Genomic DNA, 57,671 nt, shown 5'->3' with positions numbered 1-57,671 from the left:
ATTATTGTTACAAGAAAAAGTAAGATTTTCTTTGGCTAATTTCAAACCATTGCTAAATCCGCCTGTTTTCGCAATCACTTTTGGGTTGTTATTTGCAATCAGTGGTTTAGAGGTACCGAGTATAGTTAAACAGGTAACTGGAACATTAGCCGGGATTGCTGCCCCACTTGCTATGTTATATGTTGGGTTATTAATACCATCCATTTTCCATAAGGAAAAAGTAGGAAGTTCGTTACAAGTGAAAAATGTTGCGTTGCCTATTTTCTTGAAGCTTCTGTTGATGCCGATTGTTACGTTACTAATAATGAGGGGAATTCCAATGGATACCCTTATGAAGGAGTTAATCATCATACAATCTGCTATGCCAACATTAACACTAGCAACGGTTTTATTTGTTCGATATTCTGATGGCGATAGGTCTGGTTTGATTACGGTCGTACTATCTACTGCTTTATCGCTATTATCAATTCCTGTTATTGCTTTTTTTATTCAATTGCTATTATAAACGTTTATATATAAATAGGTTAGTAAGGAAGGGAATTATCAGTCTTCTCTACTAACCTATTTCTTTATTTAGCTTACTTTTTTAGCAGATTTAAATTTTTTAACAGGGTGAAGCTTAAAGCGTACAAGAGGCAACTTTAGTTGATTATTTACAATTAAAATACCAATGATTACTAGTAAGAGAGACACAAAAACAATTGGATAAAGGGTTTCGCCTAAATAGAAAGAAGACTGAAGGACACCAAAAATAGGAATTAGAAAGTAGTACATAGAAATTTTGCCAACACTATTATACTTCATTAATGTGTTCCAAAGAACAAAGGCTACGGCTGATACGAATGCTAAGTAAAGCAATAATCCTAGGGAGTGAGGAGTTAAGGTTAATGGACCAAATCCTGAACCAGGTCCACTAATGAGAATGAGAACGAATGAGCCAAGTAACATTTGGTAAGAAGTTAAATAAACTGGATTTAGTTTTGTTGCTTTATTTTTAGCTATAATACCACCAAATGCATTTGACATAGCAGCTATTAATAGAGCCACTGTACCAAAGCCAAAAGAAAAAGATAGATTCCCATTTCCTGTAGCTAGTATAACACCAATAAACCCGAGTGTTAGTCCTATAGATTTTTGCCAATTTAATCGGTCATTCGTATACAGATAATGGGCCATGATAATAGAAAAGAATGTTGTAGATCCTGTAATAATGGAGCTTTCAATACCCGTACTAAGACTAACTCCAATATGCAACATTAAATATTGGAGAGTTGTTTGAAAAAAACTAAGTTGAATAATAGCGGGGAAAGAACCTTTAACAAAATGAATATTTCTTTGTTTAATAAAGAGAAAAAGAAAGAGAAGGAGTGAAGCTAAAAAGAAGCGGTAGCCTGCAAATAAAATTTGAAGAAATGTGTCTGTCTCTTGGATTTCTAATGCATCATAAGTGATTTTTATTAGTGGAAAGGAACTTCCCCATAGAAAACATACAATACTAGCTGTTAAAATAATTCCAAATTGATTTGTGAAAAAACGTTGTGCATTCATCATTAATCGTTCCTTTCAGGCGTTGAGGTGTTTGCTACGAGTTAGTATATAATGAGAATTAAGATAAGGGAAATGAATGTTTTTAATGATTTGCATGAAAAAGATTCATGAAACCTTTAATAAATTAAGTGGGTAAGTAGGTGGCACAATGAGTATAAATAGATTTGAGATTTTAAACAAAGCTGTTGAATTAGGGAGTCTAACCAGGGCGGGAGAAGCATTGAATTTAACCCAATCAGCTATCAGTCATGCTATATCTAATCTGGAGAAAGAATATGGATTTCCTCTTTTAATTAGAAATCGCTCTGGAATAACAGTAACTCTTGAAGGTGAGAGGACTTTACAATATATGCGTGAAATTTTGCAGGTGAATGAGAAGTTACAACAAGAAGTTGCTGCTATTAATGGGTTAGAAGTTGGGACTGTTAGGGTAGGAACATTTACAAGTGTTTCAACCAATTGGCTGCCAGGAATTATGAAACTGTTTCAACAAGAGTATCCGAACATTACCTTAAAGCTATTTGAAGGAAATTATTTTGATATTGAAAATTGGTTAGTAAATGGAAAGATTGATTGCGGATTTGTCACACTACCTTCCAATGAAGGTTTTAATATTTTACCGTTAAAGACGGACCGAATGCTTTGTATTTTGTCTGAAAAACATCCATATGCGAATCAAGAGAGAATCTCTTTTAAACAATTAGAATCGGAACCTTTTATTATGCAAAAGGTTGGGGGAAATAGTGATGTACGCAGAATTTTCAGCGAACATAATGTAAAACCAACTATTAAATATGAACTAGCCGATGACCATGCCATTGTTTCAATGGTGCAGAATGAATTAGGAATAAGTGTTCTTCCAGAATTAGTCTTAACTCAATTACCAAAAGGAGTTAATCTTTTAGGCTTAGAGAGAGAAAGTTTTCGTTTAATCGGTATTGCATCTGGATCTCAGCTGGCTCCAGCAACAGCAAGATTTATTTCTACAGTGAAATTATGGGTAGATTCATTGTAGCCTTTGTTTGTAAATTGTAAATAAATGTGTTGTTTTTTATAATAGATTATGTGTGAAAGGACATGAATGATTGTTTAGCCTTTTTTTGCGCTGGAGTATACATATATTGATTGGATGAATATTCTTATAGTAAGAAAATAAAAAGGAGTGAGTCTAATTAATACCTATCGTGAGTGGCTGTTAACACATCAAGAGCAACTGCTAGAGACGTACCACCACCTCCACTCGATTGCAGAGATTAGCTGGGAAGAAAAGATAACTACACAATATCTTTGTAATAGAGTGGAGGAACTGGGCATTCCGTTTTCTACATTTTCTGATCATACGGGATTAGTTGCAACGTGGAGTGGAGAACAAGAAGGCCCTATTATTGGGATCAGAGCGGATATAGATGCTTTGTGGCAAAATGTAGATGGCCAATGGAAAGCGAATCATTCATGTGGTCATGATGCTCATTCAACTATGGTGTTGTATGCAATCAAATTGTTAAAAGAAGAAGGGTTTCGCCCAAAAGGGACGATAAAAATCATCTTTCAACCGGCTGAGGAAACTGGTAAAGGCGCAAAAGCTTTAATTGAAAAAGGGGTATTAGACGATATCAATTATTTAATCGGTATTCACGTTAGGCCCGTTCAAGAATTATATGTAAGACAAGCATCGGCTGCTATATATCATGGGGCAACGATGGTTCTTAAAGGAAAAGTAAAAGGTTTGCAAGCTCATGCAGCTAGACCACATCTTGGTATTAATGTACTGGATTCTATTGCAGCGATTATTCAAGCAGTGAACTCTATTAAGCTCGATCCGACTATCTCTAGTTCTGCTAAAGTGACAATGGTACAAACAGAAGGGAAGAATATGAACATCATTCCAGATGAAGCAGTATTTGGTTTGGATTTACGTGCGGAATCGAATGAAGCTATGGATGAACTAGCAAATAAGGTGAAAAGAGCTATTATTGCTGCTGCTAATATTAACGGGGCAGAAGTCGAGCTTGACACAATGGCTAAGACAGTCGCAGCTGTACCAAATCGTTTGATGGAGACTATTGTTGCAGAAGCAATAGTGGAGGTGTTAGGAAAGGATGGGCTAGCACAACCTCTTGTTACTCCAGGTGGAGAAGATTTCCACTTGTATGCTGTTTCCAAGTCAAGTTTGCAGGCGACGATGGTAGGACTTGGTGCTGATCTAACTCCAGGCTTGCATCATCCAAATATGACGTTTGATCTGTCAGCCTTACAAGACGGTGTAGAAATTTTGGCTAGATCACTTAAGAAATTATTTGAACAAGCTTCTAAATAAAACGAAAAGAGCGTCCGGGGAAGACGCTCTCTTTGTAGAAAGGAGAGGAAATGAATCAGCGTGATGCTTGTCTAGGTGATGTCACTAAACCAACACCTTTTCAATAGCTGATAGATAAAGCTTGCCTCATGCTGAGGTTAGTACATCATATGTAAAAAGAAATCAGGAGGAATAAATAAGAGCGGAACTATTGTAAGAACAAACGAATGTACTGATTCATAAGTGGAGAAAGGAAAAGAAATGGATAATCGAAAGAGACTGCGTGACTTAGGAATTAAGATTGGAAAATTTAAAACAGGTAAGTTAAATAGCATTACTGATATACGGGATGTCACAGTGGGACATAAAACCATTATGACTAATTTACCTAATGGACGTTCAGTAAGAACAGGTGTAACGGCTATCCTGCCTCATAAGGGGAACTTATTTAAGGAAAAGGTAATAGGAAGCTCTTATATAATTAATGGTTTTGGAAAATCAACGGGAACCATTCAGCTCGAAGAATTAGGTGTTCTTGAAAGTCCGATTATGCTTACGAATACTCTTTCAGTTTCATCAGTGACAGAAGGAACCATTCGGCATCTTTTAAATGAAAATGATGACATAGGTCATGAGGCGGGTACTGTAAATGTTGTTGTTGGTGAATGCAATGATGGATTTCTTAATGATATTCGTGGTTTACATGTAAGACCAGAACATGCAACAGAAGCTATTTTATCTGCAAACAAAGATGTAGAAGAAGGGTGCATTGGTGCTGGAACAGGGATGTCATGTCTTGGTTTTAAAGGAGGCATCGGGACAAGTTCGAGAGTAACGACTGTCGAAGGAAGTGATTATACGCTTGGTGCCCTCGTCTTAACAAACTTTGGAAAAAAGGAGGATATCCTCTTACCAGGGTCTAATAAACGTATACATAATGATAAGGAAAGAAAGAACCTTCCTGATGGGTCAATTATGATTGTTTTAGCTACTGACGCTCCTTTTAATGAACGCCAATTAAGGAGAATATCAAAGCGGGCAGCTTTTGGTCTTTCGAGGACGGGTTCGTCGGCCGCACATGGAAGTGGAGATATTGTTCTCTCTTTCTCAACTGCCCATAAAATTCCTCATTACTCAACAGGGCCAACACAATCTTTTTCGTTTTTGGTTGAAGATGGTCCAATCATCTCAGATTTCTTTGAAATGACTGTTGAAGCGGTTGAGGAAGCGATCTGGAATTCAATGTGCAAAGCAACAACGATGGTAGGTCATAATGGGAATGTGAGTGAACAGTTTCCTTATCATTTATTATTGAACTGAAAGGGTGGGGAGAATGCGTTTTGTTACATACGATGTAGAAGGAAGAAAATATTTTGGTTTGAAACGAGAGAATGTTGTGATTGATTTACAGTCACTTTCTAAAGAATTTGAAGGTGGTGAAATTCGATCGTTTATGAAGGAGATGAAATCCTTTATCGAAGCGGGCGAAGAGGCGATAAAATACCTTAATGCACTTGTCGGTTATTTTGATCAAACAGATGATATAAGGCCTCGTGTGAGCAAACAAATCCAAGATATAAAGTTACTTGCGCCTATTGAAAACCCAGGGAAAGTGGTTTGCGTTGGAAACAATTATATGGACCATTGTATTGAGCAAAATGTGGAACCACCAAAACAACCACTCATTTTCTCAAAATGGCCATCTTGTATTATTGCTAATCATGAGGAAATTGAGTTGCCCGAAGAATCAAAGCAAGTAGATTTTGAAGCGGAATTAGCTGTTGTTATCGGGAAGAAGGGGAAACAAATATCTGAGGACGAAGCTCTCGATTATATTTTTGGATATACCATCATGAATGATGTAAGTGCAAGAGATGTTCAATTTGGTGATGGCCAGTGGGTGCGGGGCAAATCATTTGATACGTTTGCTCCATTAGGACCAGTACTTGTTAGCAAAGATGAAATTGAAAATCCTCAACAATTACATATTAAATTAGATGTGAATGGTGAGGTATTGCAAAATTCAAATACAAAACATATGATCTTTTCGATTCCCTATATTATCTCTTATTTGTCAAAGGGATTTACTTTTGAGCCTGGGGACGTCATAGCAACCGGAACACCGCATGGAGTTGGCGTGTTTCGAAACCCGCCAATTTTCTTGAAAAAAGGAGATACTTGCACGATTGAGATTGAAAAAATTGGTATACTTCAAAATAAAGTGAAGAATAATCATTGCATTTGATATGCACACAGATTTTGCTTCCTGAATTGCTGACTATAGGACCTGATATGAAAGAAGGAAAGAAACGATTATGTTTCTTTCCTTCTTCTAAATTGACTGCCTCTTTGGCTTATTTTCAGGTGTTGCAATTTGGCAGCAATACGACTCTCAGCCTTTGCTGTTTCATGATAATCAATTTCAATATGTTGAATCGTATCGCCTTCTATTTCAATGTTCAACCAAGTTCCTTCTATGCTTCCATTAGGCAAAAAAGATGAGTGAACTACAAATTCTTTTTGTAATGACTCTACTAAAATAACACCATATTTGTCATCAATAATTCGGTCAAGAACTCCTTTTACCATGGATTATCCTCCTATACAAGCTAGGTTTTCTTCTTTAATATCGGCCACTCTTGCTGAACCTAATCCACTAATTTGATCTAAATCTGAAAGAGTTTCAAAAGGGCGTAATTGTACTACTTGCATGGCTCGTTCAGGACCAATGTGGATAATTTCTTCAAGAGCAGTCACTGATGCGTCATTAATATCAATGCAATCTATAATGCTAACTGGATCTTTCGATTCAACCGAATTCGCAAGGCTGGTTTCAGTCGCATTTGTTTGAATGGTATAGGTTTGTCCATCAGTAGAAATGATGATCGTACCATGATCAAATGTAGTAAACAAATCTATCTCCGCCCTTTGAACCCGATTTATAACTTCCTCGTGCGGATGTCCATATTGATTCTGAATACCTGCAGAAATGATGGCTACTTCTGGATCAACTGCTTCTAAAAAAGGTGAAGTGGTTGAAGTGCGAGATCCATGATGTCCAAGCTGCAGAACGGTTGCCTTAAGAGAATCTCCTCTATTTATCATGGCTTGCTCGGTTTGTTCCTCCGCATCTCCAGTAAAAAGAAAGGAAATGTCACCAAATGTTACACGAAGTGAAATGGAACCCTCATGAAGATCTCCTGTTAACTCTTCAGGATTAAAGACTTCTAACAATAGTGGTCCGATGTCATACACTTCACCTGCTCGGGGCTCATGATAAGATACTCCACTTTCTATGATAGCATCTAGTACTCGCTCGAAAGTTTGAGAAGTCGTTTCATCCCCAGACATCCAAACTTCGGTAACGTCAAACTTCGATAAGATTTGGTCCATCTGTCCAATATGATCTGCATGTGGATGGGTCCCTATAAGGATATCAAGGTGTGTAACATCCTTTTTATCCAAATAAGTAACAACATCATGATTATTCCAATCCCCGGCATCAATTAAAATGTTATAGTTCCTGTCATCATCGGAAAGTTCGATTAATGTTGCATCAGCTTGCCCGACATCGATGTAATGAACATGTAAATGATCGTGTCGATTATGAGCGTCTGTTGAATGGGTATTCGCATTTGTGGTAGTCGGTGCTTCCGTGCTTGAATGAACAAAATTAGGTTCTGAAGAAGACGTTGTGCCACAAGCTGAGATCATAATCAGTGCGATAAAGCTTAGAAATAGTTTACTAACTCTTGCCATAAAATCCCCCTAGGATGACTGAAATCTATTGTTCTTCTAATTATACGGTACGAGATTTTCTCTATCAATCCTTATTCGTGTATAATAAATAGGAGAAATAAAAGTGAGGAGAAAAAGGATGATAGATTTACGAAGTGATACAATAACGAAACCGACAGAGGCTATGAGAAAAGCAATGTATGAAGCAGAGGTTGGGGATGATGTCTATAACGAAGATCCGACGATTAGTCAGTTAGAAGAGCTTGCAGCAGATCTATTAGGAAAAGAGAAGGCCTTGTTTGTGACAAGTGGAACGCAAGGAAATCAAATTGCCGTGTTGAGCCATTGTGTACCTGGCAATGAAGTTTTATTAGAAAAGGATTCTCATATTTTTTATTACGAAGGTGGAGCGATTTCTGCGTTTGCTGGGGTTCAAACACGAACTATTTCTAGCATAAATGGAGCGATGGACTCTGCTGACGTCCAATCTGCTATTCGAGGAAATGATATACACGAACCCGAAACAGGATTAATTTGTTTAGAAAATACTCATAATCGTGCTGGTGGCGCCATCGTTCCTATATCGAATATGGAAGCTATTTTTAATGTTGCAACTAAGGCTCACGTTCCTATCCATTTAGACGGGGCACGACTTTTTAACGCAGCCGTAGCGGAAGGCAAGACAGTGAAGGAATTTACCCAGTTTACAAGCACTGTACAAATTTGCTTATCAAAAGGACTTGGAGCTCCTGTTGGTTCCATTATCGCGGGAAGCCATGAGTTTATTACTAAAGCAAGAAAATGGAGAAAGCGTTTAGGGGGAGGTCTTCGTCAAGCTGGCGTGCTAGCTGCTCCAGGAATAATCGCTCTTACAGAAATGGTCGATCGTTTAGCAGTGGATCACCAGCATGCTCAACACTTCGCAGAAGGAGTGAAAAACATAACAGGAATATCCGTTATTAACGCTGTAGATACTAATATTGTGTTAGTTGATACAACAGCAAAAGGGATTACCTCTAAGGAATACATTGAACGTCTCAAAGAAGAAGGCATTTTAGCTGTTTCATTTGGTCCAACAACAGTGAGATTTACTACTCATTATGATGTAACCAAAGAGCAAATCGAACAGGCACTAGTGGCGCTTCAAAAAATATAGTCTGGAAAAAACCTGCAATGAGTACGTACTCAGCAGGCTTTTTCACATTCAGCTCTAAATTTGTCTGTGTTTTCTTAAGCGTACTAGTATGTGGAAAAGCTCTCAAAAATATAAATGTAAGAGTACATTGAAAAAGGGAGGGTCACATATGTATAGAGGTGAAGTGAATCAGCATTACAATCAAATAAGAAATGTTAATTCTAGTGCAGTTCTTAAAGTAGTGGGAGAAGGTCGTATTTCTGTTACCCCTGATCGTGTGGAAATCCTTTTAGGAGTCATTAGCGAAGAAGCAACAGTAGCGAGTGCTCAACAGACAAATGCTACTTTTATTTCAGGTATTATTCAAGCAATTCTAAATTTAGGAATAAGCAGAGATAGAATCCAAACGTCAACCTTTCGTATTGATCCGCAGTATGATTATCTAGAAGGAGAACAAGTGTTTCGGGGTTATCGTGTCGCTCATTTACTTAAATTAACGTTAGACCAAGTGGAGCAAGCGGGAACCGTAATTGATGTAGCTGTAGAACAAGGGGCCAACACTGTTGCTTCTATTATTTTTACGATAAGGGACCCATCTACAATATATCAAGCTGCATTGGTGCAAGCAATTGAAGAGGCAAATCAAAAAGCTAGTGTGATGAGTAATGCGATAGGAGTGGCGCTGCATCCTATCCCGATTAAAATGACAGAAATTAATAAAACAGCACCAATCCCTTACTACCCAGCAGTCTTATCGGCTCAAGTGGGAGCAACGCCCATTCAAGAGGGAGAATTAACGATATCAGCTGCTGTAGAGCTAGAATACACTTACTTAGTTTGAGTGAAAAGAAAGAAAATTTAGATTTGCGAAAGAATGAGAACTTCTGGTATGATAAGCAAATTAATGCTTATCAATGGGGGAAGGGAAAGTGAATCAAGCAAGAACATGGATTTTTCTTATTTTAGCTACTTTGTTTTGGGCAGGTAATTATGTGTTTGGAAAGTATGTAGTTGCTGAGCTGACACCTGTTTGGATTACTTTTTCTAGGTGGGTGCTATCATTATTTATTTTATTACCGATCGCAATAATCGTAGAGAAACCAGATTGGAAAAAAGTGAAAGAGTCTTGGCTTACTCTTCTACTGTTAGGTCTTTTGGGAATTATTGGATATAATATTATCCTATATACTGCACTAGGGTATACGTCTCCAACGAACGCAGCATTAATTAGTGCTGTAAATCCTGGATTGATAGTCTTGTTATCAGTCTTTTTATTAAAAGAATCATTGACTAAAATACAGATAACAGGGTTATTTGTTTCGTTATTTGGTGCCTTAATTATCATCACTAGAGGAAATTTGCTGGGGATTTTTCAAATGGATTATAACCGTGGTGATTTGTTAATGATTGGAGCCGTTATTGTTTGGACGTTTTATTCTATTATCGGAAAGCGAATTTCTGTTCCACCTATAACAGCCACAGCGGTCTCTACTTTTTTAGCAATGGTGGTACTTGCTCCCTTTGCCTTTTGGCAAGGAATTGACCTAGCACAAGTGAGCTCAATCTCCATATACGGAATCCTCTACATGTGTATCTTTTCGTCCGTCTGTTCTTTTGTTTTTTGGAATATGTCAGTACGAAAAGTGGGCGCAAGTCAAGCTGGAATCTTTTTGAATCTCATTCCTGTCTTTACAGCGCTCATTAGTATGGCTTTGGGTGAAGCTATTTTAACTGAGCAAATAATAGGTGGTTTACTAGTATTTATAGGCGTTTACTTAACATCTGGTATGCTATCAAATCGGGTTGGCCATTGGAAACGAAAAAAAGAATACTCAAAGGGAGCATAATTTTATACAATTGTTTGCAAGAGAGAAAAGCATTCTACAATTCATGGTAGCAATGCTTTTTTTGTTTGTTTCTAGCAAATTACCACGAAAAAAAGATTGGAATATTGACATAAAAAAACGACTTTCTTCTTGTTTTGTCATGTGCTTGATTACGTGGTTCCGTTCATAGTAGTCTTTTCATAGACTGATAAGTTAAAGGGAGATGACTAACGATGAATCGAATTCTTATTTCCATTTTAGGGGTAATCGTCATAGGAGTTAGCTTATATTACATAGTGTTTCAAAGTGGAAATGAAGGTGCAACGGCTGAACTAGAAGCAGAGGAATTGCAGGTAGCAGAACAAAACGAAGATGAATCAAGAGATAGAGAGTTAGAGGCGGCAGCACACGAAAAGGGACAGGAACAGGTTTTACAACAAGTGGCCTACCAACAAAACCAAGAACAAATAGTAAAAGAAATCATCGCTAGACAACATCATTATTTAAATAATTTAGCTGGTTGGGGAAATGCAGAGAATATGGATCCGACTGCACTTGTTAGCGACAAGGAATGGAAACAACTCCATGAAGATATTGTTTGGTTAAAAGAAGACGGTTTTGCTAATTCTGCCGTTGTGACTGATATAGAAAATGCGCAGCAATTATTTGAAGTTGCAAGTACAGGTGATACATCTTCCTTGCTATACTTACATCGTACTTTTCATGATTTGGATGCGGAGATGAATGATCAGGAAGTGGATAAAATTTGGAATGTTACTCATGCTTTCGGAAAGCCATCTGAACAAGAACAATTGCTTTCCTATTTAACGGAGGAGCAAACAGAGTAAGATTGTTATCTTACGCATTTTTCTGCTAAAAAAATATAGCTTTCCATTAAGAATTTGACATCATGGTATAATGGTTACTATTGAATAGCAGTGATGTGGAGGAAGAGCATGAGCCTACAATTTTATACTGGAAAGAATTTTTGGAAGTCACCGTCGGAATACAAACCAAGTGAAAAGGTAACGAAAACAAAAGTAAAAGAAATTGAAAAGCACTTAGGTGTAGTATTGCCGATCAAATATGTGTCATTAATGGAAGAGCAAAATGGGGGAGAGCTTTCTTATCGCTATGTATTGTTTGAAGATGGTGATGCAGCTATCGTACCGTATTTCCATGAGCTTGAAGTAGAGACGGGGGTTGGGTTATCACCTGTTTTTGTTGATGAGTTCGGATTACCTGATGGAGTTGTTGTGATCACAGGTGATTTTCATTCATGGCTTGCCCTTGATTATCGTGAAGACAAAATGGATCCTAAAGTGATCTATATTACAGAAGACGATTCAGGCAATGGTACGTGGCAAGAGCATTACTTAGCGAAGTCGTTTGATGAATTTACAGGACGTTTATTTAAAAAGGAGTAACATCCTATAAAAGAAATCATCTTTCTTAAGGAAAGGTGATTTTTTTATAGGATGTTGTTGATGTCGCTTATTCTATTTATACTAGGAGAGTGTTTGGCGTATGAGCCTTATTGATTCCAAGGAGGTATAGCATGGGAGGCATAGACATCATTCCATATGACAAGAGTATGGAAGAAGAAATCCAAAAATATCGTTTAAAAGACGGACAAGAGATGTTCGTGTTGCACCCTAAGACGGCGATTGATCTCTGTTGGGGAGATGAAGAAAGACAACCTTTTGTTCTAATGATCAGCGCCAAGATTGTAGGTTTTTTTATATTACATAGTGGAGAAGGAGTCCGTCCATTTAGTAAACAAGCTAATGCCGTATTGTTACGGGCTTTCTCTATCGACGCTCTAGAACAAGGAAAAGGATATGCCAAAACAATTATGCGGACATTGCCTTCCTTTGTATCCTCTCGTTACCCAGACGCAAAGGAATTAGTCCTAGCAGTAAATAAAAAAAACAATGCAGCACGTTCGCTTTATGAAGATGCCTATTTTCATTTTACAGGTAGATCTATGGATGGCAGAAGTGGGATGCAAGATATAATGGTATATCAATTGAGAAAAAATACGAAAGTGAGGCGATGAGTTTGAAAAAGAAAAAAATCACAGTTATTGGTAGTGTGAATATGGATTTGATTACAACTACCTCCACCCGTCCTAAAGTAGGAGAAACCGTTTTAGGAGAGGGTTTTACAACAATACCTGGAGGGAAAGGAGCAAACCAAGCGGTTGCTGCAGCTAGGTTGGGTGCAGATGTCACGTTCATAGGATGTGTTGGACAAGATGTGTTTGGTCAAGAGTTACGAGAGAATTTTGCAAACGAAGGCATCACTTTTTGTGAAGCCAATTTGGCGACAGAAAGGCATACAGGTATTGCATCAATTACGATTAGTAGTCAAGATAATAGTATTATTGTTGTACCAGGTGCCAATAAAGAGGTAACTCCATCAAACATTGAAAAATTTGCTTCCGTCATTACAGAAAGTGATTTTATATTACTTCAGCTAGAAATCCCACTAGAGACAGTAGAACATGTTATTAAGATGGCTAGTCAGAAAGGTACTCCACTCATTGTAAATCCTGCACCATATCAAGCGTTATCGAAGGAATCATTAGAGAAGGCTACATATTTGACTCCGAATGAACATGAAAAAAAGCAGCTGAATGTAACTGAATTAATGAAAGATAAGCTTGTTGTCACGAAAGGAAGTCAGGGTGTCTCTTTTTGGGAACAGCAAAGATACATTACGATTTCAAGTTATCAAGTTGATGTTGTTGATACAACTGGTGCAGGTGATGCCTTTAATGGAGCGTTAGCTGTTGCTTTATCTGAAGGATCTTCATTAAAAGATGCTTGTCAATTTGCATCAGCGGTCGGGGCGATAACAGTGACGAAGCTCGGAGCACAAAGCGGGATGCCTAATAGAAGCGAAGTAAAAGCATTTCTTAAACAATATGAAGCAAAGAAATGAGAATGAACATAAAAAAAGGCATGGAAAAAGTGAACTGAAAACCACTTTTTTCGTGCCTTTTATTACAAATAATCAATTCTAGTCATGATCACAATGAAAGTAATTGTTTAATGTCTTCCGCGCTTAATGATTGCAAACTTTCTTCTCCTGGTTGAATAATAGAGTCTACCAGTGCTTTCTTCTTTTCGTGCATGGTAACAATTTTTTCCTCAATTGTTCCATTGGCTATTAATTTAATAACCTGGACATTCTTTGTTTGGCCATAGCGGTAGACTCGATCGGCAGCTTGCTCTTCAATCGCTGGATTCCACCATGTATCGTAAAGAATAACGGTATCTCCTCCGATTAAATTGAGGCCAGTACCACCTGCCTTTAGTGAAATGAGAAAGAGTGATTTTTCCCCATTGTTAAACCGCTCTGCCATCTCAACACGAGCCTTTGGCGGAGTTTGTCCGTCAATATAATGGTATGACCAACCTTTTTCATCGAATGACTTTTTGATAATACTAAGCATGGAAGTGAACTGGGAAAAAATCACTATCTTTTGCTCGGATTGTAAACCTTCGTCTACATACTCAAGCAATCTCTCCATCTTTCCAGACTCATATGAAGATAATGGGTCAATTAGGTTTGGATGACAGCAAATTTGGCGTAATCTAGTTAAGCCGGCAAGGATCTCAATTCGTTTTTGTTGAAATTCATTGCTTTTAATAGCTGCATCAACGTCATTAGTCAATTGTTTCACTTGAGCAACATACATCTTCTTCTGATCTGGACTGAGATCTGTATATTGAACAGATTCTAGTTTGTCAGGTAACTCAGATAACACATCTCGTTTTAATCTCCTCATGATAAATGGACGTACTCGTTGCGAAATCGTCTCAGTTGAAAGCTCTTTAAATTGTTTCTTCGTCCCAAGTACCCCAGGTAAAATTGTATGGAATAGGGAGAATAATTCATCCTGATGATTTTCTATAGGAGTTCCGCTTAAGGCAAAACAACAACTTGATTGTAATGTACGTACCGCTTTCGTTGTCTTCGTTGCATCATTTTTAATCGCTTGTGCTTCGTCTAAAATTACGGTAGAAAACAAATGAGATTCATACAAGTCATAGTCCCTTTGAATGAGTGGATAAGAAGTAATAAATACATCAACTTTCTCACTTTCCTCGATTAACGCTTTTCTAAATTGCTTTGTCCCTGCTATTACAGCCACTCGTAAAGTAGGGGCAAACTTTGTGATTTCCTTTTCCCAATTATAAATTAAACTGGCTGGTGCAATGATTAATGCTTGAAACTGGGCTTGTTCTTCTTGCATCGCTTGGAAAAAAGCAATTGTTTGAACCGTCTTACCAAGTCCCATGTCATCAGCTAATATTCCACCAAGTCCAATTTGAGAAAGAGTTCGTAACCAACGAAACCCAGTTACTTGGTAGTCACGTAATTGTGCATGTAGGCTAGATGGAACAGTCCAATCACTATATTCAGGAGTTTGGATATCTAATAATAGTTGATGGAGTTTCTTAGATACCCGTGTTTGACCATCCTGGCGATCGAGTTCAAAAGCTTTATGCAACGGGATTGACATTTCTTTTTGCAGTGACCGTTTTGGTGAAGCAATGGTATGAATGGCATTTTTTACTGAATCAAATCGACTATGATTTAATTGAAGATAAGCCCCAGACGATAATTTATAATATTTTTCATTTGTTTGCAGCGCTTGAAGGACATTCATGATGTCTTCGTCAGCAATGCCTTCCATAGAAAAGGAAACATCAAGCCAGTTCGTCTCATTGTTTACATCAAGCTGAACCGAAGGAGTAGATGTTGGTGTAGCAATGACACTTCTTACAGCTGAAGTAGTAAATACATCCATTTCTTTTTGTAAAATAGGAAGTTGTTCAAATAAAAATGGTACAATTGCGTCCCAGCCATTCAACGTGAGCAGACCGTTTTCTACATGAAAGTTGGTTTGCTTCAATCTTGTTACAATTCGTTCTTCTTTTTCAATATCGCGAGTGATAATCTTTTCATTTGTTTCGTTTGTTACTTCATATGGATTACGTGCATGTTCTCCGTATTCAAAAGAGATCTTCCCTGTTAATGTTCCATTTTGTAAATCAAGATAAAATTTAGCCATTAATGGTTTGGTTTCAATGGCACCTTGTAATGCTTCCGATAAGCGAACTTTCGCAATGGTTTGTAAGGAAGGTAGGACATAGGAGCAAAAAGCTTCCAGTTGTTCTTTCGGAATCACGTCTAATTCATTTGCTCCATTTACTTGTTCTGCTATGATGTGTAAATGTCTAGCTTGGTTTTGTTCTAATTGATAAATGGTATTCTCATGCAAAAGGATGCGAAAACCTTCGTTAGCAAAATCAAATTCATGTGCATTTTCACTTACGAGTTTAATTTGTGAGTCGTTTTCTTCTGTTTCAAGACTACATAGTAATAATTTCGTATCACCTAAAGGCTTAATTTTGCTTTCTTGTGCTTGAAGTACTCCATCCACAGTTAGAACAACGGATTGGTCTTTAAGAAGTTCCAAATACGATTGTAAACTGATTTCAGGAATTTCATACGATCGTTTTTGGCTTGAACGGTAATAATAATAGTCATCTTGATTCGCAGCTATAATTTCGATGTGTGTATATAATTGCTTGAAACATTCTATGTCACGTTCGCTTAGCAAATGAAGTTGCGGGTCATACGAAAAGTTCGGTGTAAATGTATAACTCTCGTCTTTTATAAAGGCGCGTAAGAATTCTTCTATGTTTTTAACAACATATAACCGCTTAGTCCCAATTTTAAGTCGAAGCTCGACTTTATCTATGAGATCACTGTAAGAGGTTCTAGAAAATAGCAACTCATACTCAACTTGTAATAATTCTCGCTCTACTGTTGTTGCTAGAGAGCCTGTCGAAAAGATTTCTTGGAATTTTTCCAGCATTTTGCTGCGTTTTTTCATTGGGGAGGGGAGGGGGGAAACGGTCCCTCTTTCTTCGCTCCATTCTTTAATGGCAAACAACATCGCAACAATATGCTTACAAGCACCAGAATAAGTGGCTGCTGCTTCACAATCACAGGAGTACGAGAGAGATTCGGTTCCTCTAATGGTTACTTCACATTCATACAACAAAGAACCATCTATAAAGGCAAAATACGTATGTGAGGAAGGTTCGTAGTCGAGATCTGCTACTCGCTCCAAGCGAAAATAATTAATTCCTCTATTAAACGTAGATTGATTTGTTGCAATTGATAAAATATAGGTAGCGGTTAGCCACGGATAAATCATGAAAAGGTGCCTCCTCTTTAACAATGACCATATCATATCATGTTAAACAAGGAGGAGACTAGCTTCTTGTATCATAATAGACTTAAATAGATATGAGGGAACATATGAAGTATTTTTTTGAATATGGATTTGAGTATGCATATAATGGAACCTAGTTCATCTTCAGTTAATAATTAAGTGGTATCCTAACTATGCAATACTCATGCTAGTATGCAATAGTAGGAATTGAAATGAACGGAGTGAACATTGTGAATAAAATCTTAGTAGTAGATGATGATACTCATATCCGAAAGTTAATTAGATTGTATCTAGAAAATAGTCAATTTATTGTATTGGAAGCCTCAGATGGAAAAGAAGCGTTAGACCTTTTATCGCATGAACAAGTAGACTTAGTCATTGTCGATGTGATGATGCCTCATATTGATGGGATAGAATTAACGGAAGACATACGTTCTTTTTTAAATATACCGATTTTGATGGTAACAGCCAAAGGAGAATCTCAAGATAAAGTAAGAGGATTTCATGCTGGCACCGATGATTATTTAGTGAAACCTTTTGACCCTGTAGAATTAATACTTAGAGTGAAAGCGCTCTTGAAGCGTTATCATATTGTTTCAGACAAGATGGTGACCGTTGGTTCAACGACCATTGATTTAGAAAAGCTGCTTATCTCTTCTAATGACGTTACGGTCAATTTAAAGAAGAAAGAGTGTGAATTGCTATTTGTTTTAGCTAACTCTGTTGGGAAAATTTTTACCCGTACGCAATTAATAGAACAAATTTGGGGCTATGACTATGAGGGAGACGAACGAACAGTTGACGTTCATATTAAAAGGTTACGAGAGCAGATGCAACCTTTTTCGGACTTAACCATTACGACAGTTAGGGGTCTAGGATACAGGTTGGAGGAGGTGTAATTGCTGAAACGAAGTCTTTATGTACGAATTGTTGGGACCTTTATAACTGTAGTGGTCCTCAGTGTGCTTATATCTTATTTTACAATGTCATTCTTTTTTCATAATGAAGTTATATTTGATGAGGAAGTTAAAAATGTAACATCTGGTGTTGCTGAAATAATCGAGCTTACGGAACTAGAAGATGTTCCAGCGCTAGTAGAAACATTCCAAACTTACTACTTCAATATAATGATATTCCATGAGTCGGGGGAACCACTACTAGATCAATATCCCTCGATCCCTCTTTCCGATAGTAGTATTATAGATGTGTTTTATTCAGCGGAAGAAGATCCCGTTATCCTCCCTCATGGGAAGCGTGAAGCATCAAGGGTTGCAGGCATCCCTATTGAAATTGAACAAGAACCTTATGCTTTGTTCCTTCATTTAGATTATGAAGAAGAAATGCTCAGTATAAAAAAACTCGTTGTTTCGTCTTTGCTTTTCGTTCTATTGATTGGCAGTTTGTTGATTTTGCTCGCTTCTCGGCGATTAGTTACCCCTATTAAAAAGTTAACAAATGCAGCCAAAGAAATGGCAAAAGGAAATTTCTCTGTTCGATTAAAAAGCAAAGATAAAGATGAAGTGGGAGAATTAATAACGAGTTTTAATCATATGGCTAGTGAAGTTGAAAAGATAGATAAAATGAGGGAAGATTTTGTTAGTAGTGTTTCTCATGAAATTCAATCTCCCTTAACGTCTATCAGAGGATTTACGAAAGCAATTCAAGATGAGGTCGTACCAAAGCAAAATGAGAAAGAATATTTAGATATCATCTATCAAGAGACTGAACGATTGTCTAGGCTGAGTGAGAATTTGCTGCGTCTTGCTTCTCTTGATTCAGAGCATCATCCATACCATCCTGAAGTATACAAACTGGATGAGCAAATTAGAAGAACCGTTCTTGCTACTGAACCGCAATGGAAAAGCAAAAATCTACAAATTTTGTTGGAGCTAGATACTGTAGAAATTTACGCTGATCAGGATTTATTGGAACAAGTTTGGTTGAATTTGTTTATTAATGCAATTAAATATTCACCTCCAGAGGGAGAGATACACATTCATATACAGGAGGATACGTCAGGGGTTAAAGTAAGTATTAAAGACTATGGAAAAGGGATTCCAGAAGAAGCCATACCTTATTTATTTGACCGCTTTTTCAAAGTTGATAAAGCGAGAACCAATTCAATAGCTGGAAATGGTCTTGGTTTGTCCATTGTTAAAAAGATAGTAATGATTCATCATTTTTCAATAGAGGTTAGCAGCAAAGAAGGAGAAGGATCCGTTTTTACAGTGTTGATTCCTAAGCAACAGAATGATACTGGTCAAACTTCTTGATTTATTGAAAATTTAGTGATACGATTCTTTTATTACAGGTACATTTTTCTAGTAGAATATTTTATAAGAAAGAATATTTCTATTGGTTACTAGATTAATGGTTCTAGTAATAAAGTGAATATGGTTTCTTCGGGGCTGGGTGGAAATCCCGACCGGCGGTGATGAAGCAATGCTTCTTAGTCCGTGACCCGACTCTTTATTCATAAGAGGCGGTGGACCTGGTGAAAATCCAGGACCGACAGTGAAAGTCTGGATGGGAGAAGGAACGGAACGGTTTAACGTTTTTTAAGTATGTATGTAAAAAACATACTTATCAATCAAGGGGAGTAGTCTATCCTTTTTTAAACCGTATGAGCGTCGATCAATGGTTTGGTTGTACGTTTCTTTCGTGAACTTTTTTAATGCGTCAGCCCTAGCACATTTTGTGTCTAGGGCTTTTATGTATATCTGAAGCAATGTGAGGGATCAACATGAATGATGTGTACTATATGAAGCTCGCTCTTGAACTGGCAAAGAGCACCAAAGGTCAAACATCCCCCAATCCAATGGTTGGTTCAGTAGTGGTTAAAGACGGAGTCATCGTAGGTATGGGGGCTCACTTACTAGCGGGTGAAGGCCATGCTGAGGTTCAAGCATTAACAATGGCCGCGGACAAAGCAAATGGTGCAACAATTTATGTTACGTTAGAACCTTGTAGTCATTATGGGAAAACTCCTCCATGTGCGGATTTAATTATTGAAAGAGGTCTAAAAAGGGTCGTTGTGGCAACAGGAGATTCAAATCCAGAGGTGGCCGGTCGCGGTTTGGCTAAACTGAAAAATGCTGGGATTGAAGTGGAGTTTGGCATTTGTCAAGATGAGGCGAATGAATTAAACGAAGTGTTCTTTCATTATATGAAAGAACAACTCCCCTTCGTCACGCTTAAATCAGCTACCACTCTTGATGGCAAAACGGCTACAGTAACTGGTAAAAGTAAATGGATCACAGGTTCAAAGGCACGTGAAGATGTTCATCGTTATCGGCACGAGCATGATGCCATTTTAGTTGGGGTTGGAACGGTTCTTGCTGATAACCCTTCGCTTACCACTCGTTTGGCGACAGGTGGAAAAAATCCAATTCGAGTCGTCTTAGACCGTACGTTACGAACACCACTAGATGCAACCCTTGTACAAGATCAAGAGGCCCCGACTTGGATTTTGACAACTGAGCATGCATCGAAAGATAAACAGGAGAAGTTAGAACAATCTGGTGTTCACGTTATACGTATGCCTGATGATTCTATTGAAACGGTATTATCCATTCTTGGTACAAAAGGAGTACTGTCTTTATTTGTGGAAGGCGGTGCCGAAATAAATGGCAGTTTTGTCAAAGCACGTGCAGTAAATCAAATAATTACGTATTTGGCTCCAAAAATATTCGGAGGTAAGGCAGCGCCAACAGCTGTTGCTGGGGCAGGAATTGAAGATGTGGAAGAAGCTATTGAATTAGAAGTCAAAGAAGTGACAACGATAGGAACAGATATTAAAATTGTTTCACGTTTGAAAGGGAGTGAGTGAGTGTTTACAGGTATTATTGAAGAAGTAGGCCACATTCAGGAGATGCGTTCTAGTGGAGAATCAATGGTCATGAAAATTGGTGCGACTCGTATTCTTAAGGATGTTCATCTTGGTGACAGCATCTCGGTTAATGGTGTATGCCTTACTGTTACTTCTTACTCTCCTTCTTATTTCACTGTTGATGTTATGCCTGAAACAATTCGAGCTACGAGCTTACGTGGATTAGGGCGAGGATCACGAGTTAATTTAGAACGAGCTATGAGTGCAAATGGTCGCTTTGGAGGACACTTTGTATCTGGTCATGTTGATGGGACAGGAACCATTCTAGCCAAAAATCCTGAACAGAATGCCGTCTATTATCGAATAGGTGTAAATAAAGAGTTACGTCATTATATGATCGAAAAAGGGTCAGTTGCCGTTGATGGTACGAGTTTAACGATTTTCGCTGTTGATGATGAAAGCTTCACGATTTCGATTATTCCTCATACGATTGAGGAGACGATTATCGGAACAAAAGGTGTAGGTGACATTGTCAATATTGAATGTGACATGGTAGGGAAATACATTGAGCAGTTTATTTCTAGACGATTTGAATCTCCTAAAAAGCAAAGTTCATCATTATCAGAGAGTTTTCTTTCTGAACACGGATATAAATAATAAAAAGGATGGTGAAGTGGGATGGCTGAGAAGAAAGAAGAGACGAATTTATTTGATCCAATTGAAGAAGCCATTTACGAGCTTATGCAAGGGCGTTGTGTCATCGTATGTGATGACGAAGACCGTGAAAATGAAGGGGATTTTGTAGCAGTTGCAGAAAAAACAACACCAGAGGTCATTAATTTTATGGTTACACATGGTCGTGGGTTAGTGTGTGCACCGATTACAGAAGATCGAGCTAAGCAACTAGATCTAGTTTCAATGGTCGATCATAATACTGACCCTCATGGTACAGCCTTTACTGTAAGTGTTGATTTTTATACGAACACCACTGGAATTTCTGCGAAAGAGAGAGCGGATACAGTTAGAGCTCTTATTGATGACACTACGAAAAAACACCACTTTAAGCGACCAGGACATACATTTCCATTAGTTGCTAAAAATGGTGGAGTGCTACGCCGTGCAGGGCATACAGAAGCGGCGGTTGACTTAGCAAGACTATCAGGGGCTAAACCAGCAGGGGTTATTTGTGAAATTATGAATGAAGATGGAACGATGGCGAGAGTTCCAGAGTTACGTAAAATTGCAGACGAACATGATTTGAAAATGATTACCATTAAAGATTTAATCAAGTACCGTCACCGAAAAGATAAACTAGTTAAGCGCGAAGTGGAAATTAAACTCCCGACAGAATTCGGAGATTTTCGCGCCGTTGGATTTTCTGATATTATTGATGGGAAAGAAAGTGTTGCTCTAGTAAAAGGTGAGATTATAGAAGGAGAGCCTACTCTTGTCCGAGTTCACTCTGAGTGTTTAACTGGAGATGTTTTTGGATCTCATCGCTGTGATTGCGGACCACAACTGCATGCAGCACTAGCGCAAATTGAAAAAGAAGGCAGAGGGATTCTTCTTTACATGCGTCAAGAAGGTCGTGGAATTGGATTAATGAATAAGCTAAGAGCTTACCAACTTCAAGAAGAAGGTTATGATACAGTAGAAGCAAATGAGAAGCTTGGCTTTCCTGCAGATTTACGAGATTATGGAATTGGTGCCCAAATCTTACGTGAGTTAGGTGTAAGACAAATGCGATTATTAACGAATAATCCGCGTAAGATTACGGGTTTAAAGGGATACGAACTTGAAGTTATTGAACGTGTCGCCCTGCAATTACCACATAATAAAGACAATGAGAACTATTTGAAAACAAAATCAGAAAAACTAGGACATATGTTACACTTTTAAGAGATTAACAAGGCCATATGTTTGCCTTGTTTCTACATAAGCTTGGGATAACTCTGAATTTGTATATAGAAAATTGACCGATTATTTTGAGGAGGAAAAGGAAATGGGACAGATTTTTGAAGGACATTTAGTTGGAACAGGATTAAAAGTAGGTATTGTTGTAGGCCGCTTTAATGAATTTATTACGAGTAAATTATTAGGTGGAGCACAAGATGCCTTAAAACGTCATGGTGTAAACGAAGCAGATGTAGATGTTGCATGGGTACCTGGAGCATTTGAAATTCCGTTTGCGGCGAAAAAAATGCTAGATACTGGTAAATATGATGCGGTTATCACACTTGGAACGGTCATTCGCGGGGCAACTCCTCACTTTGATTATGTTTGTAGTGAAGTAGCAAAAGGGGTAGGTTCTCTAGCGCTTTCAACTGGGAAGCCTGTTATATTTGGGGTATTAACAACGGATACAATTGAGCAAGCTGTAGAGCGTGCAGGTACAAAAGCAGGTAATAAAGGTTGGGACGCTGCAACAGCTGCCATTGAAATGGCTAACCTTGGAAGAAGTTTCGAATAAAAGTGGATATAAGAGAGGCAAACTACAAGTGATTTATCTATAGATAGATTTCAAAAAGTTTGTCTCTTTTCTTTTTGAATTTTTTCATTTCACTGTTTATTTTTGGTAAGATAATTGATAAAATAATGTATGATATACATAACCTTCTAAATGGATAGGTTTTAAGGAATTTAATTTTACATACAAAGGAGTAAGAATCATGGATAAAGTTTTAATCTTTGGACACAAAAGCCCAGATACGGATACGATTACTTCTGCAATCGTATACGCAGATCTTAAGAACAAAATTGGTGTAAACGCTGAGCCAGTACGTTTAGGGGAAATTAATGGTGAGACGCAATTTGCACTAGATCATTTCGGTGTAGAAGTACCACGTTTAGTCGAAACGGTAGCAAACGAAGTGGAAAATGTTATTTTAGTTGACCACAATGAGCGTCAACAAAGTGCAGCGGACATTGATTCTGTTCGTGTGCTTGAGGTAATCGATCACCACCGTATTGCTAATTTTGAAACAAGTGATCCACTTTATTATCGTGCTGAGCCTGTTGGATGTACAGCTACGATCTTAAACAAATTATATAAGGAGCATGGAGTGGCTATTGAGAAAAACATTGCAGGCTTAATGGTATCTGCCATTATTTCAGACTCGTTATTATTTAAATCACCAACTTGCACGGAGCAGGATATTGCTGCAGCACGTGAACTAGCTGAAATTGCTGGAGTTGACCTTGATAGTTATGGACTAGAAATGTTAAAAGCTGGTGCAGATGTTAGTAGTAAATCTGTATCTGAATTGATTTCTTTAGATGCAAAAGAGTTCACAATGGGCGCAAACAAGTTAGAAATTGCTCAAGTAAATGTTGTTGACACTGATGATGTTTTCAACCGTAAAGCAGAAGTCGAAGAAGCATTGAATGCTGTTATTAATGAAAAAGGTTTGGATCTATTCCTACTAGTTGTAACAGACATTTTAGAAAATGATTCAAAGATCTTAGCATTAGGTAAGTTAACAGATGCTGTAGAAAAAGCATACAATGTCACATTAGAAGATAATACAGCGATCTTAAAAGGTGTTGTTTCACGTAAGAAACAAATTGTACCTGGGTTGGATAATGTGTTAGCGAAGTAATAGTAATAAAGCTGATAGAGGGTAACGAGAAAGCGTACTTAGTTAAGTACACACAAGTATGTGTACGGCTAGAGTCTTTCTCGTTACCCTTTTAGATGTAAAATGAAATAGACAAATGGCTCATTGTAGAAAACACTATGAATATTTTCATACTCGTTTGGCCCCTCCGTATCGATCTTTCCAATATTTGTACTCATATCTTGTGTCGTAACTCCTTTATACGTTGCTCCAATGAATTTCCCTATTCCTAAATAGATACCTACTAACGACCTTTTAAAACGTTACGTTCTTTATAAAGAACTTTTCGACATCTTTCTTCATAGGCGGTGATAAATAGACATCTATTTTGATGGAATATTTAAAATTAATTGTAAATTGGTTAAGTTGATAAGAGTAGAGTTATTAACAAAATCAAACTTGATGCATATAGTAAAAAAAACAATATAAAAAATTGAGAAAAATAAAACGAAACGTGAAGAATTGTGGTAAAATTAAATCTGGTGAAAGCGCATACGAAAACAACTCATCACCTGAGTAGAATGTGAGAGGTCTTACTATGCTTGTACCTTATAAAACGACAAATCAAAAAATAGCGATGGGTCTTCTTTCATTTATGCCAAAAGAGAAAGATATCAAGAAGCTGACAAAAACAATTGAACGATATGAGTGCGATCCGGATTGGAAGTTGTATTTGTGGAAAGAAGATGATTATGTTGGAGTCATTGGTATTATTATCGAGGATGGAATAGCGAAACTACAGCATATTTGTGTCAATCCATCACACCGCAATGAAGGAATCGGTAAAAAAATGCTCAATGAATTAATAAAACTACTTCCTTGTGAATTGAAGCCGACAAAAGAAACAAGGCATTTTCTGTCTGCTTGCGTGGAAGAGAGAAGTATATGAAAAGAACACGAAAAAAGGTCATTAATTACCTTTTTTCGTGTTCTTTTTTACTCGTCATTCGTTTGATTACGTTTAAGTTGTTGTTGTCTTTCACGTATTATATCTGATCGGTCTCGTAATTTATGTTTGTAAATAATGTCTTCTTTTGGGGTGGATGTTGTTGTCCATGTCAGCCCTAATTGTTGACAACGTTCTATACAGGCTGGGAGTAAATCTTCCTTGGAAAAGGTCAAATTAATATCATGAAAGGTATTACGAGTGTTACTAGCAAGTTGGTGTTGAGATTGCAATTGTCTGATAAGGTCTGATTTATGTAAGCCTAGTTCTGAAAGAGCGGTCTTTTGTTTCTCTAGTATAGATATGGCTTTTTCGTACATTCGAATAGCTCCATTTCTATTCCCTCGTCGATGATGATAAAGGCCAACAGCTACTTGGATAAGGCCTACCCAAATAGATGTCCGATTTTTTGGATCATGCTCTTTCCAATATTCTTCTAGAACCTCATGGCACTCAAAATAATCCCTTTCAACATGAAAATAGATGAGATAATCTAAGTAGGCTGTAGGGTACATGATGGACTCCTTTTTGATTAGTATTTTTTTAGTGTACCATATTTCTGATCTAATCATTTTACTATATATAGTAAGCAACAAAAATAAGGGACAAGTGATGTTTTCAGGTTACTCAAAAGTATGATATAATCTCATCTAGCAATAAATCTATTAAGCTAGTGGTGGTTTGATGAATCCTTATAGTGTGAAACTTGATACATTTGAGGGGCCCCTTGATCTTCTTTTGCATCTTATTAATCAAGCAGAAGTAGATATTTATGATATACCTGTTGCTGTTATTACGGATCAGTATTTAGCCTATATTCACGCTATGCAGGATCTTGAACTTGACATCGCAAGTGAGTATTTAGTGATGGCCGCAACCTTGCTAGCAATTAAAAGCAAGATGCTTCTCCCAAAGCAAGAGGAGGAGCTTTTTGATGATGATTGGCAGATGGAAGAAGAAGAGGACCCTAGAGAGGAATTAATGTATCGGTTAATTGAATATAAAAAGTATAAAGAAGCTGCTACCGAATTAAAGGAAAAAGAACAAGAGCGAAGTCTCGTCCATACACGTCCTCCTGAAGACTTAGACCCCTATATTTCGGAGGAAGAAAGACGAGACATTGCTATTTCGGGTGTCTCTTTGTTCGATATGTTGAGTGCGTACCAAAAATTAATGAAACGAAAAGAATTAAAGGCACCAAGAACTACGACAGTTAAAAGCCAAGAGTATTCGATTGAGGATCGGATGCAGGAAATCGTTAAGGAGTTAACGCAGAAATTTAATGGTTTTTGTCGTTTCGATGAGCTTTTTCCGGTTCCTGAGCGTGGACATGTTGTTGTTAGTTTTTTGGCTATTTTGGAATTAATGAAGACGAAAACCATCCGCTGTGAACAAGCGCAAAATTTTTCTGACATCATGATTTTCAGCACAGAGGAGGGAGTTCACAATTGACGATTCAAGAACTTCAAGCAGCGATGGAAGGATTGCTATTTGTAGTAGGTGATGAGGGATTAACGGGAGAGGATATCGCGTCTGTTTTAGATATTGATGTAGAAACGATTCACGATGCTATTTCCTCACTGCAAGTACTGTACAAGGAACAACAGCGCGGGTTACAAATTGTTGAAATGGCAGGTGCCTTTCGATTAACGACGAGGCCGGAACATGCTCCCTATTTTAAAAAGTTAGCTGCCTCTCCACTTCACTCAGGTCTATCTCAAGCTGCTCTAGAAACGTTAGCCATTGTTGCGTATCGCCAACCGATTACGAGAATGGAAATCGATGAGATTAGAGGAGTAAAATCAGATAGAGCGATCCACAACCTCTCATCTAAATTGTTAATTAAGGAAGTTGATCGAGCGCCGGGACCAGGTCGTCCTATTTTATATGGAACGACGAAGTTTTTCTTAGATCATTTCGGATTAAACTCATTAACGGAACTGCCCCCTTTACCTGAAAATGTTGATGAGCAATCACTTGAAGATGAGGCTGATCTCTTTTTTAGAAAATTTGAAGAGACGTTGGAAACAGAGTAGAGTTACTCTGTTTTTTTTATATTTATATTTTTGGCAATCAAGCAAATAATGCAAGTCGTTATATAATTTTATGCGAACAAACACACAGTTACGCCTACCGTACATAGTATAGAACGTTACTGCAATGTATCGAGGAGGAATGAGTGTGAATACACAAGAAAAATCAATTTATGATTGGGCCAAAGAGGTAAAGAACATTTGGAATCAATATGGTTCAGAGATTGAAGCAAGAGTCAGTTATAACAAAATCAAACCTTTTACGAACTCATTAATTACTCTACTTAATGAATGTGAACACCCAAGCGACCTACGGACCAATAATCAGGGATATTTGGATGAATTGGCGTCTGAGGTTTATGAAAGCTGGGTCGAATTAGTCCCTGTTCGTTCCGAAGCAGCAGAAAAAGTGGCTTTGGATCCGGTCCCGATTGGGGGGCATAAGTTACCGCCTCTACCGTATGCATATAATGCGTTAGAGCCTTATATTGCTGAAGAGATTATGCGTCTCCATCATGATAAGCATCATCAAAGTTATGTTGATGGTTTGAATAAAGCAGAAAAAGAAATGCAAAAAGCTAGGAGAAAAAATGACTATGATTTAATTAAACATTGGGAAAGAGAAGCAGCGTTTCATGGGGCTGGACATTATCTTCATACGATTTTTTGGCATATTATGAGTCCACGTGGCGGAGGCCAACCAAGTGGAGAATTAGCTCAACAAATTAATCGAGATTTTGGAAGCTTTAACAAAATGAAAGAGCATTTCTCTAAGGCGGCTGAAGAGGTCGAAGCAGTTGGTTGGGCCCTTTTAGTTTGGTCCCCAAGAACGCACCGTTTAGAAATATTACAAGCAGAAAAACATCAAAACTTAAGTCAGCAAGATATTGTGCCGTTATTAGTTTTAGATGTGTGGGAGCATGCGTATTATTTACAATATAAGAACGAACGTAAGCCATATATAAAGAATTGGTGGAATGTTGTTCATTGGCAGGAAGTGGAAAAGCGTTATCTTGAGGCTCGTCAATTGAGATGGGAAACGTATAAGTAATTTATACAAAATAGCTCTAATAATAATTAGAAAAGGTGTCCGAAAAAGTCTAAATGCACTCTTGGACACCTTTGTGATACCTATTATTTAAAAAGCTCGAGAAAATACTCTTTTAAAGCTTCCATTCTTCGGTCATCTAACTTTTGATCCGTACCGGCAACAATCATGGAAGTAATCGTATCGTTTTTATGCAAGCCTCCATGTTCTCCACCTTCATTATGAACGGGGGCTCCTTCCGACTTTAACGTATATCCTGGCTTCGCTGTAACAATCATTGTTTCAGAATGGCTGTAAAGAGCACTATACAATTGATGAAAAATATCTGGATAATCACCATAGGAAATAAGAGAGTCTTCATCGTTACGTTTGATGTCAGCTATTTTTTCATTTCCATCGATTGACCAAGTTTGGCCATAAGGGTCCCTCCAATTTCCTCCTTCACGAATACGAAGATAATCTTCTTCACCCACTTGGAAAAGAATAAGGTCTTCTCCATCTAGCCATGCTACATGATCTATTCTTGCATCATGAGAAAGTTTTTCAGCAATGTCAATAAATTGAAGATCGGGTGCTGTTGCATATAAATAAGCAGAGCGATGGTTATTTGCGATAACAATATCCCCGCTACTAGGTTCATCCATAAGAGGAGCTACATTGTAAGGTTCTAGTAATGGTTCAAGTTCGATTGCTGCTTCTTCTTTTTTATTAGATAAACGATCTTGGCCATGGTCGCCCATAATGACGAAAATGTTCTCTTCAAGTGCTTCGTCCCAACTATCATATGCACCTAAAATATCTTGTAAATATCCATCCGTTTTTGCAAAATATTCAGGACTTACAGGTCCGTGATAATGAGCATCTTTATCATAATTAGGAAAGAAAACCATTAGAAAATCAGGTTGCTCATTTTTTTGAATCAGTTTTCTCGTCACTTTGGAAGAGTATGAATCATTTAACCCAAACTTTTGATACATACTTTCGTCTAAACTAGCTCCTTGAAGTGCTTTTGGTTTAACGGCTTGGCCAAATGCAAGGAGATCTGGACCTTTTGTTTCCATTTTATCTGGTAAGTGTAAAAGAGACTTCATATAAGATGGAACTGTTAGGCGATGCGTCTTGTCTCCACGATAAACGAGGAGATTAACGGATCCACTTGTTCTACCTTTTTCTTTAAGGTCCTCATATATTGTACTAACTTCTGAAGATAAATGGTTCGTATTTAAATGCACAAGTGTATTCATTAATGTATCGTTAATTCCCAATTTCCAATATTTTGATAAAGTCGATCCATAATCAACAATAACATCTCCATCAGGATCATACCATACTAAGCCTGGTACTTTATGTTGTCTTGGAGAAGCACCTGTTACTAAAGTACTTTCAATTGCTACAGACATCGAAGGGAACGGAGCGACAAGGTCATGATAAACTTGACCACGTTCTGCTAAGAAGGACAAAGCTGGAAGGGCGCCACGATCCATTCCCGCCTCAACGACAGCTTTTGTCATTGAATCAATCACAACAACAATAACATTCTTATTTTGTTCAACCGTTCCTCTATCTGATGATTGAGCTAAGGTAGCTCCTTCAGGACGCTCTTGTTGACATCCTACTAACATACAAGCAAGTAAGGCGTATATGAGCAATGTTCTCATCATGTTCACCATCCATATCTAGTACGTTTGAATTTCAAATCCTTCTCCATTTTGCCACTCAGCAAAAAAGACTGCCTTTGGGCCAGAAATCCCTCTTTCAAACAATTCATTTAGAAGCCATGATTGTTCTTTGTTAAGCTTAGAAAGCCCCTCTTCTATAATTTCTCCATCGAGAATAAGTAAAACTGGCAAATGCACGTGTTTTGCCGGGATTTGCAAATCTCGATTTATTGGGAAATCGACCTGCTGCTTTCGCATCACATTTACTGCACCGTTCGTTTCAAGAATGCCGTACTCAACTTCGCGTACCGAAAAGACTCCTTTATCACGTAAAAGATGTAGCAATTGATCTAAATCCAATTTGTTTTTTTTCAATTCCTCATATTGAATTTTTCCTTGTGAAATAATTAATGATGGTGTTCCTTCTAACCAAGGTCTTGACTCACGCAATTTTTGCGTAATCATTTCAATCGTATAAATTAATGATCCCCAAACAAAGACAGCATAAAGTACATAGTGAAGACCAATATCTTTATCATATATCGCATTCCCAACAAGTTCACCAAGGACGAGAGCAGAAATAAAATCGAACGGCGTTAGTTGTGTAATTTGGTTTTTGCCAAGCACTTTGGTCATAACCAGTAGAGCAAAAAAACCGACAAAGAGTTCTAACGTCAAGGAAAGAAAGTTCGTATTCACACTACTACCCCTTTGTTCGTGATCACATTATCTTTTAGTGTGAACGAACAAAGGGGAGTTTATGAGGAGGAATTTAATTGAGTAAGCCAGTGGTCAAGTTGTTTAAGGAGAAGTTTCGATGAATGATGAAGGGAGCCAACTTCCGAATCTATATCATCAGGTCTTCCGCGGAATACCGATTTTATGGTGCCATTTTTGGTCAACCAATGTGTGTGTAAATACGTTTCGTATGTACTCCACAATTTTTGAATGATGACAGCTTTCTCAGCTGTAAATAACGTAGCTATCTCTTCATTAGAGAGATTATGGTGTTGAGGTGTTTCTTCTATTATCTTTGCGTGAATAGCCGTTTGTTGTTTAGCTACAGCATCACGTATTTGATGAGCGAGGATGAGAACATGAGCTTTTTTTTCATCCATCTGCTTAGCAAATATATATTCAGAGAAAGCTGTTGAATGATTCGTTGCCTTTTCTAAACGCTCATTTATGATTTTCATTTCTTTTCTTAATTTTAATTGTGAATATTGAAGTATGCCTAATTGGACAACGAGAAAAACCATAAGGACATAAAAAATATATGTAATGATAAAAACCATCCTTTCAAAGATATTGAAAAAGGTGAAAATCGTCCTCTTTCATTACTATGTTTAAAGTGTAGCACATAAAAAAAAATGCTTTATATTTTTGTTAATTATTGTTGTTAATAATTAAAGGAAATAGGATTACCCTAATACACGAAAAGACTTAGCCCTTTTCTAATGTCAAGCCATTTATGGTTTTGACAATAATTGCTTCTCATAGATAAGCGCTAATTACTTATTCTAACATTACAATATTTTAGGAGGATGGTCATGACGGTAGCAACGAAATTTAAGCAAACGATAGCTGGATTAAAGAGTGCTCAAGCAAGTTTAGAAACGTTTGCTCTAGATACCGATAATCAACAAGCGAAACAATTGTTTCAGCAAGCAGCTCAGCAAACTCAAACCATTGTAGATGGGTTAGAACCGCGTTTACAACAAATTGAACAGGAAGAGCCACAATACAAACAGTAATAAGCTTCTAATTAGGGTGACTCAAGCTTATGAGTCACCCTAGTTCTACATATTAGCAAAGGGGGAGAACAATGAAAAGAAGCCTGTTAGGAATGGTCATTCTATGCTTGGTTTCAGGTTGTCAAAATCTCACAGGGGCCACTCCAGATGTAAGACCAATGCAGTTATCCGAGAATGCAATCATTGATCAAGGTCAAGCTGATGAGGCAAAAGAGATTGTTCTGTCAATGGAAGAAGTAGTTGAAATAAAAGGTGTTTCTGACAACGAAAATACTATCTACTTGGCACCGAGAGTGAAGCATTTTGATCGGTTTAGACTAAAAGAAATAAGAAAGTATGGATATGATTCTGTAAAGAAACGGTATCCAGATGCAACTGTATTTTTGTCTACAGATCAGAAAATTTTCATGGAGTTAGAAAAGCTAGAAACAGAATTGAAAAATAAAACGATTAGTGAACAACGGTTACAAGAACAGCTAAATAAACTTAAAGATATGATGAAAGGATAAAAGGGGTGATGTAGATGTCCTCAAGCAAAAAGAAAAATGTAACTCCTGCACAAGAGAAATACCAGAAGTTGCAAAAGAAACATGAATTAAAACGACCTGTCGGAAAAAATTGTATTCGTGCTTTTCTTGTAGGGGGATTCATTTGTTTAATTGGACAAGGGCTTCATGTTTTTTACTATACTTTTTTTGATTTTACCCAAAGAACAGCAGGAGACCCTACCGTTGCTACTTTAATTTTCATTTCTGTGTTATTAACGGGTTTTGGTATGTATGATCGTATTGCGCAGTTTGCAGGAGGAGGTACGGCGGTTCCTGTAACAGGATTTGCTAATTCTGTGGCTTCAGCTGCAATCGAACATCGGACGGAAGGATATGTTCTTGGTGTTGGTGGGAACATTTTCAAATTAGCTGGTTCTGTTATTGTATTTGGCACAGTTGCTGCTTTCTTTATTGCAATTATTAAAACAATTCTCATCCAATGGGGAGGGTTATAAGATGTTACAAGGTCATCAAACATGGGAGTTTGAAAACAAACCTGTCATATTGTCCACCGGAACCGTAGGTGGTCCTTTTGAAGCAAATGGCGCATTAGCAGATGACTTTGATTTGTTGCACGAAGATTTATGGCTAGGACAAGATTCTTATGAGAAAGCACAAAAGGTATTGGTGGAAGAGTCTATATCACGTGCAATTGAAAAAGCAGAACTACGGAAAGAAGATATTCAATTTATGTTTGCAGGCGACTTGATTAATCAAATTACACCCTCCAGTTTTGCTAGTAGAACGTTAGCTATTCCATATTTCGGATTGTTTGGTGCTTGTTCTACGTCTATGGAAGGATTAGCGCTTGCCTCCTTTATTATAAATGCTAAGGGGGCGGAACGAATTGTCGCAGCTGCCTCTAGTCATAATGCGGCTACAGAAAAACAATTCAGATATCCAACCGAATATGGTGGTCAAAAGCCGCCTACTGCTCAATGGACGGTTACAGCATCAGGAGCAGCTTTAATTTCAAATGTTGGAGATGGTCCTGTCGTAACTTCTGCTACCATTGGAAAAGTAATTGATATGGGTTTATCAGATCCTTTTAATATGGGAGGTGCTATGGCCCCAGCTGCAGCAGATACCATTGTATCTCATTTTCGAGATCGGAACCTTCCTGCCGATCATTACGATTTAGTGGCTACCGGAGATTTAGGACAGGTCGGATTACCAATAGCAAAAGAGCTAATCGAGCAAAAAGGATTAGTACTTCCTGAAGATACGTTTCAAGATTGTGGCTTAATGATTTACAAGGAAGACCAACCGGTATTTGCTGGTGCTAGTGGTGCCGGCTGTTCTGCTTCTGTTACCTATGGTCATTTATTAAATCGCATAAAGCGTGGAGAATTAAAACGAATATTAATTATCGCAACAGGAGCCTTGTTGTCACCAATGTCCTTTCAACAAAAAGAAAGTATTCCTTGCATTGCGCATGCGGTTTCGATCGAAGCAGGAGGTGGCGGTCAATGATCTTTATTTCAGCCTTTATTGTAGGTGGGTTGATTTGCGTTATCGGGCAGCTATTGATGGATGTGGGGAAATTAACTCCTGCACATACGATGAGTACACTAGTCGTTGCTGGTGCAGTATTAGATGGAATAGGACTTTATGAACCTTTAATTGATTTTGCAGGTGCAGGAGCAACGGTTCCGATTACAAGTTTTGGAAACTCTCTCGTACATGGAGCAATGGCCGAAGCTGAAAGAAGTGGGTTAGTAGGTGTGTTAACTGGAATTTTTGAAGTGACAAGTGCAGGTATCTCAGCTGCAATTATATTTGGATTTATTGCTTCACTTGTTTTCAAACCAAAAGGATAAGGAGAATCAATTATGACAGTTGGTAGTAAAATTCAAGGATTGCTTGTTTCCCTCCAGTCTATTGATGCAACATTAACTTCACTTGCATTGAAAACAAAAGAACCAAAAGCGCGTGAAGCTTTCCATCAAAGTGCACTGAAAACGAGAACGGTTATTCAAGAAATTCAAAAACGAAAAGGTCAAGTGGAATTTGAAGAACCGACATATCAACAACAATAAAGGAGGGTTCTAAATGCCTGGATGGCTTGAGGTGGCAATACGGAGTTTTGTTGGTTTTCTATTATTAATTGCCATTGCAAGAATGTATGTAAGAAAACCAATTGGTGAAACATCACACTTAGAGTTTGGTCTGGTTGCCTCAATCGCTGTTATACTAGCAATCGGTTCCATCCAGTTAGCTATTCCTATCGGTCATCTATTAGTGGCCATTTTAGTTTGGGCTGGTGCTGCCATAGGTATTGCATATTTAAGTGTAATGAATGCCTCTTTCCGGTCTGTGATTTATGGAAAAGGCATTCCTATTATGAAGGATGGAAAAATACTTGAAGATAATATGAAAAAACAGCACTTAACGACAGACGAATTATTACGAAAACTTAGAGCCAAACAAGTGTTTCAGGTTGCTGATGTTGAATTTGCCGTATTAGAGGGTAATGGTGAATTGAATGTACTTGTAAAAAAAGAGCAACAACCTATAACAGCAAAAATGCTGAATCATCAAGTTGCACCTATTAAAGAACCTGAAACTGTTATTATGGATGGGAAAATTTTAACAGAGCCTTTAGCAACTAGAGGACTAAATCAAGAATGGTTAAAAACAGAGCTTGAAAAGAAGAATGCCATTTTAGAAAATGTATTTATGGCACAAATTGATGAGTACGGTCAACTAACCATTGATTTATTTAATGATAAAATGCAAGTTCCCAAATCAACGGAGTTGCCTATGCTCGAAGCTAATATAAAAAGTGTAATTGCCAGTTTGGAAACATTTAGTTTAGATACAGAAAATCCTCAAGCAAAACAAAGGTACAAATGGTGTGTAGAACAGATGAAAAAAGTACACGATGATGTGTCACCTTTTACCAAAGGTAACTAGTGTTGAATTTTTTGATACGTTTCATCTCTTCTTGTAAAAGCTAAATGAAGTTGCCCCTCGTCATTCATTGTGCAAAGGAATATAGTTTCGATACGAATAATCCCTTCGTTTTGCAAACGTTCACGAAGGGATTTTGCTGTTACGTTTAGCTCTTTTAATATTTCCTCTTGAATCATACCTTGGATAATAACAGGATAGGACATACCACTGGCTTTTTGGTCCAATCCGAAATCTTCGATCGTAGGAGAAGATTTTTCAGGCCTCTTTTTTACCGTTAATTCTCCGTTTGCTTCAACGACAGCAATTTTCACTTCAGCGATATCAAAAATATCTTTTTGACGAAGCATCTGAAGGATGTTGTCAACAGAGTATTGGATTGACTCTAGATTATCCACTAACATTTTACCTTCCTTGACAACAACAATAGGTTCAAACGTTATCATTTTGCCAAACTTGCGTTTCTTAAAAGTGGCTTTTGCAACAGCTTTTTGGAAGAAAGCAATGGATACAATAGCAAAAGCTGTATGAATATGATCTACAGATGGATCAGCAAGGTCTGCACCGGTCACGTTAGCTAGCGTGACAAAGATTAAAAAATCAAATATTGGGACTTGGCCAATCGATCTCTTTCCCATATATAACGTCATAATTAGTAACAGAGGGAAAAGGGTAACAATCCGTCCTAATACCGTTATTAACTCTAAAATCATCATGCAACGTCCTCTCTTAGTCAAATCTTCGAGTTATTCTTTCCTATTTTTTCAAAGATAAACGGATTCTTCTGTCAATTGAGTACGTTCCTGTCATATCATTGGTTGTCCTGCATAGACTTGGCTAATAAGAGAATGAAAAAGACAGGCACTAAAGTGTCGCATCAAGAGATCACATTATAAAGACAGGACGGGGATCTGAAAATGGGAAAAAAACTTGGACTTATTTTGATCACTGCATTACTAATGATTCCGATGTTGCCAATGAACACACTTGCAGAGCAACGAAATTTCTCTGTTTCTGCGCAAGCCGCTGTCCTCATTGAGCAGGAATCAGGTCGAGTTTTATACGGGAAAAACGAACATACGCCATTAAGAATAGCAAGTATTACAAAAATCATGACTGCTATTCTAGCGATTGAATCAGGAAAGATGGATGAAACCGTAACGGTCACCACTAGAGCAGAAGGGACTGAAGGTTCATCAATTTATTTGCGTGCAGGAGAAAAAATCAAATTAAAAGATCTTGTCTATGGGCTAATGCTCCGCAGTGGCAATGATTCTGCCGTAGCTATTGCAGAACATGTAGGAGGAAGTCTTGAGGGATTTGTCTATATGATGAACGAAAAAGCTGAGCAAATCGGTATGGTTAATACGATGTTTCAAAACCCACATGGATTAGATGATCATGAAGATCATTTTTCAAGTGCTTATGATATGGCCATACTCACGCAACATGCAATGGATAACGAAATGTATCGTGAAATTGCTTCGACGAAAAGCTACCGTTCAGAGGGCGAACAAATTCGAGTTTGGCAAAATAAAAACCGATTACTAACAGAATTATACCGATATTCAACTGGTGGAAAAACAGGTTATACCAAACGTGCAAAACGGACTCTCGTATCTACAGCCACTAAAGAAGACGAGAATTTAATTGCTGTAACATTAAACGCCCCAAGCGATTGGCATGATCATATGAATTTATTTAATTGGGCATTTGATACGTATGACGTAGAATTATTATTGGAACAAGGCATGATCAAAGACATTGAAGATGAATTTTATAAAGATCAAGTGTATGCCCCTTATTCATTTCATTATCCATTAACGCAGTCTGAACAAGGTGGGTTGTCAAAAGAAATTACATTATATAAACCACCTACTGATGAGAGGAAAGTGGAGTATATACCTCCACAGCCAGTAGGGAAGATTGAATGGTTTATTAATAATGAAGTTATTGGGCAAGTTCCGCTGCTTTATGACCCGCCAGAAATAGAAGAGAAACAAGGATTTTGGTCTCGCTTTCTTGACCTTTTCTCTTTCACTATTGGGGTGAGTAACGTTGATTAATAAAATTTGGGTGGCCATGCTTGTTATTGGAATTGCTTTTGGTGCAGCAAATGGACGTATGGAAGAAGTGAACGAAGCTATCTTTGCAGGGGCTAAGGATGCTGTTACTATTTGTCTAGGCTTGATTAGCATCCTTGTCTTCTGGCTTGGGTTAATGAGAATTGCTCAAGAAGGAGGACTTTTAAAGGCTTTGGCAAAATTAATGCGCCCAATCGCTACAAGAATATTCCCGGAAGTGCCACCTAATCATCCTGCAATGGGGTATATATTATCTAACATGACGGCAAACCTCTTTGGACTAGGAAATGCAGCAACACCAATGGGAATTAAGGCGATGCAGCAACTGAAAGACTTAAATGGTGGACGAGATTCTGCGAGTCGTTCAATGATTACGTTGCTTGCTATAAATACAGCTAGTATTACCCTAATTCCAACTACTGTTATTTCAATACGGATGAGTTATGGTTCTGTCTCACCTACTGAGATTGTTGGGACGACCTTAGTGGCTACAACATGTTCTACTATTGGTGCATTATTAATAGATAGGTATTTTTACTTTAGACGGGTGAGGAAGGGGCGTGTCTAGATGGAATGGATTACGGTCATTTCCATTTGGTTTATTCCTGCCTTAATCGCGTTTGTTCTTATGTATGGAACGTACAAGCAGGTACCGACTTATGAAACGTTTGTAGAAGGAGCAAAAGAGGGGTTTGACATGGCAATTTCTATCATCCCCTATCTAGTAGGGATGTTGGTTGCCATTTCTGTTTTTCGCGCTTCTGGTGCTATGGACTTTATTATTGAATTAATGAAACCAGCCTTGCAAGCAATTGGTGTCCCTTCAGAGATTGTCCCACTTGCGATGATTCGTCCGATTTCAGGAACGGGTGCTTTAGGTATGACATCGGACCTAATTGCAACTTACGGGCCAGACTCTTTCATAGGTAGGCTTGCCTCGACGATGCAAGGCAGTACAGATACAACTTTTTATGTATTAACAGTTTATTTTGGAGCAGTTGGGATTAAGAAAATGGGCGATGCTCTTAAAGTTGGTTTATTAGCGGACATTGTGGGAGTGATTGCTTCTATACTTGTTGTAACATATGTATTTGGAATGTAAACCTATTACGGAATGAAAATAAAAAGATGCTTTGCTTCTTAAATTAAAGAAGTGAAGCATCTTTTTTTATAAAAAAATTGGATCGATTTCTCAAGATTATCAAAATATAAGAGAATGAACTGAATTGAATAAAGCAAACCATCTTTTTTACGGAAAGTGAAGAAGAACAAACATAAAAAGCTCCATCGATCTATTTATAATGAGGGAGGGAAGGAATAAATTTAATGAATAATTTCAAACGATTTAAAACTCTTACTATCTGGATTTTTTCTGCGTGTCTTATTGGAGCTATAGTAGGAACAACTACAGCTGTTTTATTAAAGACGAATGATTTTTTAGGAAACACTCGAGAAAATCATTCTTGGTTCATTTACTTTTTGCCTCTTGCGGGAATTTTGCTAGGATCGCTATATATGCAGCTCGGCAAAAATACGGGCAATGATTTATACAAAGGGAACAACCTTGTTATAGAGGGAGTCCATGCTAAATCAAAAATGGTAAAGAGGCTAGGGCCTTTGGTCTATCTAGGGACATTTTTGACTGTTTTATTTGGGGGGTCTACAGGAAGAGAAGGGGCTGCCATTCAAATGGGAGGAAGTGTGGCTGAAGCTGTTAATCAATGGTTTAAGGTCAATATAGTCGACACGAAAATTTTGCTAATGAGCGGGATTAGTGCTGGATTTGGTGCGGCATTTGGAACACCAATTACAGGAGCTGTGTTTGGAATGGAAATGACCGCAGTAGGCAAAATGAAATATGAGGCATTTATCCCTTGTCTAGTATCAAGTTTTATTGGTCATTACATAGCCGAAAAAACATGGGGTGTAGAGCATGAGACGTTTGTTATTCAATCCGTACCAGAATTGTCAATTCTTACATTCGGAAAAGTCATTATTTTGGCCTGTATATTTGGTCTAGTGAGCCTTTTTTATTGTCAATTAAGGCATGGAATACAAAAAATATCTGAAAAATACACAAAGAAAAATCACCGTCTCAGAGCTTTTATTGGTGGCGTAATTATAGTATTTCTTACGATCCTTCTAGGGACAACGGATTATAATGGGCGTGGGTTAGATATGTTAGGGCAATCTTTTGTTGAGGAGGTACCGCCGTTTGCTTTTCTAGCTAAACTTATTTTCACAGCCGTGACTCTTGGTACCGGTTTTGTTGGTGGAGAAGCAATTCCTTTATTTTTTATGGGGGCGACACTTGGGAACTCGTTGTATGGGCTCATTGATCTACCTTTGTCTTTTTTAGCTGGAATTGGAATGGTTGCTGCCTTTACAGGTGGGGCAAATACCCCAATCGCTGGGTTTTTATTAGCGGTTGAAATGTTTGATGGCGCAGGGATAGAATACTTCTTTGTTGCTTGTCTTTTAAGTTATATTATTTCAGGAACTCACGGACTTTGGCCTTCACAAACCGTTTATGAGCCAAAAAGCAGGTTGTATGGTATGCAGCGTGGCCAATCAATTAAAAAAGTAGAACAAACGAAATAAGATACAATTGATAAATACCCAACCAAAAAAGCGATCACTTTTGGCATCGTTTTTTTTGGTTGTATTCCGAAAAAGCATCCGTGGTTAAGAGGTTTTCTTGATTTGTCTACTAATCTATGGTAAATAAAGGTATAGGCACGAACGAAAATCATCATTGCTAGGGAGGGAAAGTACTATGAGCACTTGGAAGCTATTAATTGATGGAGAATGGATTACACTTAATGAACAAATCGATGTGATAAATCCATCAACAGGTGAATTAGTTGGGCAAGTTCCAAAGGGAGGAACAAAAGAGGCAACTCGTGCAGTTGAAGCAGCTTATAAAGCGTTCCCAACATGGTCTCGTTTAACAGCGAATGAACGAAGCCAATTTCTTATGAAATGGCATGAATTGATTCAACAGGAAGCAGAACAAATTGCAAAATTGATGACAGCTGAACAAGGCAAGCCATTAAAAGAAGCACTTGGTGAAGTAGCCTATGCCAATAGTTTTCTTTCTTGGTATGCTGAAGAAGGAAAGCGCATTTATGGGGAGACGATTCCAGCATCTGTTCCAAATAAACGACTCTTTGTTCATAGACAACCAGTTGGGGTCATTGCTGCCATTACCCCGTGGAATTTCCCTGCTGCTATGATAACAAGAAAAATAGGACCGGCATTAGCTTCTGGATGTACAGCGGTCATTAAACCCGCTGAACAAACGCCATTAACTGCTCTTTATTTAGCTAAGCTTGCTGAAAAAGCAGGAATTCCAGCTGGTGTCATTAATGTGGTAACCGGCGATCCGAAAGAAATTGGCGAGGCATGGATGAGCGATGAACGCGTAAGGAAAGTAACCTTCACTGGTTCTACTGAAGTTGGGAAGTTGCTTATGAGGCAGGCAGCGGATACCGTTAAAAAACTTTCATTAGAGTTAGGAGGTCATGCTCCTTTTATTGTGATGAAAGATGCAAACTTAGAATTAGCTGCAGACGGTGCGATTGCTTCAAAATTCCGGAATGCTGGTCAAACATGCGTTTGCGCAAATCGAATCTATGTACATCAAGATGTAATGGAGCCCTTTTTACAAGTTTTCACGGAAAAAGTGAATAGGTTAGTAGTGGGGGATGGGTTAGAAGCGGGTACTGACATCGGACCGTTAATTAATGAAGAAGCCATTGCTAAAGTGAGAAAACAAGTCCATGATGCAAAAGAGAAAGGCGCAGATGTTTTGGTTGGTGGAGAGGTCATATCTGGATTGTTCTATCAACCTACAATTGTTGCTAATGCAACAGATGAAATGACTTGTATGAACGAAGAGACGTTTGGGCCAGTTGCACCTGTATCTTCTTTTGATTCAATAGATGAGGTGATCAAACGAGCGAATGATTCTCGTTTTGGTTTGGCTGCTTATGTATATACTGAAAATCTTTCGAATGCAATTCGGGTGAGTGAAGAATTGCAGTACGGTATTGTTGGGATTAATGATGCAATTCCAGCTGTCGCACAGGCTCCTTTTGGTGGATTTAAGGAAAGTGGCTTAGGACGTGAAGGTGGACATCATGGAATCGAAGAATTTCTCGAAACGAAGTATATTTCGTTAGGAATATAATTATAATGAAATAATACAAAAAAACGCTATGGGGGGGAATGGCTTTCCTGTAGCGTTTTTTTCGGCTATATAGGAGAGTAGCATCGCTTTTGCTTGAGAATTCATTATCGGAAGAGTATGATGGTACATGAGGTGAACGAGATGGAACGGTTACAGAAAGTAATTGCCCAAGCCGGGATAACATCCCGACGGAAAGCAGAACAATTAATTGTAGATGGAAAAGTAAGAGTAAATGGAAAGGTAGTACGTGAACTTGGAGTGAAAGTCACTCCAAACAAAGATGAAATTGAAGTAGAAGGTGTACCAATTGACCGTGAAGAACCGGTTTATTACCTTCTTTATAAGCCAAGTGGCGTGATCTCAAGTGTAAAAGATGAAAAAGGTCGTAAAACAGTTACTGATTTTTTAGAAATTGAGCAAAGAGTGTTTCCAGTCGGACGACTTGATTACGATACATCTGGATTGATTTTGCTAACAAACGATGGGGAATTTGCTAATATGCTTATGCATCCTAAATTTAAGATGGAGAAGGTGTATGTAGCAAAAGTAAAAGGTATTCCTTCTCGAGAAAAATTAAAAGAATTACAAAATGGGGTAAAACTAGAAGACGGCAAGACGGCTCCAGCAAAAGTAAAGCTGATGTCAATTGATAAGAAGAAGCAAACCGCGATCGTACGTCTAACGATTCATGAAGGTCGTAACCGACAAGTACGTCGAATGTTTGATGCAATTGAACATCCAGTTATGAAATTGAAACGTGAACAATATAGTTTCCTTCATTTAAGAGGTATGAACCCAGGAGAGGTTCGGCCATTAAAGCCAATTGAAGTGAAACATTTGCGTGAATTAGCTGTCACGAAACCGTCATAAAGCCCCCATAGTTACTTATTGTTTCTAACGTTATAATAGAGAAAATAGCGTATGTGCTTTACTGTGGAAGGGGGATTATTTGTTGAAACAAAAAAGGCTCATTATGAGAACGAGTATTTTAGCTATTATTACGCTAGCTCTTGCCTATACGTTCTACTCCAACTTTATGGCTGATCGAAGCGTAGCAAAAGCTGGAGACCTATCTGTTAATTTTGTGTTACAAGACTTAGAGGGCGAACGTATTGAATTAGAGGAATATAAAGGAAAAGGTGTTTTCTTGAATTTTTGGGGAACATACTGTCCACCATGTGTAAAAGAAATGCCGATTATGGAAGAGTTATACGAGGAATATAAGGAAAAAGGCGTTGAAATTATTGCAGTAAATGCAAATGAGCCTAAGTTAACGGTCGAGCGTTTCGCTAACCGTCATGGTTTGACATTCCCGATCGCGATTGATAATGGTCTAAATGTAATTGAGGCTTATGGAATTAGACCATTACCGACAACGATATTAATTGATGAACATGGAGTTATTGTACGAGTGTTCACAGGTGGCATGACGGAACAGATGGTAAGAGACTTCATGGAAGAGATAAAGCCTGGAACATAGATTGAGGTGTGGGGAAATGAGTAAACTTACGTGTGAGTGTGGACACGAAAACCCACGTGGGACCATTGTTTGTGAATCATGTGGGAAACCGGTTGGAAGCAACGAAAGTCAAGAAAAGCTGCTAGACATGAAATACGAAGGGGTGGCTAGGCGATCTCAAACGTATACGACCACTTTTGTAGATAAGGTATGGATGTTTTTTTCATCTGTAAAAGTAGGGATATGGATCATCGTTGTGACGCTGTTGGCATCTTCGATTGGGACCATCTATCCACAAGAAATGTACATACCACCTAATGTTAGGCCAACTGAATATTATGCTGATGAATATGGGTTAGCTGGTCAGTTGTATTATCAATTAGGTTTTCATAATTTGTATAGTTCTTGGTGGTACATGCTATTAATTGCCAGTCTAGGTATATCGATTTTTATTGCTAGTGTTGATCGATTTTTTCCTTTGTATCGAGCGTTAAAAACACAACGTGTGACGAAGCATGCTAATTTCTTAAAAAGGCAACGTGTCTTCGGAACGTCCGAAGTGGAAGACATCGATCAAACGTTTGACATTGTCAAAGAGAAACTTAAGGAGAAAAAGTATAACGTCTCAGAAGAGAACGGAAATCTGCTTGCAGAGAAAAATCGATTTGCTCGTTGGGGACCTTATGTCAATCATATTGGATTGATCGTATTTTTAATTGGCTGTATGCTACGCTATTTCCCTGGTATGTATGTCGATGAACATATGTGGATTCGAGAAGGAGAAACAGCCGTTGTTCCAAGTACAGGCGGACAATACCATATTGGAAATGAAGAATTTCTAGTAGAGCTTTATGACGAAGATGACGAAGTATTTGGTGAAGCTATGCAGCGTGCAGGCGGCCCTATTGTGAAAACGTATCAAACGGATGCTGTATTATATGAACGTGAAAATACTGGGGCTATCGGAACAGAGGGAGAGTTAGTCGAAATTGATCGTAAAAAAATTCGAGTGAATGATCCAATGAAATTCGATAATTTTGCTCTCTATCAAGTCGATTATAAACTTCATGAATTAAATTCAATGACGTTTACTCTTGAGGAAAAGGCAACAGGTGAAACGTTTGGAGAAATTAAAATTGATTTATTCGATCCGCAATCTGTGTACGATTTAGGAGATGGATATCGAATTGAAATTAGAGAGTATTTCCCTGATTTCGTCATGTCAAGTTCTAATGTTCCATCGACTCAATCCCAAATTCCAGACAATCCTGTCTTTATTTTTGACATGTACACGCCGGAAACGCCAGAAGGGGAAGTTAGTTTTGTTGGAATTCGGACCAACTTGGAACCGATGGGGGAAAATGATTACAAAATGACATTTGTTGATGTAGATACAAAACACGTGTCAGCTTTAATTGTTAGAAAAGATTACACATTACCTTTGCTAATAATTGGTGGAATTATTTTTATGATTGGTTTAGTACAAGGTTCTTATTGGGCACACCGCAGAATTTGGCTTCAACGGATTGATGGAAACGTCTGGATTGCTGGTCATACAAATAAAAATTATTTGGCCTTAAGGAAGGAAATTGATTTTTGTATAGCTGATACATCATTATCTTCTCCTAGCGATCAAGTGGAAGAAAATGAAAAGGGTAAACATAAAGAAAATTAGATTGTAAACAAATTGGGTAGTGGGAAGTTGGATTCCCTACCCTTTTTGTGAGGAGGGTATTTACGTGGCAGCACTTAGTGGAAATTTACTCTATATTGCCTTTTTCCTCTATCTTGGTGCGACTATTGCTTTTACTGTTTCAATTACAGGAAGGAAATGGCGTAACAAACAAGGGGAAATGAGTGGAAATAGATGGGGGACGTTCGGGTTCATTTTCTCGATCCTAGGTTCCTTATTTTCAATCGGCTATTTTGTGACTCGTTGGATTCATGCAGGACATGCTCCTGTTAGTAATATGTTTGAATATATGACGTTTCTTGGAATAGCAATTGGTTTTGCTTTTGTTATTATCTATGCGATTTATCGTTCAAATTATCTAGGGTTATTTACAATGCCGATTGTTATGCTAGTGATTGCGTATGCGTCGATGTTCCCAGGAGAAGTTGCTCCTTTAATTCCGGCATTGCAGAGTCACTGGTTAACGATTCATGTTATTACCGTTGCATTAGGACAAGGAATTTTAGCTATCGGGATGGCAGCAGGGCTCCTTTATTTGATTCGTACGTTAGATTTTACAAAAACAAACATTCAGACTCGAGCTCTTGAATTTGTCATGTACTGTCTATTATCTTTAGTCGGCTTTATTTTAATGGGGACAATTTTTAATGCATTAAACTATGAAGCAAGCTTCTCCTACATTAATGAAAATGGGCTAGAAGCAGAAATGACTTATAATCTCCCAGTTCTAGTTGGGCCCCATGAAGGCGAATTGTTAACAGAAGGTGTTATGGCACCGTTTGTTCATGCACCAGCCCTTATCGTGGCCAATGATTTAAATACAGTTATTTGGTCATTGATTTCTGGACTTGCACTATATTGGTTATTACGTCTTATCTTTAGAAAGCGGATTGGAGCAGCTATTCAGCCCATATTAAAAGGAGTTAGTCCTCAAGTTGTGGATGAAGTAAGCTATCGTGCGATTGCCATTGGATTTCCAGTCTTTACGCTTGGTGGTTTAATCTTTGCGATGATTTGGGCACAAATTGCTTGGACTCGCTTCTGGGGATGGGATCCAAAAGAAGTGTGGGCGTTGATTACATTCTTATACTATGCAGCTTATTTACATTTACGACTATCAAAAGGCTGGCATGGAGAGAAATCTGCTTGGTTGTGTGTAGGGGGTTTTGCCATTATTATGTTTAACTTAGTGTTTGTAAATCTTGTTATCGCTGGTTTACATTCTTATGCACTTTAGAAGTGGCTTACGCATGATATAAAGAACTACACCGCAGTAAGAAGCCTACTGGAAAAGGAGGAATTCCTTTTTCGGTAGGCTTCTGCTAAATATGAGAGTTTTCTATCTGTTCATGATTCATGGTAAAATACATATATGTGGTTGATTCGAGGAGGAAATAAAATGGAAAAAGAAGCGCGTATATTAATAGTAGATGATGAGGATCGAATCCGTAGATTGTTAAAAATGTATTTAGAACGAGAAAATTATGAAGTCGAAGAAGCTGAAAACGGTGAACAAGCTCTGCAAATGGCGCTAGATGCTGAATATGACTTAATTCTATTGGATATTATGATGCCTGGTATGGATGGAATTGAAGTTTGTCAGGAGCTAAGAAAGACTAAGGCTACTCCTGTTATGATGCTAACCGCAAAAGGAGAGGAAGCAAACCGAGTTCAAGGCTTTGAAGTAGGAACAGATGATTATATCGTTAAGCCATTTAGCCCACGGGAAGTGATCTTACGCGTTAAGGCTTTACTAAGACGTTCTTCATCAACAAAATTCTTGCAAACGGACACACAAGCAAAAGACGTCTTGGTATTTCAACATTTAATGATTGATAATGATGCCCACCGGGTAACGGTTTCAGATGAAGAAATTAGTTTAACTCCAAAAGAATATGAGTTGCTGCATTATTTAGCCCAATCTCCGGATAAGGTTTTCTCAAGAGAGCAGCTGCTAAAGGATGTTTGGAATTATGACTTCTTCGGTGATTTGCGAACAGTTGATACTCATATTAAACGTCTGCGTGAAAAGCTAAATAAGATATCACCTGAAGCTGCCTCCATGATTTCTACAGTTTGGGGGATTGGTTATAAATTTGAGGCTGTGAAATAAGCCATGTTTTGGCGTAGTGTTGTTGGGAAGCTTTGGTTTACGATTTTACTTTTAGTTTCTGCTGTTTTGAGTATTTTGATGGTCTTGTTATTACAGTCTTTTGAGAGATTTCATGTCAATGAAGCAGAATCTCAACTCGTCAATCACGCCACAATGATTGCCGCGATGTATGAGGGATATGAAAATGAGAACGATGCATTTTATACCATTCAGCAATATGGAGAGGCATTTGACACTCATATTATTATGCTTATTGAAGGGGAGAAAGCGTGGAGTACGGATGAGGCTGAAGACCACCAAGTTGCACTTGATACCTTTTTTACGGATGAAACGCTATCGCAAGTTTTTTCTGGAGAGAAAGTTGTCATGACAGAAGGAGATTTTCTCTTTATTGGAGATGGGGAAGAATTTCATTCAGAAATTATGATTGTTGGTGTTCCACTTTCTCCCGAACGGTTTGAAGATGGGGCAGTCTTTTTGTATCAGTCGTTGTCTGCCATTGAGGCTGCTTCTAATGAAACTCGTCAAATAATCTATTTTTCAGCAGGGATTGCAATCGTATTAACAACGATTTTTGCCTTTTTTCTGTCGAGTCGAATTACAGCTCCTTTACGTAAGATGAGACAAGTCGCGTTAGAAGTTGCTCAAGGAAAATTTAATACAAAAATTCCAATCCTCACTCATGATGAAATTGGACAATTAGCAATTGCTTTTAACCGAATGGGGAGAGAGTTAAACAATAATATCCATGCTTTAAATCAGGAAAAGGAACAACTCTCTCGTATTCTTGGCAGTATGGCAGATGGAGTCATAACGTTAAACAAAAAAGGGCGTGTGGTTTTAACGAATCCGCCTGCAGACCGTTTTATTCAATCTTGGTATTATGAGCAGGGGATGAAACAAGATTTACACGTTCAATTGCCTGTAGCGTTGCAAACGCTGTTCGAAAAAGTCGTTTTATTAGAAAAAGAGCAAGTAACCGAAGTGGAAATCCAAGGGAGAAGTTGGACGGTGCTCATGACCCCGCTTTATGATCCAAATGAAATAAGAGGAGCGGTAGCTGTTTTTCGTGATATGACGGAAGAGCGCAGGCATGATAAACTACGAAAAGACTTTATTGCTAACGTGTCTCATGAGTTGCGAACCCCTATATCGATGTTACAAGGATATAGTGAAGCGATCATTGATGATATCGTAGGTTCTGATGAAGAAAAGAAAGAAATCGCTAAAATTATCTATGATGAATCACTGCGAATGGGAAGGTTAGTAAATGAACTACTTGATATTGCTAGAATGGAAGCTGGGCACGTTGAGTTAAATTTAGAGCAAATAGAGGTACAATCATTTGCAGAACGAATTGTTAGAAAGTTTCATGGTCTTGCTCGCGAACAAGGAATTGAATTAACAATGGAGATGTCTAAAGAAGCACATTTAGACTGTGATCCAGATCGTATTGAACAAGTATTAACCAATTTGCTTCATAATGCCGTTCGTCATACAAGTGAGAAGGGCCACGTTAAGCTTCAAATTTATGACTATGAAGAAGGATGTAAGTTTGATGTCATCGATACAGGATCAGGAATTCCAGAACAAGATCTTCCTTACGTGTTTGAGCGTTTTTACAAAGCTGATAAGGCTAGGACAAGAGGCCGTGCAGGAACAGGACTTGGCCTAGCTATTGCCAAAAATATTGTTGAGGCCCATGAAGGAACGATTTCTGTTCATAGTAAAATGAACGAAGGAACAACCTTCTCCTTCTTTATTCCTAAAAAAGGAAATAAGTAATAAGGAAATCTGTCCCAAGTTTTATATGATTAGTTTGATATCATATATTGGGACAGATTTTTCGTTTTTAGTTTAGAGAGTTACTTGAAGAGTTTATGATAAATGGTAAGCCAACGTTCTTTCGTATCTTGATCTGTTAAAGAAAGATAATGAAGCAATGTCATTAAACTTTTTGCATCCATATTTTTGATAAAAGTCCGAATTACTTTCTCATCATACGTAGCTTGCAGGAAGTAGACAAGTTCATATCTCATGTAAGGAACTCCTTTGTTTGGAGAAAAAGGTTTCAGCTGTAAATGGATATCGTTTAATAGAAATACCTTATCCCGCTTTTAGTTTTTTTCATCAAACTATAGTGATTCACTTACTTGCTTTATATTCTGGCGAGCTTTTTTGGCAGCTTGAACCATAATGGATAGGGCGGCAACCGTTTCTTGCTCCCCGCGTGTTTTTAATCCACAATCGGGATTAACCCAAAAGAGATTTGCTGGCAATACGGATAAAGCTCGTTCAAGGACTGATGTGATTTCCTCTTCAGAAGGGACACGTGGACTATGAATATCATATACTCCAAGACCAATTCCTTTATCATAAACATTTGTTTCAAATGCCGAAATTAATTCAGCGTGGCTTCTAGATGTCTCAATAGAAATGACATCTGCGTCTAACGCTTTTATGGCATCAATAATCTCATTAAAATCGCTATAGCACATATGGGTATGAATTTGCGTTGTATCTGATACAGCTGACGTACTTCTTTTGAAAGCTTCGACTGCCCAATCTAAATAGTAGCTATGTTTTTTCTGTTTAAGTGGAAGTCCCTCGCGTAAAGCTGGCTCATCAACTTGAATCATGGTGATTCCTGAGTTTTCTAATGATTGAACTTCCTGAAGTAACGCTTCGGCAATTTGAAAAGCAACTTCTTTATGAGTAAGGTCATTACGGACAAAGGACCAATTTAAAATGGTAACAGGCCCCGTTAACATTCCTTTAACTGGTCGGTTTGTAAGTGATTGTGCATAGAGCGTTTCTTTTAAAGTGATTGGTTGATCGAAAGAGACATTTCCATAAATAATTGGAGGTTTTACGCAACGAGAACCGTACGACTGCACCCACCCATTTTGCGAGAATGCAAAACCTGTTAATTTCTCACCAAAAAACTCAACCATGTCATTTCGTTCAAATTCTCCATGTACTAGAACATCAATATCCAATTCCTCTTGTATACGAATCCACTTTTCAATGTTGCTTTTGATGTGTGCCTCATACGTATCGTTCGCTAATTCACCTTTTCTCCACTGAAAGCGCGCTTTTCGAATGTCCTTTGTTTGTGGAAAACTTCCAATAGTGGTTGTTGGTAGGAGAGGTAAGTTCCACTTTTTATTTTGAAGCTCATATCTTTCTTGAAATGGTTTTGTTCTCTCTGATGGAAGAATGGTTTCTTCTTTTTTCTTTCTCCATGTTGATTGCTCAAGTTTTTTAAGAGTAGAATCATAGCGCTCTAATACATTTTGTTTAGTGGGAGATGGATGGAGTAAGACATCTCGTAAAAGGCGCAATTCATCTAGCTTCTCATCACCAAAAGCCAAAGCATCTTTCACGATGGAATGTAGCTTGGATTCTCCTTTAACAGTAACCGGAACATGCAATAAACTAGAAGAAGGTTGGAGAATTTGATTAGTTAGCGGAACATACTTACTAAGCTGCGTTATAAGATCGTTCGTTTCTTGTAAACGATTCTTCCAAATGTTTCTTCCATCAATTACTCCTACAGCAAGAATCTTATCTTTAGGAAAGCCGAATTTTTTTATTGATTGAATGTTTTCTTCATAACCACTGACAAAATCAAGACCGATTGCTTTCACAGGTAAGTCAATTACCTGTTTATAGTGAGAAACTGCCTCAAAGTAAGTTTGTAACAAAATTTCAAGTTCGGGTACTTGCTTAGAGATCTCCTCATAAAAGTCATGAACGAGCTCCATTTCATCCGTTGTTATATCGGTAACGAGCGAAGGCTCATCAATCTGAACGAGAGTGGCGCCTGCTTGTGCGAGCTCAGATAACAATTGCGTATAAACTGGGATAAAACTTATTAATAAACTTCCAAACGATTCCGTATTATAACCTTTAGATAATTTCAAAAATGTAAAAGGTCCAAGGATAACAGGCTTTCCCGTAATGTTTAATTCGTTCTTTGCTTCTAAGAAAGCTTGAAGAGGACGATTCTCTAGTAAAACAGGCTTTTTATTTTCAATTTCAGGAACAATGTAATGGTAATTTGTATCGAACCACTTTGTCATTTCACAAGCATGCGTTCCTTGACTACCACGTGCCATTGCGAAGTAGGTAGCTAAAGGAACCGTCCCTCCATCATGTCCAAACCGTTTCGGAACAAAGCCAAACATACTAGCTGTATCAAGAACGTGATCATAATAGGAAAATTCCCCAACAGGAATAAGGTCCACATCTTTTTCTAGTTGCTTCTGAAGATGATGAAGTCGATATTTCTTCATTTGTTGTAAGAAAGTCTCTTCAGTAATAGTATGAGACCAATAGGCTTCAAGAGTTTTTTTCCATTCGCGGTTCTCTCCAATTCGAGAGTAGCCTAAATTACTAGTTTTTAATGAGTTCATTAATAGTTCCTCCAATAAAATATATATTTCACTACAAAAAAATGGATATCATTACCGAAAAAAGGGTAACGATATCCATAGATTAATCAATGCAATATTGTTAACACCTCCCTATCTCCCGTAGGTAAAAGCAGTGTTGTTAAAATAGGCAGGTCTCCTGGCTCTAGAATCAACGTGATCATGGTCTTCCCAGCGTTAGCCAGTGACATGTCATGATAACTTTTCTATTACAGTGGCGGGACCGCTTCGGATTTACACCGAATTCCCTTTTAAACTTTGAAGCTATCTTCAAAGTACCTATTTTCAACATATGAAATTGTTTTAAACTTTAGCTTAGTAGGAGGGAGGTTGTCAATAGTTTTTTTATATACTCCGTACAAACGATAGTGAAAAAGTGCATAAAGAGGTATTTGTCCATAAGTTAGAAAATCGATCATGGCTTATGACTGCATCAATCATATATAATATAGACCATACATAATTTGAAACTATCACGAGCACGAAAAAAAGATGTGTAACTACTTCTCGATATTTGAGATAAGGAGGAAGATTATGAAGTTATATACGCGAACGGGTGATGAGGGAAAAACAAGTGTAATAGGAGGAAGGCTAGATAAAGATGATACTCGGGTCATAGCGTACGGAACTACAGATGAATTAAACTCATTTATTGGGCAGGCCATTACGCAATTGGACGATGAAAATTTTTCTGATATAAAAATGGAGTTGACTAAAATTCAACATGAATTATTTGATTGTGGCGGAGATTTAGCGATGATTAAAGCTTCAGAGAAACATCCTTACAAGGCGAATCAAGCTATGATTGATTTCTTAGAAACGCGTATAGATGTTTATATTGAAGAAGCTCCTGAGTTAGAAAAATTCATATTACCAGGAGGAGCGGCTGCGGCTGCGACCCTTCACATTTGTCGTACGATTACAAGAAGGGCTGAACGATATGTGACTAGACTGCAACGAGAGGCTGAAATAAATACTATTGTACTAAAATACTTAAACCGGTTATCGGATTATTTCTTTGCAGTTGCTCGCGTCGTGAATGCTCGACTAAAGGTTGGAGATATAAAATATGAAAGGAGTGCGATTGTATTTAAGGGAGGAAAGCGGAAGAAAGAGAAATAAGTAGAAGCCACACTCTGATAAAGTGTGGTTTTTTCTTTAATTTAATTAAAAATCAGCGAATATACATGGAATGATTCACATGACCTCTCATATATTGGTAAATGTGTATGATGTATAGAGGGGGATAAATGAATGAAAAAAAGTTGGCTAGTTGTGCTATTATTACTTGCTGGATGTAGCAATGAAGTGTCTGCTGAAGGGCCTAAGCCTGTTGCCTCACATTCTTCTTATTTTCACACCGAATCTATGTGGAAGGCTCCTGTTTATTGGAAGATTAGCTTAAAAGATGAGTGGAATAACAATGTTCATGATGTCGTTTTGAATGACTATGGTTATAGGTCCTCTAGTTCTTTAGATGAAGAAGCGTTACAGCAACTAGCTAAGGACCTAGCCGCGCATATAGATACTCCTATGCAAAATCCCCGTATTCAATCAAATGGTGAAATTACTCCCGGCACTCCAAGAGTCATCCTTTCTGAGCAGGAACTCGTTGATCAGTTACAAAAGGTAGAAACAGGAACAAAGGATATGGTTATGCCTATTTATGTGACGGAACCAGCTGTTTCTGAAGAGGACGTAATAGGAATTGACAAAAGAAGCATTGGAGAATTCAAAACGTACTTTAATCCTAATGTTGCAGGTAGATCGCAAAATGTCAAATTATCCGCAGAAGCTATTTCTGGAATCGTGTTAGGACCTGGAGATACATTTTCTTTTAATCAAACGGTAGGAGAGCGAACAAGAGAAAGAGGATACGAAGAAGCAAAAGAGATTATAAATAAAGAATTTGTCATGGGGATTGGGGGAGGGATTTGTCAAACATCTTCAACACTCTTTAATGCCGTTGACAAAGCGGGTTTAGAAATGATTGAACGATATACACATTCAAGAGAAATAGGTTATGTTCCAGAAGGGAGAGATGCAACTGTATCATGGGGAGGACCGGATTTTCGATTTAAAAATCCCCATTCCTATCCTGTGCTCATTAAAACAGATGTAAATCTAAATCGAGGAGAAATTCTTGTTTCAGTTCATACACATTAGAGTTTCATGAGAAAAAGCTGGTCTCATTTTCTAATTGCCTCATTTTTCGAAAGAGGGTGTCCAAAGGGTAGCTACCTTTTTGGATACCTTTTTCGTGCATAAATGAAACATATCCATTTCATACTAAAAAACGACAATGTCTGGATTAAAACAGAAGGATGTGAGGGTCGTGCTCGGAAAATGGCTGATGAAGCAATTGGTAGGAAATCGAAAAGAGACGTTACAGGATGCTGTTCAATTGTTTCAAAAATCAAGCGATTTTGTCATGTACGATCTTAATAAGGAAAAAAACACATATAAAATTGCTTATTTTCAAACGTTGATTGATAGTAATCGGTTGCAGCGAGATGTATTGCCATATATTAATCGGTCAATAGGTGAAACATTGGAACAGCTAATCGACGATATTCCTGTTCAAGGAAAGGAACTCACAAAGGCTCCGAAGAATGTACGTGAAAAGATGATGCAAGGATTTGTTTTGATCTATGATAAACAGCTTCGTTCTCAATGTGCGCTAGTAGAAGTAGCGATGGATTCGGGCCGGGACGTGGCCCCATCGGAAAATGAATTTACGGTAACAGGACCCCAGGAAGCCTTTATTGAAGCAATTGATACAAATATAAATTTAATTCGAAAACGCTTGCCGTTGCCTCAAATGCAGGTAAAAGAATTGAAGTTAGGGAAACTTACTCAAACACGGGTTTCTATCCTGTATATCGAAGGAATCGTAGATAAAGATAATCTTCGAACAGTAGAACAAAGATTACAGGACATTGAGTTTGATCAAGTTATCGACTCAAGTAGTCTGGCACAGATGATTTCAGATAATCAAATGTCTATTTTTCCGCAGCTGATTAATACACAGAGACCAGAGCGTGTAGCCGCTGCAATTGCTGAAGGAAAAGTTGCTTTTTTAGCAGATGGCTCTCCGGAGGCTGTTTTTGGGCCTACGACTTTGGTTGAATTCTTCTCTTCGTTAGAAGATTACTACATGCCATGGCAAGTCTCTACATCCGTTCGTTTATTACGTTTTCTAGCCGTTGCCTTCTCTGTATTAGCAACACCGATCTACGTTGCTGTCTTGACGTTTCATTATGAACTCATTCCGAGAGATTTGCTTTCAACCATTATTGCATCTAGAAGCAACATCCCATTTCCTCCTATACTTGAAGCCATTTTTCTAGAGTTAACGATTGAATTACTTCGAGAAGCAGGGGCTCGTCTACCGACGAAAGTAGGTCAGACAATTGGAATTGTTGGAGGAATTGTTATTGGACAAGCATCTGTTGAAGCCGGTTTAACCAGCAATATTTTGCTTATTATCGTAGCACTGGCTGCACTTGCTTCTTTTACTACTCCGGTTTACCAAATGGGAAATACTATCCGATTAATTCGCTTTCCTTTTTTATTAGCCGCTGCATTTTTAGGAGGTGTAGGGGTAGCGTTTTGTTCTTTAATTACGATGGTACACTTACTAAATTTAAAATCGCTAGGGCGACCATACTTTGAACCTATATTTCCACCGAGGATTAAAGATTGGAAAGATGCCTTTGTCCGATTGCCGTTTAACTGGATGTCATCTCGCCCCGTTTATTTACGTCCTAGAGATAAGGGAAGGTTTAATTTTAATAGAGCATCTAAGAAGCATGATATTGATGAATGAGGCGGTGAGCAGATGGAACAACCGATTAAGGAAAAATATTTAGTTTCAGGTTTTTTAACCCTCTTTCTTATTAATGGGATGCAAGTAGGTGTTGGAGTACTAAGTTTTCAAAGATCGGTTGTTAAAACAGCAGGATATGATGCTTGGATCTCTGTTTTAGTGGCTGGAATGGTTGTTCATCTCATCATCGCGTGTATGTATATATTGCTAAAGCGGGCAAATGGGGATTGGGTTTCCATTCATCAACAAATTTTTGGGAAATGGATTGGCAATGCACTTTCTTTTATTATTTGCATCTATTTTATTTTATTAGCGACCACCGTACTTCGAGCGTATATTGAAATTGTTCAAGTTTGGATGTTTCCTGACTTACCCACGTGGTCAATGGCTATTGTGGCAGCTATATTTTTTTATTATGTAGTGGCAGGAGGCTTTCGAACTGTTGTTGGGATTACGTTTTTAGGTGTGATCATTCCGGTTGCGTTGGTACCTATTTTATTACTACCTCTTGAATTTGCTAATTTTATCAATATGTTGCCGATTTGGAAACATTCACTTGCAGAACTAGCAATAGGAGCGAAAGAAACGACATTAAGTTTTCTTGGATTTGAACTACTCCTCCTTTACTACCCATTTTTGAAGAAAAAAGAATTGACTCAAAAATGGGCGCACATAGGGGCTTTGCTTACGACCCTCTCTTATACAATTTTAATGATTGTTAGCTTAGCGTTTTATAGCGAAGAACAGCTAAATCGAACGATTTGGGCTACCTTAACGCTGTACAAAGTTGTTCAATTACCTTTTTTGGAACGGTTTGAATACATCGGAATTTCGATGTGGATGTTTTTAATTGCGCCAAATATTGCACTTGCTCTATGGGGAGCAAGTCGATGTGCGAAGCGTATTTTTCAAATGAGTCAACGAATAGCCCTTCTTGTATCTTTAGGAATTATGGCTTTAGTTTCTATTTTTTTACCTACAAGACAAGAAGTAAGTTTATTTAGCGACTGGATTGGAGAAATTGGATTCTATATTGCTTTTGTTTATGTACCTATTCTTGTTTTATTACAAACCATCGTATTAAAGCTAAGGAGGGGAAAGCGTGAACAGACGACTAGCATGTAGTATCATCCTCATGCTTTTATTCTTAACAGGTTGTTTAGAAACTCGGATTGTTGATGAAGTCTCCATGATTCGAGCTGCTGCTTTTGATTTTGATCAGGAGCGGGGACTAAAGATAACAGTTAGCTTTCCTACATTTCCAGAGGAAGCACAACAAGAAGAGTTAAAACAGGGAATCATTCAAGCAACGGGGGAAACAACGAAAGGAACACGAATTGAATTGAATAAAAAATCACAAAAACCGATTAGATTTGGACAAACAAGGTTACTTATGTTCAGTCAAGAGTTAGCTGAACAAGGAATTGAAAGAACGGTTAATGCTATGTATCGAGATCCTTCTGTAGGGAACCGTATCTTACTAGCAATTGCAGAAGGAAATGATGCTGGTTCTTATATTGAAACGGATCTAGGTGACGGGGAATTAGCTGGGGTCCACTTGCCAGAATTAATTGAGCAAAACCAAGATACTAGTATTTTACCCCCGACGAATATGCATGAATTTCTCTTTAGTTTATATAATGATGGGCGCGACCCATACTTACCCATGCTTGGAAAGTCTAGTGAAGAGCACGTGTCTATTATTGGAACGGCCTTATTTTCTGGTGAAACGTATCATTCTTATTTAAATTTAGATGATTCATTTATATTAAAGATGATGCTTGATACAACCAGACAAGCTATTCAACAATTTGAAGTAGAATACGAAGGAGAGCAAAGTTATGTCGTCTTAGAAAAGTTACATAGTGATGTGAGGAGAAACCTCAATAAGTCAGGAAGTGTCCCTGTTTTTACCATTGATATCACTATGGATGGAGCAATAGAAGATTATGATGGGAAAATGAATTTGGATCAAGTTAACATTATTGAAAAAATGGAACAATCAATTGAAGACTTAATATCAACGCGTGGAGAAGAGTTACTTGTTCAATTTCAGCAAGGAGGAATAGATCCACTTGGATTAGGAGAGAAATATCGAAGTACGACTAGGAATTGGGACTCCGAGGAGTGGCAAAATACATTGTATCCAAGTTCTGAATTCCAAGTACATGTCGATGTAAAAATTATCCAATCGGGTGCAGTAGAGTAAAAAGTAATGGAATAAAATAATTAAATCCTCCATAGGATAACAATGTGAAACTTTTGGAAAAATGAGTAGTACCGAGTGTATGAGGAGGAAAACATGGTTGATTTTATAAAACGAATTTGTATTGCCTTGGCCTTAGCAACGTTTTTAGGTTTGTTGTTTATTAGTACGACAACATCGTTTGCTGAAACGAAAGAAGTAGTGCCAGAAGAGCTAGTAGAATCGCTCATCTGGCCTACTGTTGGTGAAATTACGGATACATATGGGACAAGGTGGGGTAAGCATTATGGAATTGATATAGCTGCACCTGAAGGAACAACTGTTGTTACAATTGCTGATGGCATTGTTAGTCGTTCGTATTATTCAGATACATATGGAAATGTTGTCTTTGTTGAACATGATAATGGTCTTGAGACTGTTTATGCTCATCTACATAAAAGAAAAGTGGAAGAAGGACAAGCGATAACAGAAGGTGAAAAAATAGGGACGGTAGGAACAACAGGACGATCAT

General features: G+C 37.9%; 58 protein-coding genes and 2 riboswitches (2 of these 60 running past the window's edge). Of the genes, 47 read left to right on the top strand and 11 right to left on the bottom strand.

What is annotated here, in order from left to right:
• On the top strand, positions 1-505 hold the 3' portion of the coding sequence (locus N0O92_RS07710; RefSeq protein ID WP_315614089.1) for an AEC family transporter. It extends 440 nt beyond the left edge of the window; the window shows 505 of its 945 coding nt (coding positions 441-945); its start codon lies off the left edge, out of view; it ends in the stop codon at positions 503-505.
• Positions 506-573: 68 nt separating this feature from the next.
• Here N0O92_RS07710 and N0O92_RS07705 read toward each other — a convergent pair whose 3' ends face one another.
• Positions 574-1,548 carry a DMT family transporter gene (locus tag N0O92_RS07705; RefSeq protein WP_315614088.1) on the bottom strand — a complete coding sequence of 325 codons (975 nt, stop codon included), beginning with the start codon at positions 1,546-1,548 and terminating at the stop codon, positions 574-576.
• A 148-nt stretch (positions 1,549-1,696) separates the two neighbouring features.
• On the opposite strand from N0O92_RS07705, the gene N0O92_RS07700 reads away from it, so the two are divergent.
• The 4 genes from N0O92_RS07700 to N0O92_RS07685 all read left to right on the top strand — a co-directional run bounded on the left by N0O92_RS07700 (position 1,697) and on the right by N0O92_RS07685 (position 6,089).
• A complete protein-coding gene (locus N0O92_RS07700; RefSeq protein WP_315614087.1) occupies positions 1,697-2,563 on the top strand; it encodes a LysR family transcriptional regulator in 867 nt (288 codons plus the stop codon).
• A 147-nt stretch (positions 2,564-2,710) separates the two neighbouring features.
• Positions 2,711-3,865, top strand: a complete 1,155-nt coding sequence (locus N0O92_RS07695; protein WP_315614086.1) for a M20 peptidase aminoacylase family protein — start codon at positions 2,711-2,713, stop codon at positions 3,863-3,865.
• A 240-nt stretch (positions 3,866-4,105) separates the two neighbouring features.
• A complete protein-coding gene (locus tag N0O92_RS07690; RefSeq protein WP_315614085.1) occupies positions 4,106-5,164 on the top strand; it encodes a DmpA family aminopeptidase in 1,059 nt (352 codons plus the stop codon).
• 13 nt (positions 5,165-5,177) lie between these two features.
• Positions 5,178-6,089, top strand: coding sequence for a fumarylacetoacetate hydrolase family protein (locus tag N0O92_RS07685; RefSeq protein WP_315614084.1), 912 nt, complete (start codon positions 5,178-5,180; stop codon positions 6,087-6,089).
• 68 nt (positions 6,090-6,157) lie between these two features.
• Here the strand turns inward: N0O92_RS07685 and N0O92_RS07680 are convergent, their stop codons facing one another.
• On the bottom strand, positions 6,158-6,433 hold the full coding sequence (locus N0O92_RS07680) for a DUF3006 domain-containing protein (protein ID WP_315614083.1): 276 nt from the start codon (positions 6,431-6,433) through the stop codon (positions 6,158-6,160).
• A 3-nt stretch (positions 6,434-6,436) separates the two neighbouring features.
• Complete coding sequence (locus N0O92_RS07675) at positions 6,437-7,603, bottom strand: MBL fold metallo-hydrolase (protein ID WP_315614082.1); 1,167 nt, start codon at positions 7,601-7,603, stop codon at positions 6,437-6,439.
• Between the two features lie 118 nt (positions 7,604-7,721).
• Here N0O92_RS07675 and ltaE point away from each other — a divergent pair, with 118 nt between their 5' ends.
• From ltaE to rbsK, 7 genes are all read left to right on the top strand, one after another.
• On the top strand, positions 7,722-8,738 hold the full coding sequence (gene ltaE / locus N0O92_RS07670; RefSeq protein ID WP_315614081.1) for a low-specificity L-threonine aldolase: 1,017 nt from the start codon (positions 7,722-7,724) through the stop codon (positions 8,736-8,738).
• Between the two features lie 148 nt (positions 8,739-8,886).
• On the top strand, positions 8,887-9,558 hold the full coding sequence (locus N0O92_RS07665; protein ID WP_315614080.1) for an SIMPL domain-containing protein: 672 nt from the start codon (positions 8,887-8,889) through the stop codon (positions 9,556-9,558).
• Positions 9,559-9,646: 88 nt separating this feature from the next.
• The gene (locus N0O92_RS07660) at positions 9,647-10,564 is read left to right on the top strand and encodes a DMT family transporter (protein ID WP_315614079.1); all 918 of its coding nucleotides are present in this window, start codon (positions 9,647-9,649) and stop codon (positions 10,562-10,564) included.
• A 212-nt stretch (positions 10,565-10,776) separates the two neighbouring features.
• The gene (locus N0O92_RS07655; RefSeq protein ID WP_315614078.1) at positions 10,777-11,391 is read left to right on the top strand and encodes a hypothetical protein; all 615 of its coding nucleotides are present in this window, start codon (positions 10,777-10,779) and stop codon (positions 11,389-11,391) included.
• A gap of 108 nt (positions 11,392-11,499) precedes the next feature.
• The gene (locus N0O92_RS07650) at positions 11,500-11,970 is read left to right on the top strand and encodes an SMI1/KNR4 family protein (protein ID WP_315614077.1); all 471 of its coding nucleotides are present in this window, start codon (positions 11,500-11,502) and stop codon (positions 11,968-11,970) included.
• 131 nt (positions 11,971-12,101) lie between these two features.
• Positions 12,102-12,602 carry a GNAT family N-acetyltransferase gene (locus N0O92_RS07645; RefSeq protein ID WP_315614076.1) on the top strand — a complete coding sequence of 167 codons (501 nt, stop codon included), beginning with the start codon at positions 12,102-12,104 and terminating at the stop codon, positions 12,600-12,602.
• 2 nt (positions 12,603-12,604) lie between these two features.
• Positions 12,605-13,489, top strand: a complete 885-nt coding sequence (rbsK, locus tag N0O92_RS07640) for a ribokinase (protein WP_315614075.1) — start codon at positions 12,605-12,607, stop codon at positions 13,487-13,489.
• Positions 13,490-13,577: 88 nt separating this feature from the next.
• Here the strand turns inward: rbsK and N0O92_RS07635 are convergent, their stop codons facing one another.
• Positions 13,578-16,784 carry an SNF2 helicase associated domain-containing protein gene (locus N0O92_RS07635; RefSeq protein WP_315614074.1) on the bottom strand — a complete coding sequence of 1,069 codons (3,207 nt, stop codon included), beginning with the start codon at positions 16,782-16,784 and terminating at the stop codon, positions 13,578-13,580.
• A 248-nt stretch (positions 16,785-17,032) separates the two neighbouring features.
• On the opposite strand from N0O92_RS07635, the gene N0O92_RS07630 reads away from it, so the two are divergent.
• From N0O92_RS07630 to N0O92_RS07595, 8 genes are all read left to right on the top strand, one after another.
• Entirely contained in the window at positions 17,033-17,701 is a 669-nt protein-coding gene (locus N0O92_RS07630) for a response regulator transcription factor (protein WP_315614095.1), read from the top strand.
• Positions 17,702-19,075, top strand: a complete 1,374-nt coding sequence (locus tag N0O92_RS07625; protein WP_315614073.1) for a sensor histidine kinase — start codon at positions 17,702-17,704, stop codon at positions 19,073-19,075.
• 121 nt (positions 19,076-19,196) lie between these two features.
• Positions 19,197-19,344, top strand: a riboswitch (FMN riboswitch).
• 201 nt (positions 19,345-19,545) lie between these two features.
• Positions 19,546-20,631, top strand: a complete 1,086-nt coding sequence (ribD, locus tag N0O92_RS07620) for a bifunctional diaminohydroxyphosphoribosylaminopyrimidine deaminase/5-amino-6-(5-phosphoribosylamino)uracil reductase RibD (RefSeq protein ID WP_315614072.1) — start codon at positions 19,546-19,548, stop codon at positions 20,629-20,631.
• Positions 20,632-21,288: a riboflavin synthase gene (ribE, locus tag N0O92_RS07615; RefSeq protein WP_315614071.1), complete on the top strand. Its 657-nt coding sequence runs from the start codon at positions 20,632-20,634 to the stop codon at positions 21,286-21,288.
• Between the two features lie 21 nt (positions 21,289-21,309).
• The gene (locus N0O92_RS07610) at positions 21,310-22,530 is read left to right on the top strand and encodes a bifunctional 3,4-dihydroxy-2-butanone-4-phosphate synthase/GTP cyclohydrolase II (RefSeq protein WP_315614070.1); all 1,221 of its coding nucleotides are present in this window, start codon (positions 21,310-21,312) and stop codon (positions 22,528-22,530) included.
• Between the two features lie 103 nt (positions 22,531-22,633).
• A complete protein-coding gene (gene ribH, locus N0O92_RS07605) occupies positions 22,634-23,101 on the top strand; it encodes a 6,7-dimethyl-8-ribityllumazine synthase (protein WP_315614069.1) in 468 nt (155 codons plus the stop codon).
• Positions 23,102-23,300: 199 nt separating this feature from the next.
• Positions 23,301-24,230: a manganese-dependent inorganic pyrophosphatase gene (locus N0O92_RS07600; protein WP_315614068.1), complete on the top strand. Its 930-nt coding sequence runs from the start codon at positions 23,301-23,303 to the stop codon at positions 24,228-24,230.
• 556 nt (positions 24,231-24,786) lie between these two features.
• Complete coding sequence (locus tag N0O92_RS07595) at positions 24,787-25,137, top strand: GNAT family N-acetyltransferase (protein WP_315614067.1); 351 nt, start codon at positions 24,787-24,789, stop codon at positions 25,135-25,137.
• 47 nt (positions 25,138-25,184) lie between these two features.
• On the opposite strand, the gene N0O92_RS07590 is transcribed toward N0O92_RS07595, so the two are convergent.
• The gene (locus N0O92_RS07590; protein ID WP_315614066.1) at positions 25,185-25,709 is read right to left on the bottom strand and encodes a DUF309 domain-containing protein; all 525 of its coding nucleotides are present in this window, start codon (positions 25,707-25,709) and stop codon (positions 25,185-25,187) included.
• A 169-nt stretch (positions 25,710-25,878) separates the two neighbouring features.
• On the opposite strand from N0O92_RS07590, the gene N0O92_RS07585 reads away from it, so the two are divergent.
• The 3 genes from N0O92_RS07585 (at position 25,879) to N0O92_RS07575 (ending at position 28,278) form a co-directional block, all read left to right on the top strand.
• A complete protein-coding gene (locus N0O92_RS07585; protein ID WP_315614065.1) occupies positions 25,879-26,646 on the top strand; it encodes a segregation/condensation protein A in 768 nt (255 codons plus the stop codon).
• Positions 26,643-27,230, top strand: coding sequence for an SMC-Scp complex subunit ScpB (gene scpB / locus N0O92_RS07580; protein ID WP_315614064.1), 588 nt, complete (start codon positions 26,643-26,645; stop codon positions 27,228-27,230). Before N0O92_RS07585 ends, scpB begins: the two co-directional genes overlap by 4 nt.
• Before the next feature lie 145 nt (positions 27,231-27,375).
• A complete protein-coding gene (locus N0O92_RS07575; protein WP_396334477.1) occupies positions 27,376-28,278 on the top strand; it encodes a superoxide dismutase in 903 nt (300 codons plus the stop codon).
• A gap of 83 nt (positions 28,279-28,361) precedes the next feature.
• Here N0O92_RS07575 and N0O92_RS07570 read toward each other — a convergent pair whose 3' ends face one another.
• Genes N0O92_RS07570 through N0O92_RS07560 form a run of 3 tightly spaced genes read right to left on the bottom strand, consistent with a single transcriptional unit; the run spans position 28,362 to position 31,129 of the window.
• Positions 28,362-29,936 carry an alkaline phosphatase family protein gene (locus N0O92_RS07570; protein WP_315614062.1) on the bottom strand — a complete coding sequence of 525 codons (1,575 nt, stop codon included), beginning with the start codon at positions 29,934-29,936 and terminating at the stop codon, positions 28,362-28,364.
• 15 nt (positions 29,937-29,951) lie between these two features.
• Positions 29,952-30,632 carry a DUF421 domain-containing protein gene (locus tag N0O92_RS07565; protein ID WP_315614061.1) on the bottom strand — a complete coding sequence of 227 codons (681 nt, stop codon included), beginning with the start codon at positions 30,630-30,632 and terminating at the stop codon, positions 29,952-29,954.
• A gap of 59 nt (positions 30,633-30,691) precedes the next feature.
• A complete protein-coding gene (locus N0O92_RS07560; RefSeq protein WP_315614060.1) occupies positions 30,692-31,129 on the bottom strand; it encodes a hypothetical protein in 438 nt (145 codons plus the stop codon).
• Between the two features lie 354 nt (positions 31,130-31,483).
• On the opposite strand from N0O92_RS07560, the gene N0O92_RS07555 reads away from it, so the two are divergent.
• From N0O92_RS07555 to N0O92_RS07525, 7 genes are all read left to right on the top strand, one after another.
• On the top strand, positions 31,484-31,687 hold the full coding sequence (locus N0O92_RS07555) for a DUF1657 domain-containing protein (RefSeq protein ID WP_315614059.1): 204 nt from the start codon (positions 31,484-31,486) through the stop codon (positions 31,685-31,687).
• Between the two features lie 71 nt (positions 31,688-31,758).
• On the top strand, positions 31,759-32,196 hold the full coding sequence (locus N0O92_RS07550) for a hypothetical protein (protein WP_315614058.1): 438 nt from the start codon (positions 31,759-31,761) through the stop codon (positions 32,194-32,196).
• A 14-nt stretch (positions 32,197-32,210) separates the two neighbouring features.
• The gene (gene spoVAC, locus N0O92_RS07545; RefSeq protein WP_315614057.1) at positions 32,211-32,690 is read left to right on the top strand and encodes a stage V sporulation protein AC; all 480 of its coding nucleotides are present in this window, start codon (positions 32,211-32,213) and stop codon (positions 32,688-32,690) included.
• A gap of 1 nt (position 32,691) precedes the next feature.
• Positions 32,692-33,708, top strand: a complete 1,017-nt coding sequence (spoVAD, locus tag N0O92_RS07540) for a stage V sporulation protein AD (protein WP_315614056.1) — start codon at positions 32,692-32,694, stop codon at positions 33,706-33,708.
• Positions 33,705-34,055, top strand: a complete 351-nt coding sequence (gene spoVAE / locus N0O92_RS07535; RefSeq protein ID WP_315614055.1) for a stage V sporulation protein AE — start codon at positions 33,705-33,707, stop codon at positions 34,053-34,055. The genes spoVAD and spoVAE overlap by 4 nt, the downstream gene beginning before the upstream one ends.
• A gap of 12 nt (positions 34,056-34,067) precedes the next feature.
• Entirely contained in the window at positions 34,068-34,274 is a 207-nt protein-coding gene (locus tag N0O92_RS07530; RefSeq protein WP_315614054.1) for a DUF1657 domain-containing protein, read from the top strand.
• A 13-nt stretch (positions 34,275-34,287) separates the two neighbouring features.
• Positions 34,288-35,151: a DUF421 domain-containing protein gene (locus N0O92_RS07525; protein WP_315614053.1), complete on the top strand. Its 864-nt coding sequence runs from the start codon at positions 34,288-34,290 to the stop codon at positions 35,149-35,151.
• On the opposite strand, the gene N0O92_RS07520 is transcribed toward N0O92_RS07525, so the two are convergent.
• On the bottom strand, positions 35,148-35,864 hold the full coding sequence (locus tag N0O92_RS07520) for a DUF421 domain-containing protein (protein ID WP_315614052.1): 717 nt from the start codon (positions 35,862-35,864) through the stop codon (positions 35,148-35,150). The genes N0O92_RS07525 and N0O92_RS07520 overlap by 4 nt on opposite strands.
• A 201-nt stretch (positions 35,865-36,065) precedes the next feature.
• On the opposite strand from N0O92_RS07520, the gene N0O92_RS07515 reads away from it, so the two are divergent.
• The 11 genes from N0O92_RS07515 to N0O92_RS07465 all read left to right on the top strand — a co-directional run bounded on the left by N0O92_RS07515 (position 36,066) and on the right by N0O92_RS07465 (position 48,474).
• Positions 36,066-37,214, top strand: a complete 1,149-nt coding sequence (locus tag N0O92_RS07515; RefSeq protein WP_315614051.1) for a D-alanyl-D-alanine carboxypeptidase family protein — start codon at positions 36,066-36,068, stop codon at positions 37,212-37,214.
• Entirely contained in the window at positions 37,207-37,800 is a 594-nt protein-coding gene (locus N0O92_RS07510) for a nucleoside recognition domain-containing protein (protein ID WP_315614050.1), read from the top strand. Before N0O92_RS07515 ends, N0O92_RS07510 begins: the two co-directional genes overlap by 8 nt.
• Positions 37,801-38,334 (top strand): spore maturation protein, encoded by a 534-nt coding sequence (locus tag N0O92_RS07505; protein ID WP_315614049.1) that lies wholly within the window; start codon positions 37,801-37,803, stop codon positions 38,332-38,334.
• Positions 38,335-38,558: 224 nt separating this feature from the next.
• Positions 38,559-39,833, top strand: coding sequence for a voltage-gated chloride channel family protein (locus tag N0O92_RS07500; RefSeq protein WP_315614048.1), 1,275 nt, complete (start codon positions 38,559-38,561; stop codon positions 39,831-39,833).
• 175 nt (positions 39,834-40,008) lie between these two features.
• Positions 40,009-41,424 carry an NAD-dependent succinate-semialdehyde dehydrogenase gene (locus N0O92_RS07495; protein ID WP_315614047.1) on the top strand — a complete coding sequence of 472 codons (1,416 nt, stop codon included), beginning with the start codon at positions 40,009-40,011 and terminating at the stop codon, positions 41,422-41,424.
• A 141-nt stretch (positions 41,425-41,565) separates the two neighbouring features.
• Positions 41,566-42,294, top strand: coding sequence for a pseudouridine synthase (locus N0O92_RS07490; RefSeq protein WP_315614046.1), 729 nt, complete (start codon positions 41,566-41,568; stop codon positions 42,292-42,294).
• A gap of 82 nt (positions 42,295-42,376) precedes the next feature.
• The gene (resA, locus tag N0O92_RS07485; protein ID WP_315614045.1) at positions 42,377-42,904 is read left to right on the top strand and encodes a thiol-disulfide oxidoreductase ResA; all 528 of its coding nucleotides are present in this window, start codon (positions 42,377-42,379) and stop codon (positions 42,902-42,904) included.
• 16 nt (positions 42,905-42,920) lie between these two features.
• Complete coding sequence (resB, locus tag N0O92_RS07480) at positions 42,921-44,558, top strand: cytochrome c biogenesis protein ResB (protein ID WP_315614044.1); 1,638 nt, start codon at positions 42,921-42,923, stop codon at positions 44,556-44,558.
• Between the two features lie 64 nt (positions 44,559-44,622).
• Positions 44,623-45,813 (top strand): c-type cytochrome biogenesis protein CcsB, encoded by a 1,191-nt coding sequence (gene ccsB / locus N0O92_RS07475; RefSeq protein ID WP_315614043.1) that lies wholly within the window; start codon positions 44,623-44,625, stop codon positions 45,811-45,813.
• A 162-nt stretch (positions 45,814-45,975) separates the two neighbouring features.
• Complete coding sequence (locus N0O92_RS07470) at positions 45,976-46,689, top strand: response regulator (RefSeq protein ID WP_315614042.1); 714 nt, start codon at positions 45,976-45,978, stop codon at positions 46,687-46,689.
• A gap of 3 nt (positions 46,690-46,692) precedes the next feature.
• On the top strand, positions 46,693-48,474 hold the full coding sequence (locus N0O92_RS07465; RefSeq protein ID WP_315614041.1) for an ATP-binding protein: 1,782 nt from the start codon (positions 46,693-46,695) through the stop codon (positions 48,472-48,474).
• A gap of 80 nt (positions 48,475-48,554) precedes the next feature.
• On the opposite strand, the gene N0O92_RS07460 is transcribed toward N0O92_RS07465, so the two are convergent.
• Positions 48,555-48,728, bottom strand: coding sequence for a hypothetical protein (locus N0O92_RS07460; protein ID WP_315614040.1), 174 nt, complete (start codon positions 48,726-48,728; stop codon positions 48,555-48,557).
• Positions 48,729-48,824: 96 nt separating this feature from the next.
• On the bottom strand, positions 48,825-51,107 hold the full coding sequence (gene metE / locus N0O92_RS07455) for a 5-methyltetrahydropteroyltriglutamate--homocysteine S-methyltransferase (RefSeq protein ID WP_315614039.1): 2,283 nt from the start codon (positions 51,105-51,107) through the stop codon (positions 48,825-48,827).
• Between the two features lie 130 nt (positions 51,108-51,237).
• Positions 51,238-51,424, bottom strand: a riboswitch (cobalamin riboswitch).
• 235 nt (positions 51,425-51,659) lie between these two features.
• On the opposite strand from metE, the gene N0O92_RS07450 reads away from it, so the two are divergent.
• From N0O92_RS07450 to N0O92_RS07425, 6 genes are all read left to right on the top strand, one after another.
• On the top strand, positions 51,660-52,247 hold the full coding sequence (locus tag N0O92_RS07450) for a cob(I)yrinic acid a,c-diamide adenosyltransferase (protein ID WP_315614038.1): 588 nt from the start codon (positions 51,660-51,662) through the stop codon (positions 52,245-52,247).
• A 132-nt stretch (positions 52,248-52,379) separates the two neighbouring features.
• Entirely contained in the window at positions 52,380-53,291 is a 912-nt protein-coding gene (locus N0O92_RS07445) for a VanW family protein (protein ID WP_315614037.1), read from the top strand.
• A gap of 169 nt (positions 53,292-53,460) precedes the next feature.
• Complete coding sequence (locus N0O92_RS07440; protein WP_315614036.1) at positions 53,461-54,954, top strand: spore germination protein; 1,494 nt, start codon at positions 53,461-53,463, stop codon at positions 54,952-54,954.
• Positions 54,955-54,966: 12 nt separating this feature from the next.
• Positions 54,967-56,079: a spore germination protein gene (locus N0O92_RS07435; RefSeq protein ID WP_315614035.1), complete on the top strand. Its 1,113-nt coding sequence runs from the start codon at positions 54,967-54,969 to the stop codon at positions 56,077-56,079.
• Positions 56,057-57,163, top strand: coding sequence for a Ger(x)C family spore germination protein (locus N0O92_RS07430; RefSeq protein WP_315614034.1), 1,107 nt, complete (start codon positions 56,057-56,059; stop codon positions 57,161-57,163). The genes N0O92_RS07435 and N0O92_RS07430 overlap by 23 nt, the downstream gene beginning before the upstream one ends.
• A gap of 93 nt (positions 57,164-57,256) precedes the next feature.
• Positions 57,257-57,671 carry the beginning of a peptidoglycan DD-metalloendopeptidase family protein gene (locus N0O92_RS07425; protein ID WP_315614033.1) on the top strand. 506 nt of this gene lie beyond the right edge of the window, so 415 of the gene's 921 nt are visible here — the first part of the coding sequence; it begins with the start codon at positions 57,257-57,259; the stop codon falls past the right edge of the window.

The organism is Alkalihalobacillus sp. MEB130, assembly GCF_032335535.1.
In the GTDB taxonomy this organism is placed as follows: Bacteria; Bacillota; Bacilli; order Bacillales; family Bacillaceae_D; genus Halalkalibacter.
The sequence above is the reverse complement of the archived record's forward strand: the minus strand, read 5'-3'. Positions and strand labels throughout refer to the sequence as shown.

Coding starts and splice junctions, on each gene's coding strand:
- N0O92_RS07465 (WP_315614041.1), top strand. CDS start 46,693: ATGTTTTGGCGTAGTGTTGTTGGGAAGCTTTGGTTTACGATTTTACTT.
- ltaE (WP_315614081.1), top strand. CDS start 7,722: ATGATAGATTTACGAAGTGATACAATAACGAAACCGACAGAGGCTATG.
- N0O92_RS07525 (WP_315614053.1), top strand. CDS start 34,288: ATGCCTGGATGGCTTGAGGTGGCAATACGGAGTTTTGTTGGTTTTCTA.
- spoVAE (WP_315614055.1), top strand. CDS start 33,705: ATGATCTTTATTTCAGCCTTTATTGTAGGTGGGTTGATTTGCGTTATC.
- resB (WP_315614044.1), top strand. CDS start 42,921: ATGAGTAAACTTACGTGTGAGTGTGGACACGAAAACCCACGTGGGACC.
- N0O92_RS07500 (WP_315614048.1), top strand. CDS start 38,559: ATGAATAATTTCAAACGATTTAAAACTCTTACTATCTGGATTTTTTCT.
- N0O92_RS07700 (WP_315614087.1), top strand. CDS start 1,697: ATGAGTATAAATAGATTTGAGATTTTAAACAAAGCTGTTGAATTAGGG.
- N0O92_RS07635 (WP_315614074.1), bottom strand. CDS start 16,784: ATGATTTATCCGTGGCTAACCGCTACCTATATTTTATCAATTGCAACA.
- N0O92_RS07550 (WP_315614058.1), top strand. CDS start 31,759: ATGAAAAGAAGCCTGTTAGGAATGGTCATTCTATGCTTGGTTTCAGGT.
- spoVAC (WP_315614057.1), top strand. CDS start 32,211: ATGTCCTCAAGCAAAAAGAAAAATGTAACTCCTGCACAAGAGAAATAC.
- N0O92_RS07505 (WP_315614049.1), top strand. CDS start 37,801: ATGGAATGGATTACGGTCATTTCCATTTGGTTTATTCCTGCCTTAATC.
- N0O92_RS07470 (WP_315614042.1), top strand. CDS start 45,976: ATGGAAAAAGAAGCGCGTATATTAATAGTAGATGATGAGGATCGAATC.
- N0O92_RS07435 (WP_315614035.1), top strand. CDS start 54,967: ATGGAACAACCGATTAAGGAAAAATATTTAGTTTCAGGTTTTTTAACC.
- N0O92_RS07560 (WP_315614060.1), bottom strand. CDS start 31,129: ATGAAAATCATAAATGAGCGTTTAGAAAAGGCAACGAATCATTCAACA.
- N0O92_RS07600 (WP_315614068.1), top strand. CDS start 23,301: ATGGATAAAGTTTTAATCTTTGGACACAAAAGCCCAGATACGGATACG.
- N0O92_RS07595 (WP_315614067.1), top strand. CDS start 24,787: ATGCTTGTACCTTATAAAACGACAAATCAAAAAATAGCGATGGGTCTT.
- N0O92_RS07450 (WP_315614038.1), top strand. CDS start 51,660: ATGAAGTTATATACGCGAACGGGTGATGAGGGAAAAACAAGTGTAATA.
- spoVAD (WP_315614056.1), top strand. CDS start 32,692: ATGTTACAAGGTCATCAAACATGGGAGTTTGAAAACAAACCTGTCATA.
- N0O92_RS07705 (WP_315614088.1), bottom strand. CDS start 1,548: ATGAATGCACAACGTTTTTTCACAAATCAATTTGGAATTATTTTAACA.
- ribD (WP_315614072.1), top strand. CDS start 19,546: ATGAATGATGTGTACTATATGAAGCTCGCTCTTGAACTGGCAAAGAGC.
- N0O92_RS07495 (WP_315614047.1), top strand. CDS start 40,009: ATGAGCACTTGGAAGCTATTAATTGATGGAGAATGGATTACACTTAAT.
- N0O92_RS07530 (WP_315614054.1), top strand. CDS start 34,068: ATGACAGTTGGTAGTAAAATTCAAGGATTGCTTGTTTCCCTCCAGTCT.
- N0O92_RS07490 (WP_315614046.1), top strand. CDS start 41,566: ATGGAACGGTTACAGAAAGTAATTGCCCAAGCCGGGATAACATCCCGA.
- N0O92_RS07585 (WP_315614065.1), top strand. CDS start 25,879: ATGAATCCTTATAGTGTGAAACTTGATACATTTGAGGGGCCCCTTGAT.
- ribH (WP_315614069.1), top strand. CDS start 22,634: ATGGGACAGATTTTTGAAGGACATTTAGTTGGAACAGGATTAAAAGTA.
- N0O92_RS07645 (WP_315614076.1), top strand. CDS start 12,102: ATGGGAGGCATAGACATCATTCCATATGACAAGAGTATGGAAGAAGAA.
- N0O92_RS07685 (WP_315614084.1), top strand. CDS start 5,178: ATGCGTTTTGTTACATACGATGTAGAAGGAAGAAAATATTTTGGTTTG.
- N0O92_RS07665 (WP_315614080.1), top strand. CDS start 8,887: ATGTATAGAGGTGAAGTGAATCAGCATTACAATCAAATAAGAAATGTT.
- N0O92_RS07515 (WP_315614051.1), top strand. CDS start 36,066: ATGGGAAAAAAACTTGGACTTATTTTGATCACTGCATTACTAATGATT.
- N0O92_RS07445 (WP_315614037.1), top strand. CDS start 52,380: ATGAAAAAAAGTTGGCTAGTTGTGCTATTATTACTTGCTGGATGTAGC.
- N0O92_RS07555 (WP_315614059.1), top strand. CDS start 31,484: ATGACGGTAGCAACGAAATTTAAGCAAACGATAGCTGGATTAAAGAGT.
- N0O92_RS07675 (WP_315614082.1), bottom strand. CDS start 7,603: ATGGCAAGAGTTAGTAAACTATTTCTAAGCTTTATCGCACTGATTATG.
- N0O92_RS07680 (WP_315614083.1), bottom strand. CDS start 6,433: ATGGTAAAAGGAGTTCTTGACCGAATTATTGATGACAAATATGGTGTT.
- metE (WP_315614039.1), bottom strand. CDS start 51,107: ATGAACTCATTAAAAACTAGTAATTTAGGCTACTCTCGAATTGGAGAG.
- N0O92_RS07655 (WP_315614078.1), top strand. CDS start 10,777: ATGAATCGAATTCTTATTTCCATTTTAGGGGTAATCGTCATAGGAGTT.
- N0O92_RS07610 (WP_315614070.1), top strand. CDS start 21,310: ATGGCTGAGAAGAAAGAAGAGACGAATTTATTTGATCCAATTGAAGAA.
- N0O92_RS07590 (WP_315614066.1), bottom strand. CDS start 25,709: ATGTACCCTACAGCCTACTTAGATTATCTCATCTATTTTCATGTTGAA.
- N0O92_RS07690 (WP_315614085.1), top strand. CDS start 4,106: ATGGATAATCGAAAGAGACTGCGTGACTTAGGAATTAAGATTGGAAAA.
- N0O92_RS07570 (WP_315614062.1), bottom strand. CDS start 29,936: ATGATGAGAACATTGCTCATATACGCCTTACTTGCTTGTATGTTAGTA.
- N0O92_RS07650 (WP_315614077.1), top strand. CDS start 11,500: ATGAGCCTACAATTTTATACTGGAAAGAATTTTTGGAAGTCACCGTCG.
- N0O92_RS07520 (WP_315614052.1), bottom strand. CDS start 35,864: ATGATGATTTTAGAGTTAATAACGGTATTAGGACGGATTGTTACCCTT.
- N0O92_RS07460 (WP_315614040.1), bottom strand. CDS start 48,728: ATGAGATATGAACTTGTCTACTTCCTGCAAGCTACGTATGATGAGAAA.